The following is a 55,848-nucleotide window of genomic DNA, read 5'->3' on the forward strand; positions in this document are numbered from 1 at the left end:
TAACTTCGCAAACCTTAAATTTTACCTTCTATCTTGAGCATTGCTTTATTATGAAGATTACAAGGAAGAAATGGATTCTTCTATTATATGCGAGTTTTTAGCAGCGGCGTTCGTTATATATAGTAATACTGGAAGGAAGTGACCATGATGGAGGACTTTATCGTACGGCTGAAACGCCAGGATGAACAGGCTCTCAATTATCTTATTGATACATATATGCCCTTCCTTAAAGGGATTTGCCGGCATATCCTGGTAAAAAGCTGCGGCCATCAAGCCGCCGAAGAGTGCCTGAACGATGTTTTCATGATGATTTGGCAAAAAGCCGATCGGTTCGACGGTGATCCGACCGATTTCAGAAAATGGGCCGGTACACTCGCGAAATACAAAGCGATTGATGTCTATCGTCGCCATCAAAAGCTGCAGCTGAAGGAAGCTGTTTCATCTGATATCAGAAATGACGGACATACTTATGATACAGAAGATGCAGTGCTCCGCAGCGAATCCCGCAACGAAATGCTTTACCGCCTCCAGGAACTTCCCGAGAATGATCGTGACATATTCCTGATGAAATATTATTTGGACCTCTCAAATGGCGAAATTGCTGAGACACTGGGCGTTACATTATCCGCAGTGGAGAATCGCCTTTACAGAGGCAAACGGAAACTGTTGAACCTGATTGAACGGAAGGAGCGATGGACATGAATGAGTTCCAGAAATTCTTGAATACCGATATAGATGAGATTCCCGATGCTGCTGTAACAAATCTTGAAAAAAAGCAGATGAAACAGCGTTTAACCGGCCAGAAGAAAAAATCTGCCTGGCTTATTAAGACCGCTATTGCCGTCGCAGTAGTTATCAGCACTGCCGCCACTGCAGTTGTTGCTTTTCCTTCAATCGCTTCCCAGATTCCTGTTCTGCAGGATATCGTTTCCTATTTTGAAGACGAGGAGCTGATATTCAGCCATTTCAGCGAAGTGGCGCAGCCTCTGGATATGACTCAAACAAGCAACGACTCGACAATCACCCTTGAAGAAGCGGTTTACGACGGAACGTCGGTAAGCATCAGTTTCGCATTACAGACCACAGCCGACCTTGGCGAGTCTCCATACTCCACTGGTATGATCGAAGCAAAAGGGGCAAATGGCTACGGCGCTGGAATTTCAATGACTAAAGTCGATGACACTCGATATGCCGGCGTCATCACTATGTCTCCTGACTTTAATAATAGTCCGCCAAAATCACTGTCTCTCGTATGGGAACCTGTTGAATTTTTGGATGCCATCAACTTTGACAATAAAATCACCGGTGACTGGAAGTTCAACTTCAAACTTCGCGCTTTAGCAGCAGAAACATTCAATGTCAATGAAGCGATAAATTTTGAAGGAGGCTCCTATTTACTCGAAGATTTATCCTTGACTAAATTATCAACAGTGCTGCGGTTTGATACTGTCGATATTGATGAGGACCACTATATAACCGATTGGCAGTTGACAGATAATCTCGGTAATGACTATCCGATGGTTTTCGGAACGGGCGGATCAACGATGTTCGGTCAAACTTATCAGCAAATGACTTTTGAAGCCATAGATCCGGAAGCAGCCAGTGTAACCATTCAACCAACGGTCACTTATATCGAACATTTGGAAGATGACGGGGAACCGATTGAAATTCCTCCGATCACAATCGACTTGAAGTAAAAGACTTGATTCGTTTCCCTACAAAAAACGTCACCGTTTTTACTCACGGTGACGTTTTTCATATTAGTATCATTCGGCTTACTGGCCGCTCTTCTCTTTCACAAATTCGTGATACCCCAACTTGAAGAAGCTGTACCATTCTTCAATTTCTTCCTCCGGCGCCGCATCGAGTGCATATAGAATTTCCCTGCCAAAATCCAAATAAGCGGAACCGTTGGCTGTGACAAGCTTGCCATCCCTGACTGCCTGCTGCTCATGGTAATTCTGTTCCCCTGTGTAATCGCTGCCGGCTGCTTCTTTCAATTCGGCAAGATGGTTGCTCGTGTGCTTCGCTGAATTCAGCTTGCCGTTCATCCCCAAAAATACTGTCGCGTCACAGATGGCTCCCATCACAGCATTTTTTCGCTGTGCTAATTCAACCAATTCCAGCACTTTCCGGCTTTCTTCTTTTCGCCATGAATTTCCGCCGATCAATATCAATCCCGTAAAATCTTCCGGCGCGCTATCCACTGAATAATCCGGCAGCACTTTGAATCCTCCGATGGAAGTTACCGGCTCCCCGTCAAGCGACACCGTCTTAACGATATACTTCTTTTCCCCTTGCTCAGGGTCTTCATTCAACGCTGCTGCAATTGCTGCAGCTTCCCAGTCCGCATATTGCTCCAGCACCACAAATAATATCTTCCGCAGTTCCACTTTGCTTCCTCCGTTCATTTTCAGAAATACAAATCTGATTCTTCACTGCTTTCATTAGCATACAACCTTCGTTCCACTCAGCCTGTCATAGAGCGAGCGGTTTTCTTTTGAGAAAATGACTGACAGGATATAAACAAAAATCAGCAAATAAACCAATGAACCGATCAGCATCAGATGAAGCGGGAATTCTCCTTCACCAAGACTGACCAGCCGATAGACGAGAAAATGGGATAATTCCCATGGCAGAAATTTAAGAATCGTCCTGACGATTGAACGCACAATTCCGATTGGCTGGCCATGTCCATCCACAACTTGAATCTTCATTTTCCGTTTCCCGTAAGTGCCTTTGAATAGAAATGAGTCACCTATCGCAAAATACAAAGAAACCGGCAGCGTCACCAGAAGAAAACCGGTCAATTGCGCAATTCCTGCCGGACCATTGAAGTAGTCCCGAAGACTTGGCGCTATAACCATTGTCAGCAGCCCGACCAAACAGAGATAAAGAAAAATCCAAAGGTAATCCAGTGTGAAAGCTTTTAGCCTGATCCATATTCCGGCTGATGGCATCGGGACACGTCCTCTCCTGTCTGTATTCGCTTTATCCCAGTCGCTTTCCTGCAAATTTCAGTGTTGGAGCAATTCTTCAATCCTTACTCTGATTATAGCAGTAAGGCGCATTTCCTTTATTTCCAGTAATTTAATTGTTCGGATACAATGCGCATGAATCCATCGAATGTAGATGAATAACGGTTCCAATGATGGTACCATTTGCGGATCGTTTCGAGCAGCCAGAAAGGCATCGGTGTTCCTTTGATGATCGGATAGTATTCATCATAGGTCTTTTTAAGATGCTCCCAACGGAAATCATTTCCTGGTTTGATATACTCGGAGACATCGATCAATTTTGCCCGCCCATTTTGCAATAATATATTCTTCAAATGGATGTCACGCGGATTCAAGCCGATTTGCCGGATATATTCCCTCGCATCCTCGACATCCTGAATCACCTGTTCCGGTATATGAATTCCTTGCAGCAGGCAATCAAACAAAGTGGGGCCTTCCTCATATTTCAAAACGAGCAGACGGTCGAATGCTCCATAACAATAGGAAAAATAGGCAGACGAACCGATACGTGCATAAACTTCCGCTTCCGCTTCAAGCTTATCCAGTTTCCCTTCAGCATAAACTTTGTACGCATATTCCGGGACAGCCAGAGATTGAAATACCGCCGCATCCGTCCCGACGCCTATGCAGCGAAACCCCTTCGCTGAGCCTTCGATCAGGACAGGTTCGTTGTCAAAACTTGCTGTGACTTTAATTTGCGCAAGATCATTAACCACCGTTTCCCAATTGTGCTCCATGTCATCTCTCCTTTATTCCAAAAAATTTTCTATATATTCTCTACTGTTATACGTTGTTTTCAACAGGAAGTTCCCGGAACTGCCGAGGCATTGAGAATATCTCTCCAATCAAAAGAAACCACCCATTGAAAAAAGCTTTCAATGGGTGGTTCTCATTATTTCACAATACTGTAATAGACTTTCGATGTAACTCGGTAAATCATCCAGTAAATCCCTGCAAAGGCGATGACCACCGCGATGAAAGTCATCAGCCAGGTCATGTCATTGGTGACACCGAAAATCAGCAGCAATTTGCGGACAATCGGGTAAGCGAAACTGACGTGGATGGTGGCAATGACAATCGGCAGGATGAACATCCAGATAATCTGTGATTTCGTCGAATCCTTGATCATGTCTTCATCAAGACCGACTTTTTGCATGATCTGGAATTTGCCGCGGTCATCAAAGCCTTCGGAAACCTGCTTGAAATAGGTGATCAGCAACGTACCCAGAGTGAACAGTAAGCCGAGGAAAACGCCCAGGAATAGGAATCCACCGTTTATGCTGTACCATTCTTCACGCTGGGAATCCCGGGATTCGTAACGGCTGAAACTTCCTGAAACGCCGTTGTACTCGCTTTCCAATTGTTCAGCGAGAGCTTTTTCCGCTGCTTCGGTACCTTCCGTATTCCAGCCGATTTCTGCGTCGACCGTAATATGGGTCGATTCAGGAAATTGTCCCATATAGTCTTCACGGAGGTCTAGCAGGTGTGCTTCATCCGGCACCACTAACGCAATCGATTCGGTCAATGCCATGTCTGCGCTGAACTCGTTTTCGATTTCTGTCAGACTGTAGGTTTTATTTCCGATGGAAAGCTCTTCTTTTTCGTAGCTTTTTGTCGAATGGTAAAACAAGGCTTCATCGTCTGCCAATGAATAGTTTTCTCCGGTCATGCCATTAAAATCCTGCAGCGGGATGACCATCATCAAAACGGGTAAATCGCCATCTACAGAGCTTTGTTTAAAAACAAAGCTGCCGTCTTCAAGATTACCGAAAAAACTTTCATAGCGGTAACTTTCCATATCCGCAACTTCCAGTCCGTTCTCTTCCGTCAGCGCAATAACTTCATCCTGCAGCTCAAAGAATCTGTTATTCATTTCCTCAACATAATCCATATCTCCGAATAATTTTAAATTATGCTCATAAGGGAAACGATTTTCCAATGTTTCCTCTGAACCGAGATAAATCGTGATGGTCGTGGACACAGCAATGATGACCATTGAAGCCAAAATACAGATATTCGCCAGTCCTACTGCGTTCTGTTTCATCCTGTACAGCATGCCGGAGATGGAAATGAAGGCGCCGGGACGGTAATAGATGCGCTTATTGTTTTTCAACGCTTTCAAGATAAAGATCGAACCTGAAATAAACAAAAGGTATGTCCCGATAATCACCAGCAGAACTGCCAGGAAGAATTTTTCAATGGCAGCAAGCGGGTCCGGAATAGTGATGGATATTCCGTATCCCCACCCCAAAAAGATCAGCGACAGGATGAACAGGATCAGCGAACCCTTCGGCTCTTTTTCCCCTTCCTGTTTGCCTTTCAGCAATTTGATCGGATTAGCGAATGTGAACTGGCTGATGTTGTATAGGAGTGTTATTCCGAAAATCAAGACGAATAGAGCAACAGTTGCGCCAACACTCAACAAAGATGTCGTATACGCAATGTCATTCGGCATCCGCAACACGAAATTCAACAGCATGAACACAAGACGGCCAAAAAGCAATCCTGCAAGCAGGCCGGCAGCTATACTCAACAGACTGGAAAACATAGATTCGAAAAACAGGATTTTCGCGACATGCTTTTTTTCGAGTCCCAGAATTCCATACAGCCCGATTTCCTTTTTACGCCGCTTGATCAAAAAGCTGTTTGTGTAGAGAATGAAAATCACCGAGAATATTCCGATCACGACTACGCCGATCATGAAAAGAGTCGGAAGCGAGCTCGACCGCTCCTGTACAAACTTGTTGGTCATCAGCGAAACCATCAGGAAAAACATGGCGATGATCGCGGTGGATGATAAAAGAAACGGAATATACAATTGTTTATTCGAATTGATATTACGCAATGCCAGAGATGAGAAAAATCGGTTATTCATCCCGCTCACCCCGGGTAGACAGCACTTTCAGCGAATCGGAAATGCGGTCCATGAATTCATCAGCCGGCTGTTCGCCGCGGTAGATTTCGTGGTAGACTGAGCCGTCCCGGATAAACAGGACACGTTTCGAAAAGCTGGCCGCTCTTGTGCTGTGGGTCACCATCAAAATCGTTTGGCCGGTTTCGTTGATGCCTTTCAGAATTTCCATCAGGTTCTGCGAAGCCTTTGAATCCAGTGCGCCCGTCGGCTCATCCGCCAAAATGATTTTCGGTTTCGTGATCAATGCCCGTGCCACGGCTACTCGCTGTTTCTGTCCGCCTGATACTTCATATGGGAATTTGTTGATATGCGCTTCAATGCCAAGATTGCGGACAATCGGCATCAAGCGGCTTTCCATTTCTTCAATAGGTGTTTTCGACAAGACAAGCGGCAGCAGGATATTATCTTTGATGGTGAAATTGTCGAGCAAGTTGAAATCCTGGAAGACAAAGCCCAGTGTATTGCGCCGGAACGCTGAGATTTCCTTGTCTTTGATTTTTGATAACGGATTGCCATCCAGATAGACTTCCCCTGAACTGGCGTCGTCGAGTGTCGATATGATGTTCAGCAGTGTGGTTTTTCCGGAACCGGATTCTCCCATGATGGAGACGAATTCCCCTTCTTCAACCGAAAAGTTCACCGCGGCGAGCGCTTCGGTCTGCTGGTTTGAAAAGCGGGCTGTATATATCTTCTTCAAATTTTTTATTTCCAATAAGGTCATTGCTAACCCCTCCTTGCTTTTCATGATACGGGGATTCAAGTGCGCCTGCCTGTACCTATCCTTACAAACAGAAACGCAATCTTACGGTTTCGTAAGATTGCACAATTGGGGTCTGTTATTCTTAAAAGTTTCATATTAATCAAAAACAGTCATTTCCTCACGGCCCAGGTATACTGCTGCTCGTGTTCCTTTGCCCAACTCAGATTCTATCGTGAGTTCATGGCCGATGCGCTTGCAGATTTTCCTGCTGAGAAACAATCCGAGACCTGTGGATTTTTCATGCAGGCGTCCATTCAGACCGGAATAACCCTTATTGAAAATCTTAGGCAAGTCTTCTTTTCGGATGCCGACGCCCGTGTCTTCAATGATAAGCGTCTGTTCTTTCTCATGGTCCAGGTAAATGGAGATTGAACCGCTCGCTGTATATTTCAGGCTGTTTGACAATATTTGCTCAATTAAGGTCTGGAGCCATTGCCCATCTGATAAAATCTTTGTATCAAGTGGCTGGTAATTGAGTTTAATGCCTTTATGGATGAATAATATCGAGTATTTCTTCACAGCCCTTTTTATAACCGAATCCAGATCCACTTCGGATAAATCCATTTCCGAACCTGTCTCTTCAAGTTTCACATAATTCAACGCCATGTGCGTATAATCTTCCAGTCGCAAAATTTCTTGTGCTATCTTTTTGGACTCACTTCTCGTATCGCTCTGATTCAGTAAACTGATGGCAGAAAGCGGTGTTTTGATCTGGTGCAGCCATAAGGTGAAATAATCCAGCTGGTCCGCCTGCCGCTCCGCATGCTGATTGCTCATGTCCCGTATAGTCTGCTGCAGCTCGCTTATCTTTTCCAGATACAGCTGGTCAGCCGGATCTGTCGCGGAAGCAATATCGTCAATATTAACCGAATGGGCTTCCCCTGCCAGAACGATTGCTTCATATCTTTGCTTGTACTTGAAATATTGGATAACCAGATTTATGAGGAAAAAGAACAACCCCAGTTCCATACTATAGAGATAGAGTGTAAACGGTAGGCTGTTAAGTATGAAAATGCTCACAAATACCAAAGCCATGACGATGAAGATGAAAATCTGCTGCCTAACTGCAAAAAGAAACAACTTGAATAGACCGGCTTTCTTTTTGTCAGCCATTTGCAGAATCCTTGTTCAAGGCGTAGCCGATCCCTTTTTTCGTCAGGATGAAATCAGGCAATCCGACGCCAAACAGTTTTTTCCGCAGCCTTGCCATATTGACCGCCAGTGTATTGTCATCGATGAACGATTCGTCTTCCCACAACTTGACCATCAGATCTTCCCTCATGACGTATTCGCCTTTCCGCATGAATAACTGCTCCAGGATCTTCAGCTCTGTCCGCGTCAAATCCACTTCCTGTTCAGCATAATAAAGCTTGGATTCGCCTGGTTTCAGCACAGTCCGATTGAAATTCTGGTAGTTATCCGATTCATTGAAATCATAAGTCCTTCTGAGCAGCGCCTGGATTTTCGCCACAGCAACTGTCAGATCGAAAGGCTTAGGGATAAAATCATCCGCCCCCATCTGGATGCCCATGACGATATCCATATTTTCGCTGCGCGACGAGATGAAAATGATCGGTACCTGTGAAACTTTTCGGATTTCCTGGCACCAATAATAACCGTTGAAAGCCGGAAGTGAAATATCCAGCAGCACCAGTTGGGGTTCTTCTGACGCAAAAACCTCCATAACGTGATTGAAGTCTTCCACGACAGCCGCTTCCAAATTCCATTTCAACAATTCTTTTTGCAGCACTCCTGCTATCGTCAAATCGTCTTCCACTATCAAAACCTTGACCATCGGTATACCCCGTTTCCGTATAACTTTCCATCAGCATCAATCTCTTATGCTCCAGTTTAGCGGAAATTCCCAATTCAAACCAGCAGGATTCAAATCGCTAAATGAAGTTACTCCCACGCTTTGCTTAAAATAAGTTAGAATAAACAGGCAGCATATCCGATTACCACTGAAACTGGGAGTGTATATAGTGCTTAAATTCTTTTTAAAACTGGTAGAGACCTTGTTTCCAGGTTACTTCGCTTTAGTGATGGCTACTGGCGCATTGTCCATCAGCTCATTTTTTCTGGGCTTTGAAATGCTTGCAGAAATGCTGCTCTATTTTAATATAGCCGCTTACACTGTTTTGTTAACCATGACAATTCTGCGTGTCGTGCTGTATCCGAAACGGATTATCAAGGATTTGAGCAGCCATGCCATCGGCTCCGGATTCTTTACAGCAGTTGCCGCCACTTGCGTGCTTGGCAGCCAATTGATCCTTGTGGCCGATTCCTATGCGTTCGCGTTTTACCTGTGGGGCTTTGCACTTTTCCTATGGTTTCTAATCATGTATTCCTTTTTTACACTGGTCATTGTTCAGCGCGATACGCCTACGCTTTCGGAAGGGATCAATGGCGCCTGGCTGATTGCGGCTGTTGCCACTCAGGCGGTTTCGATTCTTGGAACGCTTCTTGTGCCTGCTGTCGGTAGCGGACATGAAATCATCCTGTTCACCACTGTCTGCTTTTATTTTCTCGGCTGCATGCTTTACTTGAACATCATCACATTAATCTTTTACCGTTTCACGTTCCTGAAACTCGAATCGAGCGCATTCACTCCTCCATACTGGATCAATATGGGGGCTGTTGCCATTACGAGCCTTGCCGGTGCAACATTGATTCAACATGCTGAATCCTGGTCCTTCCTAACGGAAATCACGCCGTTCCTGAAGGGTTTTACCTTATTTTTCTGGGCAGCCGGCACATGGTGGATCCCACTGTTATTCATCCTGGCTTTCTGGCGGCATATCATCAGGCGGCATCCCGTCACATACGAACCGGCGCTCTGGGCCATGGTCTTTCCGCTAGCTATGTATACGGCCAGTACCTGGGAGCTGGCAATCGCATTGGAAACACCATTTCTTCAGGCTATTCCAAGAATGATGTTCTATATAGCCTCTATTGCCTGGTGCTTCGTCTTCATCGGCTTTGTCCATCATTTATATATCCGCACCGCTGCTTATTACAGAGCTGCAAGGATGCAAAAAAGAGTATAAATGAAAGTGCTGCCATCACGGCAACGCCTTTTGTCATTTAAGAAAACGAATATTTTTTTTCAGGCTCTCCATTGAAATTGCAATATCTTTTTCCAGGTAATCATGATTCAGCTTAAACATATTTTCTGGATCTTCATCAACAATTTTTTTGAGGCTGCAGATTTTTTCACTGATTTATCCTATCTGCTCGCTATCCCTTCGCTCCACAACAGCCCTGTCAATCTCGAAGCTTCCCATAAGGCAGCTTACATCATTTGTATATCCGAACCGCTGCTTATTACCGGGCGGCGCGGATGAGGGAAAGAGCATAATCAAAAGGCGCTGCCTGAATTGGCAGCGCCTTTTATTATTTTGGATAACGGATATGATTTCGCTGGCTTTCATTTGCATCCGCGATTTTTTTAATCATGTGATCATAATTCAACTGGAACATTTTATCGGGATTTTCATCGACGATGATATTGAGGGCATCCAGCTCTTTTTTGGCTTGGCCCATCCTGCTCAGAATCCCCTTTATAAATGATTGGGAATCTTTTTTGAGTTTCTTCCATTCTTCCCGGGTCTTTAAATAATCTTCAAATTTTTGAAGTCCTTCAGCATGGTTTTGCACTGTTGTACCGATCCGGTATTGCAGCAATTGAAGCGTGATGGCCGTTTCCTGAACTTTTTGGATATCCGATTCTTCCAGTTTTCCTCTGATTAATACGTCATTATCGTAGTAATCGGTAAATTCTTTCATCATAGCTATAAAATCCTGCTGATACTTCAGCAACTCTGCGAAAATGTCTCTTCCTTTTGCTGCCTGTTGATCATCACTATGAAAAGGAATTGCCAGTAAATCAATGAAATAACCGGTTCCGACCGCCGCGCGTTCTTCACCTATGTTAAAAATATTCGTACTTAACTCTGAAAAAATGGACAGCTTCGGATGGGCACGAAGAGCATCTTCTTTCACTTCTCCGTCCTCGGTGCTGAAAAAGCCTGATGCAACGGATTTCCCTCCCGCCAGATACACGACAACGTAATAAGGTTTGCCATTTTCAACCCAATAAAATGGATTGACCAGCATCTGTTCGCTCCATTTTTTATATTTCTTGCCTTTTTTCAAGAGAAAGTCACCTGTTTGTTTATCCATGATGTACCGTCACTCTCCTTATTTCTGTTTTAACCGAATACTCCTTTCAGAGCATTCCAGCCGCTGCTGACTTTATCTGCAACAAATGAACCTGCATTTTTGACGCCGTTTTTAATAGCGCCCCAATTTTTGGCGACAAGTCCTGTCAATTTCGAAACGCCCCACAAAGCAGCGCCGCCAATGACCATACCCGCTCCAATTGCCTGAAGCCCCGGTATTGCTCCAACTACCACACCTGCACTCATGACCGTAGCTCCAAAACTGGCTGTCGCCTCTGTCGTATTTGCCACTTTAGTGGAAGTTGAAACCGAAGGATCGCTGTAACTATCCCAGGCTGCTTTCCCTTTTACAAAGGTATCATAGCCGCCATAAAGAGCTGCGGCTCCCGCTCCGACCACATTCAGTTTGCCAAGGGCACCCATTTGTCCCCAAGTCGGACCAAATGCGCTTAGCGCGTTTGGCGCTCCTTGCGCTCCTCTGGCTCCAGTTGTGGCAGTTTGCGAGAAATTTGCAAAATCCCGGAATTTATTTACGGTCTGGCCTGCTACATACCCTTTTTCCCCCAGGTCATTAACAAGGGAAGCCCCTTCCAAATAAGGGTTTCCTTCATACTTTAACTTTAACCCATTCAACAATAAACCGGAAAGGAAAAAGCCGGAATTTGCTCCCATCGCACCAGGAGTCGTCCCCTGCTCGAGGTCAGCCATTAATCCCACTTGCGAATGGATCAGATTAAATCCGACATATTGTGAAATTTCTCCAGGTGTTGGATCATCGTAAACAGTGCCTTCTCCGTTTGTGCCATTGCCGTTTGTGCCGTTGCCGGTCGTGCCATCTCCATTTGTGCCGTTTCCGGTCGTGCCGTTTCCGTTTGTGCCGTTGCCGGTCGTACCATTGCCGTTTGTGCCGTTGCCGGTCGTGCTATTTCCGTCTGTGCCGTTGCCGGTCGTGCCATTTCCGTCTGTGCCGTTTCCGATGGTACCATTGCCGGTCGTGCCGTTGCCTGTCGTGCCATTTCCGTCTGTACCATTGCCGGTCGTGCCGTTGCCCGTGGTACCATTGCCGGTCGTGCCGTTGCCCGTGGTACCATTGCCGGTCGTGCCGTTGCCCGTGGTACCATTGCCGGTCGTGCCGTTGCCCGTGGTACCATTGCCGTTTGTGCTGTTGCCGGTCGTGCCTTCACCGTTCCACTCGCTGCCTTCCCAATCATTGCCTGTCCACGGTTCACCTTGCCATTGAAATTGCTGAGGATCCCACGGATTTCCATTCCAGGATTCGCCTTCCCACGAATTTCCATTCCATGGCTGAACGCCCGCACTCGCAACCGAATAAAAAAATGACTGCATGACAATCAGCAATATCGCCAATATGGCAAAAATTCTCTTTAACTTTCGCTCCATAAATTCCCTCTCCTTTTTTACTGATTTCATTCAGATGCCAATAACTCTTTTTTAGCTATCGAAATCAAACTGAGGTCTTCTCTCCATTTCGTGATGAGTGATGAAAGAATCAAGTAAAAGAGAGGCAAGAATATTGTGTTCAAGAAAACGTGGCAAATAGCGATTGCCAGGAAAGAAGTCGTGATATCCGTTATGAACAGCTGCATGATGGATGAAACGACCAACTCCATCAACCCGAAGATGATGACCAGGCTGACCAGCTTCCAGTGCTGCGCTTTAAATATCCGGATACTTTCGCGTACACTTGACCAGACGCTTTGATTGTCTATTACGGCAATTACCGGTGCACTGATTAACATTGCGAACAAAATCAATCCCGGTAATATGAACAATACAAATCCGATTGTCAAAATGAATCCGAAAAAAGCCGAAAAAACGAAAAAGTGAAAGCCTTTTAATGCAAACTGGAAAAACGCCTGGCGCAGCGGCTTGTCGCTGCCGATTTCCTCGTAATGCCAAAAATAAACGAAAGGCATCATAGTAAATAAGAAGAAAGTAATAATGATGAATGCATTATAGATGTCAGCGATCGTAAACAATGAACCAGCTGCCGGAGTCACAGTGAGGATATAATTCGATGCAAAAAACTGAACAGCAATGACGGGCAATTGGATGAAAAGGATCAGCAGCAGAATGCGTTCATATTTCTTTCCAAAAAAAGTGAATGCTGAACGAATTGGATGTTCCATATAATCTTCTCCTTCTTATTATTGGATGCTTGCCTGGCTCTTTAATTGAGCCAGATGATTTTTCCTCATTGGGGGTAATCCGATTCCCACGACAACAGCGGTAAAAGGGAAACCGGCATCTGAAAAGAGCCATTCCGCTGCCGTTACAGGCACAAAAATGCCATAAAAGAAAAGCATAAGGAACAGATAAATTTTCTTCCATCTATTGTATTTCTTCAAACTGCTCACCTCTTATTCCAAAGAATAGGTACGTCCATCCCAGCCGGGAAGCTTTTGAACGAATTTCAATTCAGGACCGCGGGATGTTTTATATAAATTTTCACTGATGCCGGAGAGGAATCCACCGCCTGCCGCTTTAACTTCATGCGAGGATTTGACGACAATCTGGCCGTCGTCGAACACAATCATTTCTGCCCCTTCGAGTTCTCCGCCATTCACGAGAATCGTATTGCGTGCACTTTCTTTCATTTCTTTGATCCAGTCATGTTCCAGCTCTTCTGCCATTTTCTTTTTGAGCAAGCCCTCGGCAATGCCCAGATCCAATTGCTTTGCCAAAATACGGTCGATTGCTTCGTTCCGTATTTCGTTTAACGAGTAGCCGGCCATGCTGCCGCTGATTAAATCGATTTCTTCATCAATGAGTTCTTTGATGTTCTTGTCATCTTCATCTTCTTCATCTGCAGATTCCGGTTCTTCCGGCTGCTCGTCTTCACCTTCTTGTTCCTCTTCTTCTTTTTCCTTCTCTTCTTCAATTTTTTTCAATTCTTTTTCATATAAATCGATAAAGGAAGGAAGCTCTTCATATAAAGTGGCAGTTGCCGCAAGCGCAGCCTGCTGGGAAGTCGACATCGCCTGCTCTTTTACAACCAAAGCGCCGGCAAAACTGATCACCAGTACAAACAGCACAACCATGACGCTCAATAAACCGAGAACTAATATGGCAGAATTTCCTTTTTCATTTTTTAGAAAGGATTTTATAGGCATTATTTAATCACCTTTCCCGATGTGTCTGCCGTATAGGAGAAAGTGGGTTTGCCGCCAGGAAAGAATTCGGCAGGCAGGAACACGAAATCGATGCTGATATTGACCGATGCTGTAAACTGGTTGGTTCCCGAAATTGGTGTACCTCCGTAGCTGATATAGCTGCCGCTCGAATTGACGATTTTTTCTGCAGCTGCCGACGCTTCACCTGCATCAGCGGTGACTGAATAGACTTTTGCAGCTTCGTTGGCTGCTGATTCGGCCACCATTAAACCGTGAATGCCAGCGATGAATTGCCAAACGATCATCAATGTAAGAAAGATGATAGGCACCATCCCCAGGAATTCGATGGTTGCGGATCCTTTTTCATCCAATTTCACTTTTTTCACAATTTCACCTCATTTAATGACTCCCGCTTTTCCGGCCTATCTAAAGGGGGCTAAATAAGCCGGAAAAAGGGGAGTCCCCCTTTTTCAGTTTTAACTATTCTTCCGGATAGAGTGCCTCAATTTCCTTGCGCATGTCTTCGAGGCCCTGGTCCTGGAGTTTTTTCAGCTGCTCGACCACTTCTTTTTTGGAAGCATCTGACAGATCCTCCACTGCTTGCCCTTTTTTACGCAAATCCATTAATTGATCCTGTGTGATGTAATCGGCATTTCTGAGTTTGCTGGTGGCGAATGCCAGGCTTAGATACTGCCGCTGAGACACCCGGCTCCATTCGTTGCTGAATTTCTGAATTGCGTTGCTGCTGGCATTGCTGGCTGCCAGCACATCGAAATTCGCATCGAGTTTCCACGATTTCCAGCGGCGCAGCACTTCTTCTGTCTGATCGAATTCTTCGGCCAGCTGTTCTCCGCTTGTTACGTTCGTGAAAACGCCATTTGCTTCTTTGGCAACTTCATGCAATTGTTTCTGCGCTTCAGCATCCGTATTAAAGCCGATGACATTTATAATTGGAGCGATGTCGCTTTCAGCAAAACTTTTCGCCATTGCCACCGGATCGCCGTCACATGTTTCAATGCCGTCGCTGACAAGATAGATCAGGTTCGTATTCTCTTCACCGTTCAAACCGGCAAAACTTTCTTTTGCTGATTCGAGCGCACCGGCAACCGGCGTCCAGCCAGCTGGCTCGAATTTATTCAATGCCTCTTCAAACTTGCCGCTGTCATACGGTCCCCGCTCATAAACTTCTTCGATGGCTACACAGGAAGCCGCTTTGTCCGCTTCATCTCCTGTACCCGTATGGCCATAAACGCGCAAAGAAACGTTTGCTTCTTCCGGCACTTGCGAGACGAAATCACGGATTGCTTCTTTGGCTAACTCCATGCGCGTTTTGCCGTCAATGACATTGGCCATCGAGCCGCTGGCATCAAGAATGATTTCAACATTGTAATTTTCTTTGAATGAAAAGCGCGGATCCGCTTCCGGGGACCCTGACAGTGCAAATTTCATATTATCCACTACGATTTGAGGATCCTGAAAATCCATTGCGATAATCGAATAAAGATGGTCGAAGTAAAGATCCAGTTCTTTTTCGGATGCCTCTTCCGGTAAAGGAGGAACGTCACCGAATGCTTCGAGGAACAGTTTGGTGTTCTCTTCAGGATCGCCTGAAGAGAGATTATAGCCGGCCAATTTGCCTACTGGCTGATTGATCAGATCAACTGTGTCCTGTGGAATGGGAATCAGCGTTTCATCAGCCAATGCTGATTGGATATCCGCCTCTTTTTCTGCCTCCTCTGTTTCCGCTTCGATTTGTTTATCTTTTTCGGTATTTTCGGCTGCAACTTCGGAATCCGCTGTTTCAGGTTTTTGTTCGCTTTGCTCTTCCTGTTGGCAGCCGCTCAGTGCCAGAGCAAGCAAGAAGGCAATACCATATTTTGTGAACTTCATTGTCTGCTCCTTCCTATACTGCTTATTAAAATGCTTGACTCAGCGGATCAACCGCCGCCGATGCTTTCGATGAAGCCTTTGAATTTGTCTTTTACTGTATCGCCGATCGATGTATCTCCGCTGAACGCCTGAGAAATAACGCCTACGACTATAACCACTACTGCTGCAATTCCGATCCACTCCAGTGTCTGTGAACCTCTTTCGTTTGCTACTTTCGCTTTTACTGAAGCGGCCGCACGGCGGCAAAATTCATTGTATTTTTCCAACATGTTTTATTCCTCCTAAAAGTCTAGTAATTGAAAAATGCTGTTGTCCCCATAAATCAAATTCAGCAGCATCAATCCCGCAATCATCATGATTGAAACGGGGGCTACCACAAAAGTCGTTACAAGCGTCACTTTCGGTGAAGCTTTGGCTGCCAGTTCCTTCACCTTTTCCTGGCGCAGCTTGCGCATATCTTCCGCCTGGATCTTGAAAGTCGTCGCTACGGGCACACCTAATTTCAACCCTTGCAATAAAGATTTGATCAATTGCTGAAATTCATCGTTGCTGTTGCGTTCCAATAAATTCCGATAAGCCGTTTCACGCTGCACGCCCAAATCGATTTCCTGATTAAAGCGCATGAATTCTTCTCGGAGCGGGCCGTCGAAAAAGCGTATCACCTCCCTTAATGCCTGATCCATGCTGACACCCGCCTGGATACTGGTGCTGATCGTATCCAGAAAATCGGGCAGGTCCATCCTCAGTTTTTCCTGGCGCTTTTTCGCCTGATTCTTCACAACCAATATCGGCAGGAAGTAACCGAGCAACGGCCAAAAGACCAGCCCATACTGCGAAAAAGGAAAGCCTACTATAAACGCCAGCATCGCTGCAAAAAAGCCGATGACCAGCAGGAGTATTTTCAAGCCTTGAAAACGTGCGACCGTCAGTTCATAGGGGTTACCGGATTTTCTGAGCCAATCTGCAACTTCAATGTTTTCACTGAAAAAGTTGATGCGCTGGCCGAGATCCGCAAATTCATCAGAGTACCGGGTCAGCTGTTCAAAGAGATTTGCCTTCTTTTTTTTCTTGCGCTGCTTTTTATCGAAGGCGTCGATGCTTGTCAATTCGGATACATGGCTGAGTACCAGCCGTTTTTCTTCCACATATGCAGACCAGTTTCGGATTCCCAGCAAGACAAGGAACCAAAAAACGATGATTGTAAAAATTATGAGAGCGTCCATTCCGTTCACCTACACCTTTATATTTGTAATACGCCGGATCAGGAAGAAAGAAAGAACAACACCCAAACCGAATACAATCATCATGATGATTCCGGGTGCAGTCGTCAGCGGATCCGTGAAGCCGTCGATGATGTTGTTCATGAACAGCAGGATCAGCACCGGCATGGCCGGCACCACCAGCGAAATATAGCGCTGCTCCGAAGTCATCGTCTGGATGGTCTGGTTCAGGACTTTGCGGTCTTCCAGCGTATTCGCCATCGTTTCAAGTGTGGCGGCCAGATTTCCGCCGGTCTTTTTCTGGATCAGCAGCGTTGCGATGAACAGCTGAAAGTCACGCGAACTGTTCCGTTTCTGCACGGATCGCAGTGCTGTTTCAAAAGGTACGCCAAGCTTCAATTCATGGGACAGCTTTTTGAATTCCTCTCTGGCTGGTTCATTGACTTCGCGCGCCACCAGATCGATGCCCTGCGAGATGGTCATCCCGGACTTTGCGCCGTTGGCAAGCAGCCGGCACACTTCGCTCAACTGGCTGTTCAGGCGCTCTTCGTATTTATTGTTGCGAATATAAAAAAGCAGAAAATGGCTGGACACAAGAATACCCACAGTCAGCAGGATACTCGGCAGAGGCGCCATGCTGAAAATCATATTGAATGCCACGTATAACATTAAAAGCCCCAGCACATGCATACCGGCATATTCGGATGGCAGCAGCGAAACGTTGGCATTCTTCAATTTTCTGGCTACTGTTTCAGCAAATGGGGTGCTGTCGAAGCTGTCCCCCCATACACTGATGGAACTTTTCCGCTTTTCTTCCGGGTATTGCATTTTTAACTTCTTTTTCCATTCCTGGTTCTTTCTTCTGTAATCCAAAAATTGATAAACGGCAATAATCAGAACGAGGACGGTCAAACCATATAGGATCGCTATCGTCAAATTCATCGGACCGCCTCCTCAGAAAGCCTGAAAATCATCTCATCCAATTCGATACCGAACATCTTCAGGCGCTGCATACATTTTGGTATGTAACCTGTAGCTGTAAAATAGCCGACAACTTCTCCGTTTGGGCCAGTTCCTGTTCGCTTAAAGACAAAGACGTCACGGATCTGGACGCCTTTTTCATCATCCACATAAATTTCGGAGATGTTGACGATTTTTCGTTTGCCATCCCCGAGCCGGTCTGCCTGAACAATGAAGTCCAGAGCGCCGACGATGTATTCCCGGATGATTTCCGTCGGCAGATCCATGCCGGCCATGACAACCATCCCTTCGACCCGATTGACAGCGTCCACCGGTGAATTCGAGTGGACAGTGGTCAGTGAACCTTCGTGCCCTGTGTTCATGGCCTGCAGCATATCAAAAGCTTCAGCGCCCCGGACTTCCCCGACAATTATCCGGTCAGGTCGCATCCGCAGCGCGTTTTTAACCAGCTGTCGGATACTGACTTCTCCTCGGCCTTCAACGTTCGGCGGCCGTGCTTCCATCCCGACCACACTTCCGCGGTTCAGCCGGAGCTCTGCAGAATCTTCTATTGTTATGACCCGTTCCGAAGGCGGAATCGATTTGGCAACGGCATTGAGCAACGTCGTTTTCCCGCTTCCTGTGCCGCCTGAAATGAGGACATTCAGCTTGGCTTCGACGATTCCTTTTATGAATTCCGCCATTTCAGGATTGAGGGATCCCAAAGCCAATAAATCTTCCATTTCGAATGGCTCTTTGCGGAATTTCCGGATTGACAGCAGCGTGCCGTTCAAACTGATGGGTGGAATGACAGCGTTGACCCGGCTGCCATCCGGCAAGCGGGCATCAACCATCGGCGAGCTTTCATCGATGCGCCGTCCAAGAGGTGCAATGACCCGGTCGACGATATGGCGTACATGTTCTTCATCTTTAAACTTGATGGGAGAAGGTTCCAGCCGGCCATGTCGTTCTACAAAAATTTCTTTCGAGCCATTCACCAGTATTTCGGTGATGCTTGGATCTTTCAGCAATTGTTCGATCGGCCCAAACCCGACACTTTCATCAATCAGCCGTGTTAAGAGTGTTTCTTTGTCCGTCTTGGAGATGACGACTTTTTCCTCCAGCATGAACTGATTGATCAGCCGTTCGATCGACATGCGTCTTTCTGTCTCTTCCGCTGCAATCAGCTGCTCAAGATTTGTCTCGGACAGAAGCCGGGTCTTGTAATGTTCAAGCAATTCTTCCAAAAAAGGAGACATCACCTGCGAAGCGGCAGTCGGCTTGAGTTCCGTAATTTTGACAGCTGATTCACTTCGTTTCTTTTGAAACAGGGACATCGCAATCTTCCTTTCTCAGATCTTTTTTATTTCAGCATGGAAATGACCCATTTCCGCATATCTTTGGCCACCGGCGTCAACTTCTTCTCTTCCGGCAGCTTGCGCAGAGTCTCGCCTTTGTTTATTGCAATCTGTACTCCTTTAATATCCCTGCGTACTTCAGCGGCTATCGGAAAATCGATAAACCGTTCAATGTCTTTCTTGGACAGTTCGTTGTCTCTGCCGACTTCATTCAATACCAGTTCAAGGCGGTCAGCAGTTGCAACTCCGAGTTTCTGGAACAGCTTTTCTGTGTGTTTGAAAACATGTATAGACGGTGTATCCTGAGCCATCGTGTAATAGATGCGGTCTGCTTCGACCAACGCGGTATAAGTGCGTTCGTCCATATGCACCGGCAGGTCGATAACAATAAAATCGTAAGCCCGCCGGCAGACACGGATCAGTTTCGTAATAAAATCTTCTGTAATATATTCCGCCATTTCTGCGTCGCAGGGACTGATCAGCAATTCCATTTTGGAAAGCGGTTCTTTTGCCGCAACATTTCGCAAATGCTGTTCCGTCATTTCATCGATAACCGGTTCGAGATCAAGGAGGCTCCGCGCAGTTTCAACCGCCAGATACGTTTCCCCGCCGCCAAACTGGAGATTTAAATCAATATAAAGCACCTGAGCGGTTGACTCGAATTTCAGCGTTTGGGCAAATGTGGTGCTGAGCAAAGTTTTACCGCTGCCTCCTTTGCCGCTGTAGAATGCGAAAACCTGGCCGCTTCCGCGTTTAAAGCTCGCTGGCTTATCTTTTTCTGAACGAATCGTCAAGCGGGCCAATAAAATCGAAATCTGATTTTCCAGGCCATTCAGATCTTCAGGAATAACAAAATAATCGATGGCTCCGGCTCTGACCAAATCCCGGAACAACTGGAAATCATGTCGTTCATGGACAAATACGACCGGTACATCCACCAGTTCCTGCTGGATGTATGCGTGGGTCTCCAAATCCTTGCCTGCTTCATGCAGCAGAAGAACGAGTGAAGGATTTGCATTTTTTAGTTCCGACCTCAGAAGTGCCGGATCCAGCCAGTCATAATCGAAGTCAGCCCCGAATTGAGTGGCCAGCAAATTGAACAATTCATTTTTTTGTCCGATTATCAGCAATTTGGATTGTTTCATGCCGCCCCTCCTCAGCTTTCAGGAGACGCATTTTCATCGTCTTCCTTCGCTTCATCTTTTGCCTTTGCTTCAGCTTCAGCTTTCGCTTTTGCATCGGCTTCAGCCTTAGCTTTAGCATCAGCGTTGGCTTTTGCCTTTGCTTCCTCTTCAGCTTTAGCTTTCTCGGCAGCTTCTTCAGCTTCAGCCTTTGCAGCTTCCGCAGCACTGCCATCTCCGACGTTCGCTTTGATGATGCGGACACTGTCCGCATAATTTTGCATATGTATGAGTCTCGGGGCATCATCCAGTGGAATTTCCACCTGAACTCCAGCAAATTTCTTATCACCGCTCGCAACTCTTGCCACTTTTACATCTTTCATAAAGATTTCAGTTTTGCTTTCATTGTTTTCTCGCAGCGATACAATAATGTCCACACGATCCAATGCTTCCAATTCTTCATCAAAAAATACACGTTCGGAAGCCATCAATGTAATCAGGCGATTATTTTCTTCCATAACTGCTGTAGCTTGCTTCAGCATATTTTTAGTAATCAGGTCTCCCGAAGATAAGGGAATCACTGATACTTTGTTTTCAAGATCCTGTGTTTCTGTAATATGTTCTTCAGTTACAAATTTTTGCGGAATGCTCATTACTGTAACCTGATTTTGCGAAATTTCACTTCGTGAAGCGATATCGCTGGCTGCTGCATAGACGTTGACCATTGTACCCAGATCATTGTTCAGGGCTTTAACTTTTTGCAAAGTCAAAAATCCAGCAGTTCCTGCAAGAATAGCCGCAAGCAGGAAGAAAATAATGGCTTTTCTTTTTGATTCAATCATCTGCACTCCTCAGCTTTCTTCAGTTCAATTTAAATTGCATCGTTCGAACCACTGACTGATAATCACTGATTCTTTTTTCTTACTTTATATAATTACCATTGAATTTCCATCGATGTCAAAAAAGTTCATTATTACCTTTAAAAAATCACAAGTAAATAATACCCATTTCTTTTTTCCTGTTTATTGGATATTCGTCTTTAAAATAGTATTATTATTTGCTTTATCATCTATATCTTAGAATCTTTCAGCTCTCTTCTTTTTCCAAGCTTTAGGTCATTCTTAACTTATGAGACTAATTAATCATTTTAAGTTTTTTGAATAATAAAAAATCTAGATTTAAAGATACTTAGTTTCAGGGTATTCTTATTGCCAAATAAAAAAAGACTTTGGTTCTTCCAAAGTCTTTCAAAATATAAGTTTGATTTTTTAAATTTTTATAGTGTTCAACCATTCCAGCACAAAATTCTCCCGCATAATAAAATGCTGGGACGGATCCTTACTGTAAAACAACCTATTTGAATCGATCGCTTCCTGAACAGGCAGCCAGACAGGCTTGTATTCTTCTTCCAGTTCATAACCAAAAAGCGACTGGTCAATCGTCTCTTCATTGTCCAGCTCACAAATAAAATATTGCGAATCCATATGGAAATGGAATTCGCGGGATGAATGATCCGGCCGCTGCTCCGCAACGATTCCAAATTCTTCTTTTATGATGCAATTGATGTATCCCGTCTCTTCCGCTACTTCTCTTATTAACGCTTCTGTGAGACCCTCGCCTTTTTCGACCCCGCCTCCCGGAAATTTGCAATAGCCAAGATCAGAACGGACCATCAAAATTTTTTCATTTTCGATTATGATAGCGCGGACTGCTGTTCGATGGATAATGTTATCGGATTTAATATCTTCGGTAATGGAACTGATAGTTTTGTTAAATTGCATCGTCTTCTCCTCAGTGTACGGATTGGGGTGAAATATATTTTTCTATGTTTGCCCAGATTAATTATCATCAAATCGGGAAAAGAATCTTATAAGCAGAAAGGATGATCGGAATGAAAAACAAATTAGCGGCCGCTTTGCTCGCGATATTTCTCGGAGACTTCGGCGCCCATAAATTTTACCTGGGCAAACCAGGCACAGGCCTAATCTATCTCCTGTTCTTCTGGACAGGTATACCTGCGGTGATTGGTGTAATCGAAGGTATTATTTACCTCTTATCTTCTGAGGAAGACTTTCAGAGAAAATACAGCAAGAGATATTAACAGTAAAATTTCAAGCATGCTTCCGGTAATCACCGGGAAGCATGCTTTTTTGTTTTCATGTAGAAAAAGGGCCGATGAAAAAACAGAGAGCCAAGCCGATCAAGGCTCCAACCTGGAAAGATAATTTGCTTTTGAAAATCAGCCGAAGTATCATTGCCGGAACGAGCATCCAGAGCCCGATCGGCAAAACGTACCCAGTTAAAATCGGCCAGAAACCATCCAGCATACTTTCAAACAGCACTGAAGAAAAAACCATTTTTTCAACTCCTTGTCTCTAATTCTCCCATCTTTAATGAATCTATTATACTAAATAATGAATATTTTGTATGTAATATTACTTATTATTGACCAGTTATTTTACAAACTTTTTCAATATAGCAATTTTATTGTTTCTCCCATTAAAATTATCCAACAATTCCAACTCTTCTCCTGTTAAAATTAATATACTTAAGTTGAACAGGAGGCGTTTTCTGATGGAGAGAAAAATAGTGCCTTACGGCAGCTGGAAGTCGCCGATTACCAGTGAATTGATAATAAAGGATACAGTAGCTCTTGAAGGCATCGCTTATGAAGGAAATGATCTTTATTGGCTTGAACGCCTTCCTTCTGAAGGCGGCCGCAGCCGGGTCATGAAAAAGACTTCGGATAATGCGCTGGCCGAACAGACACCTGCTCCTTTCAATGTCCGGACACGGGTTCATGAATACGGCGGCGCCCCTTTCGCAGTCTTCGGCGAACGTCTCTATTTCTCCAATTTTGAAGACAATCTTTTATATTTGAAAATAGGTGAAAATCAGCCGAAACAGATTACATCCGACTCAAACCACCGCTATGCAGATGCAGGAATCGACCGGCCAAATCAACGCCTTTATTGGATTCGTGAAGATCACACAAATTCTTCACTTGCTCCCGAAACAACCATCGTTGTGATGAATGCGGATGGAAGCGATCAGAAGATTGCCGTTTCGGGCAACGATTTCTACTCGAATCCACGGGTAAGCCCGGATGCCAAGCACCTGGCTTATCTTACGTGGAGTCATCCGCATATGCCGTGGGATGAGTCTGAATTATGGGTGGCTGATATTAATGAAGATGGCACACTTTCCAATAACCGAAAATTGACCGGCGGCTCCGGTGTTTCGATTGTCCAGCCGCTGTGGTCACCAGGTGGCACACTCTATTTCCTGTCAGACCACAGCAATTGGTGGAATCTGATGCGCTGTTATGGCAGCCACAAAGAAGAAGTTTGTCCGGTCAAAGCGGAATTCGGTTCACATAGTTCAGTGCTCGGCAAATCGGATTATTGCTTTGTCGATGAAAATACGATCATCGCTTCTTATTCACAGCACGGCATGAGGCAGCTTGCAAGCGTGGATGTCTGGAATGGACGCTTGAATCCCATAACGAATCGATTCACGTCATTTTCATCTCTTCAGTCAAATGGAGATAAAGTCGCTTTTATTGCAGCGTCGCCGACAGAGTTTCCACGGATCACGGTAATGGACACAGATTCATTGAAGCTGGAAGATATAAAGATCGCATCGGAATTCCTCATCGACACGGATTATTTATCGCTGCCGGAAGCAATTGAGTTCCCTACAGCCAACAATAAAACAGCACACGCGCTTTACTATGCACCGAGCAATCCCGACTTTACAGCGCCTAAAGGTGAAAAGCCGCCATTGCTTGTACATGCACATGGCGGGCCGGTCGGCGCCACTTCTTCCGCACTCAATCTGGTGAAGCAATACTGGACCAGCCGCGGCTTTGCGCTGGTTGATGTGAATTACGGCGGTTCAACCGGTTATGGGCGGGAATACAGGGACCGCCTGAGAGGCCGATGGGGCATTGTCGATGTCGAAGACTGCGCCAACGCCGTCCAATATCTTATTGACCGCGGGGACGTGGACCATGGCCGAGTCGCTATCGCCGGTGGATCAGCTGGCGGTTATACGACACTCGCTTCCCTCGTCTTTACCGATATTTACAAGGCTGGCGCAAGCCATTTCGGTTTGAGCGAACTGGAAAGTTTTGTACTGGAAACCCATAAATTCGAGTCGCATTATCTGCACGGGCTCATTGCACCTTATCCTGAAGAAAAACATGTATTCCATGAACGTTCGCCGATCCATTTCACCGACCGTTTATCGTGTCCCGTGATCTTTTTCCAAGGTCTTGACGATAAAGTGGTGCCGCCGAATCAGGCTGTGCCGATGGTCGAAGCTCTTCGTAAAAAAGGTCTGCCTGTCGCTTATCTGGAATTCGAAGGCGAAGGACACGGCTTCCGGAAAGCTGAGAATATCAAACGCTCCATTGACGGTGAGTTCTATTTTTACAGCTGCATCTTCGGATTCGAACCGGCCGACAAAATCGAACCGGTTGAAATTGATAATTTACACTCAGAAGAAATTTAATTTGGATAACTGAATTTTCATTTTATTTCAGTCGGAAAATCGCTATACTGTAAGTGACAAACCGGTCATTTCTTCTGAAAGGAGGAGCAGCATATAAGATCGGATATCTGAGACACGAGGAGGATATTCCAATGTCGAGGAAACAAACTCGGACACGAACTGAGGGACGGGAACTGATCATGGAACGAAGTTTTGATGCGCCGAAAAAGCTGGTTTATGAAGCCCATGTCACTCCGGACAGCGTTGCCCGCTGGTGGGGACCAACCGGCTGGGAGACTCATAGCACCGAAATGGCAGTCGAACCGGGTGGTGTGTGGCATTATTGCATGCGCTCTTCGGAAGACGGCCAGGAGGCATGGGGCAAAGCGACCTATCAGGAAGTGGTTCCTGACGCACGGCTGGTTTATGTGGATGCCTTTGCGGACCAATACGGCAATGAACTGGCAGAAATGCCAAAAATGCTGATTCAGGTGGATTTCTCCGAAGAGGGCAAACAAACGAAAATCACTTCCCGCACGCTTTTTGATTCGGAAGAAGAATTACAGAAAATCATTGATATGCAGGCCGTTGAAGGCATGTCGGAAACTTATGACAGACTGGATGAATTCTTGCATGACCAGCAAAAAAACAAGGAAGAAGGTTAAGCATGATTACAAAAATGTTCCCTTATTTGAATTTTGACGGACAAGGCCAGGAAGCGGCCCACTTCTACACCGATGTCCTGGATGGTGACCTGGTCGGGCTCATGACTTATGGCGATGCAAACGGCGATGATATGGAAGGCATACCGGAAGAAGCGAAAGATATGGTCATGAACGCCCAAATCGTTTTGAAGAATGGTGATTACCTCATGATTTCGGATGTGCCGCCTGGCATGGGGATTTCCTACAGGAAAGCAATAATGTGTCGCTTACTTTGACACTCGATGACAAGGAAGAAGCAAGGATCATTTTCGGAAAGCTGGCAGAAGGCGGTATGGTCAGCATGGACCTGCAGGAAACATTCTGGAGCCCTCTATATGGAAATCTGATCGACCGCTTTGGCATCGAATGGCAGATATCCGTGGATCCTGAAACAGGAAAATAAAGATCAGTAAAAGCCAGTTTCCTGAATTGCTCAGGAAGCTGGCTTTTTTGATCAGGATTTATAATCGTCCATTTTCTCTTCTTCGAGTTGATCGACTTGTTCACGGAGCTTTTCATATACTTCTTTGCGGATTTCGTCTTTGCGTTCCGACTCCTGTCTGAAATGCTGCCTCACTGTTTCATAACGTGTATCGATCAGTTCGAGGTAACGGTCCACTGCTTCTTGGTCTTTAAATTTCCCAAGTTCTTTCAGATCGTAATGAATGGCGTACATCTCATTTTTGGAGGCCAGGGAAAGGAAGCTGACATCGTTGTTGGCTGCCAGGAGCTCGCCGTAAATATCGTTGCTTTGCGAAAGGATATCCAGTTTCCTGTCATTCCCCCAGGCCAGCCACTCCCAATAGAGGCGGCTGTATTCCTGCTCGAGATATTCGTTCAATTCACTTTCGGAATAAACCGATTTGTATTGGCCATTCCCTGCTTTAGCTACGGCTTCCAGCTGTTTCTGCCCTTCATTGTCCACATCGAATCCGATAATGTTCACTTCCGCTTGAATGTCCGATTCGTTCAGCGATGCAGCAGCCGCAACCGGATCACCGTCGCATGTCTCGATGCCGTCACTGACAACGTAAACCACATTGCGCACGTTGTCGCCTTTATGCTCTTTCAAATCCGTTTCAGCGGCTTCGATGGCTCCTGCCAGAGGCGTCCATCCAGCAGGATTGAATTGATCGAGTGATTCTGCGAATTGCTGCTCATCATAAGCGCCGAGGTCGTAGACGACTTCGTTGCTCGCACAGGACATCGCCTTGTCAGCGTCCGTGCCTGTTCCTTCATGTCCATAAACGCGCAGCATGATATTTGCCCCTTCCGGGAGGTCGGATGCATATTTTTCAATCGCAGACTTTGCCAGTTCCATCTTCTGGCCGCCGCTTACTTCTCCCGCCATGCTTCCACTTGCATCCAGCAGAATGGCGACATTGACCGTTTCTGTGTCAGGAATGTCAATTTCATCTTCTGGAGTTGCAGAATCGATTTTAATGACCGGATCCACTTCATTTATGATCGTGGCCGCTTCTTCCACATCCGCCGCTAATAAGGTGACTGCCAGCGAATAGGCTTCTTCCCCTGTCATTCCGGCAGGTGCCGCTTCCAGTTCTTCATTCAATTCCTCTTTTTGCTGATCAGTCATTTCATTGGGAACATACTTCCCCTTTTCTTTCACCATTTCTTCTACATTATGTATGGCTGCTTCCGGAATATCGCTTTCTTCTTTTTCCGCGGGAGCTGCTGCCTCTTCATCACTTTCTTCGACCGCTGCCACCTTCTTTTCAGCCGCTTGCTCCTTTTCCGCCACCGCTTCTTCATCAGCTGTCGAACAGCCAGCAAGAATTGCCAGCAGCAATAGAGCTATCATAAACCATTTCGCTTTGGTGAGTTCCATAAAAATCAATCCTCCTAATCTGATTCTACCGTTCTGTTACGTTCAGAGAAATCTATGGTTTCATTATTATGGAAATTCAGTACTTTGGAACTGTAAGATACAGGAATAAAGACAGAAACTGCACTCAGTAATTAACTTGTTTAAATCGGGTATGATAAATACATGAGCATCCAATTAAAGGAGGATTCCATATTGCATTTAGAACCGATTCCAGATCACATACAACCCGGGTTGAAGATATTGTTCGTCGGTTTCAACCCCAGTATCCGTTCGTCAGAAACCGGTTATCATTACGCGAATCCGAATAACCGTTTCTGGAAAATCCTCTTTCTCGCAGGCATTACGCCACGAAAATTCCGGCCCGATGAAAACAGCAAACTGCTGGAGCTCGGGCTTGGCCTGACGAATATTGTGCCTCGTCCTACAAAGGAAGCCGCCGAGATCACAAAAGAGGAATACCGCATCGGCGCGGAAAAACTGAAAAAAAAGATCCAGCGCCTTCAACCGGCCGCTGTCTGTTTCGTCGGCAAAGGCGTCTATCAGCAATACAGCAAAAGACGCCTCGTGCCTTGGGGCGAACAGAATGATCCGGTCATTCCCGGAATCGCTGAATTCGTTGCGCCTTCGTCCAGTGGACTTGTACGGATCAAACAGGATGAAATTGTCGCGATTTATAAGGGCCTGCAGAAATATCTGTAGCTTCACTTAAAAGATCACGATAATTAAACATCAAATTAAGATAATTATTTATTGATATTCAATAAATAATAGTGTATTATCTCATTAATAACAACTACAAGATGAGGTGTTCTTAATGAAACGGACTTCAACTACCGTATTAAAAGCCGCCGTTTTTCTCGTCGGTCTTCCGGTGCTTGCTGTGTGCATTTACGGATTATCCCGATTTGATCCGAATTCGCCATACTGGGCTCTTCCGGAACTCGAAAATTTACAGTACCCGTTGTTGATCGGCATGTATATCGGCATGATCCCATTTTTCATCGCGCTGTACCAATCACTGAAACTGCTTAATTACATCGACCGGAACGAAGCTTTCTCCATTCTTTCGGTAAAGGCAATCCGCAATATCAAACGTTGTGCTGTTGCCATCATCATTGTCTATCTGATTGAAATGCCGTTCCTTTATATGCTGACCATGGCAGATGATGCGCCAGCCATCATCATGGGATTGTTCGTCATTTTCGCGTCGCTTGTGGTCGCGGTGTTTGCTGCCGTTCTCCAGAAGTTATTGCAGGATGCCATCCGAATCAAATCCGAGAACGACTTGACGGTTTGACAGTAATTATAGGAAGAAATTATGGAAGATTACCAATCTCTGGTGGTCTTTTTTTAGACGTCAATGATTCTGCCATTTGGGTTTGCGTTATATACCTCTTTATTTGCAATAAAGCAATTTCATCGAATTCAATAATATTTTAACTATGAAAAAAGCCACCGCAAGAGCGATGGCATGGCACAAAATAGTTTTAAAAAGTTTCCACTTCCAATGTCTTGCCCTGCGACTCATAGCCTTTCATGTACTTGATGCGGCGCTGTGCCGAAGTTGCGTTGACCTGTTCATCCGCGTGATAGGAAGAGCGCACCATCGGCCCTGCTTCGCAATGGCTGAAGCCTTTCGACAACGCAATTTCCTTCAGTTCAGCGAATTCATCCGGGTGGTAATAGCGCTCCACATTCAGATGCTTCTTGGTTGGCTGCAGGTACTGGCCGATCGCCATGATGTCTACGTTGTGCGCGCGCAGATCATCCATTGTTTCGATAATCTCTTCCTTCGTTTCTCCAAGCCCGACCATGATGCTCGACTTGGTCGGCGTGTTCGGCGCAATTTCCTTGACCCGCTCCAGCAACTGAAGTGAACGGTCATACATCGCCCGCGCACGCACCCGCTTCGTCAGGCGTCTGACGGTTTCGATATTATGGTTGAAAATATCAGGCGCACTGTCCATCAGCGTGTGGAGGCTTTCGTAATCGCCTTTCATGTCGGATGGCAGAATCTCCACAGTCGTTGCCGGCATTCTTCTCCGGATCGCCCGCACTGTCTCGGCAAACACTGCTGCGCCCCCGTCATTCAAATCGTCCCGTGCCACTGCAGTGACCACGACATGTTTCAAGCCCATGATTTCAACTGATTCCGCGACGCGTTCCGGCTCGCCCAGATCAAGCTCGTTCGGCAAACCTGTTTTGACCGCGCAGAAGCGGCAGCCTCTCGTGCAGGTGTCCCCAAGAATCATGAAGGTGGCGGTTTTGCGCTCACTCCAGCATTCATGGATATTCGGACACCGTGCTTCCTCGCACACCGTGTTCAGCTTTTTCTCCCGCATCAATTTCTTGAGTCCCGTGAACGATTCGTTCGTATTGATTTTCACCTTCAGCCAATCCGGTTTCCGTATGTATTCTTCTTGTTTCGACATTTAAACTCCTCCTATTTTTCAGTTGAGTAACTCCAATCAAGATTTTTATACTTCGTTTCCGCCAGCTGATTGATTTCCACCAATTTTGCATCTGACAGCGCAAGCGGTTCCAATTTAATGCCCAGCCCTTTTTCAAAGCCTTTTTTAAAAGCGGCCTTCACTTCATCGAAGACAAAGGATTTGCCGGTCGCCGCGTTGATGGATATGGCTTTTTCCTTGAACGCTTCCCTTGCCCGATGTTTTATTTCGCGTGAAGGATAACTGAATAAATCGAATAGCTTCACGCTGTCAATTTCAATGGGAATGGAGCCATGCTGCAGGATGATTCCTTTCTTTCTCATCTGAGCGCTGCCGGCGGCTTTCTTGCCATCGACCAAAAGTTCATACCAGGACGACTTATCAAAGCAGACAGCTGAATCCGTTTTCTCCATCGATGACTCCGGTATTGCAAACTCTGAGCTGATGCCAAGTTCCCGGTAGCCTTCCAATAAACCTTTCGAAATAACCGAATAAGCTTCCTTCACAGAACGCGGCATCGCCGGATGAGATTCAGGCACCACTACACTGTATGTCAATTCCTGGTCGTGCAGCACAGCGCGTCCGCCTGTCTGCCTTCGGACGATTTCCGCTCCGTAAGCTGACGCCTGCCCGAAGTCGATTTTTTTATCGGCATCCTGAAAACGGCCTATTGAAATGCCAGCAGGTGACCAGCCGTAAAACCGGATGGTTGGTCCGATTTCCCCTTTTTCCAGCCATTCCAGCATCAATTCATCCAGAGCCATATTGAAAGCTGGGCTATTGTGGCCGGAATCGATGAATCCCCAAATTTCCTCCATCGCTTCTCCCCCTTTTTTGCACAAAAAAATACACGGCTTCCATAGAAATGGACAGCAGTGCAAAGTGGTTGCATCCGAACAAGCATGCATTTACCACTTCCCTCCGCCGGCATAATCCAGATCAGGTTCAAAGGGTCCAAGCAATGCTTGTCTCAGCCCGAAAAGCGGCTCCCCCAGTGCATAATTTATTTGTTACCCAAATCCTATCATAAGGTAACAGAAAAACAAACCTCTTTTTTATTTTCATCTGACAGGAAGGTTTTAGAACGTTGCTGTCGAATAAAAAGATTAGAATAATCAAAGAGGAGTAGATTCCATGCCGAACACGGCTTTGTTGATAATTGATGCTCAAAACGAAATGTTCGACCCTGCCAATCCTGTCCATGAAAGCGAGCGGCTGCTCGGAAATCTGCAGATGCTGATCCAAAAAGCGCGTTCAGCGAACGTTCCGGTTATCTACATCCAGCATAACGACGCCGGACTTGTGGAAGGCACCGATTTCTGGCAGATTCATGAGTCGCTGCAACCGCAGCCAGATGATGTAGTCGTCCAGAAAAAAACGCCGGATTCGTTTCATGAAACGACGCTTTTGGAACAATTGAAAAGACAGGGGATTCAGAATCTCGTCATCGCTGGCAACCAGACGGAATACTGTGTAGATGCTACTACGCAAAGCGCCGTCAGGCATGGCTTCCATGTGACGCTGGCAAAAGACGCCCACGGCACCTGGGACTCGGAAACGATGAGCGCAGAACAGATCATCGAACATCATAATGAGATGTTGAGCAACTCAGCTGAACTGCGCGAGACCCGTGACATCCAATTTACGGACTGAATTCATTGAAGGAGGAAAGCGCCTTTTTTACTGGTGCTTTCCTTTATGATTTCAAGAATGCGACGTCATCGGAAATGTAAAGTAGCGTGGCAAGCCGCTTGGCGCTCGCCGAATAAATAGACGGTCACTTGCCGTATTTATTTCTTTGGAATAGATATCATCATTTTGAAATTCCGGAGTAAAATATAAATGAATGTTTTCCGTCTCTTTTGAAACAATATATGGGAGAATGTTTTTGGCATCTACAGCACTTTTCGAAATTATGTCATAGACATGCAGATTTCCATCAGCTTCTTCGAAGATAACAATCAGATCTAGTTCACTCACATAATAAAGAGCTTCCGCATATTGCAGCAAGTAGTGAAAACAAAGCAGGTGTGCATTGTTTCTGACACCCAAAACTGCAGAGACAGGTACTCTGTTTTCCGCAAAATCTTTTAATAAGGTAAAATCCTTCTTTACGTCGAGTTTTCGGATAGTATTTGCAATCGCCGGCCCCAAATCACTCCTCTTCATTTTAAGCTTGGTTTCCACTATTGCTTCAAATCCAAATTTAGGATAAAACTCCAATACGGAATCATTAGCGAAGAGATAGATGAACTCACATTCTTCTTCATATTTTGCTATGACAATTTCCATCAGTTCAGCGGCCAATCCCTGATTACGGTAATCGGGATGGGTCATCACAGTTCCCAATTGAATCGCTTTTACGTCTTTGCCGTTTAGAACCAGGTTCATCTTGTTGACGGAAACATTGGCGACAACCCGATCGCCGTCATTATATGAATAACAAATGTAATCCCCATTCCAACACCCCGCTTCGATCCATTTGCTGAAATCCAGTCCAAATACCTGCTTTGAAAGCTCATTAAAACTTCCCCTGTATTTCATATTCGAACGATAATCAAAAATCAATTGGTAATTTGACATTAGGCTTCCTCCGTTTTTAAACAATCCGTTTGAAATTTATTATTTTCAGTGCTTGAAAATTTCAATGAGTTCCCAATTATCTTTCAAAACCGCCTTCCGAATGGAGTATCTGTCCCGTGATCCAGGCAGCATCATCACTTGCCAGGAACTTCACCAATTTCGCCGCATCTTTCGGCTCACCCGCACGGCCGAATGGAAATCGCGGCTGCAGCGCATCCTGTATGTCGGGTGTCATCCATCCGCTGTCGGTGGGTCCTGGATTCACCGCATTGACAGTGATGCCAAGCGGTGCAACTTCCGCTGACAGAGTGATTGTCAATGCATCAACTGCCCCTTTAGTCGTTGCATAAGCCAGTTCTCCCGGCATCGGACCTTTAAACTGTCCTGATGTGAGATTGATAATCCGTCCACCGGATCCTTTCGTGAATCGTTTCGCAAAACTGCTGCTTAATATTGTCGTGGCCAGAACATTCACTCGGTAATGCCGATCCAGCCCTTCTATGGTCAAAGTTGAGTAATCGGTATCCGTCGAATAGGCAGCGTTGTTCACCAATATATCAGGTTGGCCAAGCTCGTTTTCAACCTGTTCCAACAGAGATGACAATACTTCCGGCTGAGACAGGTCCACTTCCAAAGATGCCACTTTCACGTCGAACCGCTCCAATTCCTCCTTCAACTCTACTGGTTCGTCCGGCTCAGATTTCCAAGGCATGCTGTTGTCATATGCTGTCCAATAAGTGAAAAAGATACTACATCCATTTTCAGCCAATTCCCTGCAGATTGCAGCCCCGATGCCATTCAGGCGGCCCGCACCAGTGATAATGGCAAGTTTGCCAGTGAGTAGTCCCATTCCGTATCCCTCCATCCTTTTTTCTTCAATAATTTTCGTTTAGCGGTCTCACCTGATGTGTCTGTTTCATTGCCTCAGATAAATCCATGTCGGGAAGTTCCTGAGCGATAAGGTCGAAAACTTCCTGGATGACTGCTTCAAGCGTTCTTATTGCATCCTTTGGGTTGCCGATGAATACAGATTCCATGCGTTTTATTATGTTTTCCGGTTTTACGGACATGCCATCCAGCGCATTCCGCTGCCATTTAAAACCGGGATGCACAATATATTGCCGGTTCAACGCGAATAAAATCGACATGATTTTTGTCTCCGCATCGGCCATCACTTTATAAAGCATCAGCCAGTCTTTCCGGTACAGCAAAGCCTCCCTGTTGCTCCAGCGGCTGCCGAAAATAATATTCTCTTCAATCATTGTCTTTCTTAATCCGTCCGGATAGTTTTGTACCCTTCCTTTCATCTCTGTGATCAGTTCGTGCCCTTCGAGTGCCTTGCCATAATTGACTGCAGCCGCAATACATTGGATCTCAGGATCAGTGTCGAAAAAATCGACAGTCTTTGTGATGAACCTTTGAATGGCTGCAGTCAGGAAGTTGCTGATTTCCAGCTTTACTCCATTTGTTAAATAGGTTTCCGACCACTCTTCGTCCTCATAAGGATGGAAATCAAGCACGGTGCCATTCGATTTCATGATAGGTGTTTTCCTGTATGTGTCTGTTGGCGGCTCTTTCCAAAATACCAGCAATTCAATATCCGAATATTTGTCCTGCCATCCTCTTGAAACGGATCCGCCAAGCAGCACTCCCTCCACTTTCGGATTTTCTGCATATAATCGTGCAAGCTGGTCTGCCATTTCTTGCAGATCTGCCATTGTATTACCTCCCATCGCTAAATTACATTTCATATCTGCCCGGTTTCTTTCATTTCCATATAACTTTAGCATAGCATTTTGTCGGTAGAAGCTTTTTATCGCTACATTCTTTATAACAATAAATTAGGGACTTTATACACATTAAAAATAGATATATACCGGGACCTTTAAATGTTAATATATAGAAAACTTCCAAGTACGCAATTTCTTGAATGCATCTTGAAAGTAAGAACCCGAGGCGAAAAATACAAGTCAGAGCTGAATCCAGCGAACCACTCCACTTTTTCAATCGGCAGAAATGCAGTTGCAATCAATTCAAATGGAAAGTGGAGGAAGCTATGAAAGTATTGTGGAAAATAGTGATTTTATCGGTTTTATTCCTTGGCTTCAGTATTGGAAGCTATTGGCTCATCTTCAGCCAGGGCCTTGTACTCGGCATTTTGATTTCGTTCATGCTTCTGGTGCTTTGTTTGGCAGGCCTTGCCTTCAGCCTTTATGGAATCGAAAACGGCCAGCTTGAAAAAATATGGCTCAAGAGCCGGATGGAAGTCGCTGCCTTATTGATTTTAACGGTTTACCTGAGTTCGGCAATTGGCCTGTTTGCTGCAGCCAACACTTTTTTGGAGGCTAAAGAGCTAACCAAGGATTTTTCAGCTGCTGAAAAGACGAAAATGCTGGCTTCTGCACTTTGGCACAGCAATTCGAATTCAAGTACGATTGGCAGTATTGAAAAGAATGGTGTGGTTTATTCCTTCACGGCTTCGACTAAAGATGAAATCGATAAGATCGATGAATTTCTGGAAGAGGAAAAAGGGCGGATTGCAGAATTCTATGACAATGAAGAAATGGGTGACTTGACGATAGTCTTCCATGACGATTTTGACACGTTGTCTGAAGCATCCGGCTACGAAGAAGCCATGGGTTATTATGATTATTACAGCCAGGAAATCCATTTGGTGCCGGATGACTACTCATGGGACATCGTTCTACTCCATGAATACAGCCACCACCAGAGCCATTTGTATTCACAGGAATATGGCCTGTCTGAGACTCGGCTGCCTTTATGGTTTGAAGAAGGCGTCGCCGACTATCTAGCCGGTGAGACAAGTGATTGGTATGCGCTTGAAGATGTGGAAGTCACTGATTTCAAACTGCTGGATTACGACTATTCGTTCCATAATACGTATACACGCAATTACGATCCGTACGTGCAAAGCTTTTTGGCGGTGCAGTCGTTGGTCAATGAACACGGCGAGGATTTATTGCCGACATTTCTCTCTGCCAAAATGCCGAGTGAATTCTACGCTATGCTTGAAGATGCGACCGGTATGGAGTTGATTGAATTCCAGGAAACTTTCCTCGATGACATGATTGAAGAAAGCACTGCCGAACAGGCGAATTATGATGCGGCTTATGAAGCAATGGAAAAAGGGAACTACGAAGAAGCGGCAAAAATCATGGATGAACTGAATGCGACCGCATCGGAAGAAGACTTGAACCACTTGTCCTGGATGCAAATTGACCTTTATCTATTGCAGGATCAATTGGACGAAGCCATCACTTTCATGGAAGATCGCCTCGAAAACGGAAATCCCGATTACCGTCTGGATGACCTCATCACGTTAGCGGAAATTTATCTGCTTGTCGATCCGGCAGTGTCCTTGGAATTGGTCAGGGAAGCGGATGCGATTTCACTTGAAGATGAAGACATGGAATTTGGTTATTTCGATACGGCAGCTTATCTGGAAGCATATGAGCTGATTAACTCTTCATCACCTTATGAAGGGTATATGATTCTACTGGATGAGGAACTTCTTTATTACGAAACCATCATCGAGAAAGTGGAAGACAAGGTGGCGGAAGAATTTCCGGAAGCAAGCTGAGCGATATGAAATAAAGCAGGTTCCCCTGATGTGGAAGCCTGCTTTATTTATTGCTTTTATATGTATGATTTTTGCCGAATGATCATAGAATCCTGTGAGTGATCATAGAATCTCCTGAGTGATCATAGAATCCTGTGAGTGATCATAGAATCCCCTGAGTGATCATAGAACACCAAAAACCGCTCATAGAGTCCGACCAGCTTTTCAAAAATTAAAGAAAGCAGGCTCCGCTGACTTGCGGGCCTGCTTTTCTGGTGAAAAACTTGCTTGCCGATCATAAAAGCTCCTTTGCAGATCACAAACTAATGCTTGCCGATCACAAATCCTGCTTTGCCGATCATAAACTGATGCTTGCCGATCATAAATCCTCCTTTGCCGATCACAAACTTCAAATTACGTAGAAAGTTGACGTTCTACTTTACGGTTGACCGACTATTTTAGGCTCCTGCAGACACTTTCCTGAAAAACTGCCAAAACACAATAATAATCTGGAATATCATTGAAAAGAAGGCTCCGCACAAACGCGGAGCCTTCTTCTAAAACTCGTAGCAATCAAAATTTCGAGGAAGCTACTGCTGTTTATTCACCGGAATCCAGATTTCGCTGTATACCTTCTCAAAATCGCTCATGTCCCCATTAAAGGAGATTTCCGGCCCTTCCCTCAATTCATAATTAGAAGAAGGCAGCCATTCGGAAAAGATTTTCGCCCACGTTTCCTGTAGAACGCCCGGGAATGGCCCTTCCATTTTGAAAATAGCCCAGCTGCCAGCAGGAACATTCACCACATCAAACTCTCTGAAATCAGCATCCAAAGTCGTGATGGATCCGATGAGATGGTCGAGTTCACCTTGTTCTTCATTGCGCCCCGCGTCAAAGTTAAAGGATGCGTTCACCACTGTTTTAACTTCGGTATTCCGCATCTGAGCAAGTTTTTCACGCTGCTCCGGTGTGATGGAACCAGCCATATTCATGATTTCCTGATTTTGCCCTTCAAAAACAATCGGCACCCTCTTTTTAATGCCTACCAATTTAAAAGTGTCTTTTTCTGCGATACTGTAATCCATATCCATTCCTCCTTGAATCGTCAATTGGAAAGTCAGGCGCGGAAACAGCTTCAAGCTCCCACTGTTCTTCACTTCCGACGGATGCACGCCCGACCATTCACGAAAAGCGCGGCTGAAACCGTCCGCCGAATCGTAGCCGTATTTCACAGCCACATCCAGTATGCGTCCGCCGCCCCGCTGCAAATCGAATGCCGCCAGCGACAGGCGCCGGTTACGGATATAGCTGCTCAGCGTCATACCGGACAAATATGAAAAGAGCTTCCGAAAATGGTATTCCGAAACGCCCGCTATGTCCGCGACTTCCTGGAAATCGATATCACTGTCCAAATGCTCTTCCATATACTGCAGCGCTTCGTTCATATCCTTCAGCATGTTCATAACCTGACCTCCTTTCTTTAACAATTCTATTCGGAATAAAAGAGGCTCATCCGATGACGCATGTACAGGAAATGTCGACTCCCGGAAATATTATCCTTCAATTCTCCCGAAAACCTGTATCCCGCATCACTACACCATATGCCCGGCCCGGCAGCGAAGCTTTCAGTTCCGCCATCAGCCGCTCCAGTTCAGCCGAAAATACTTCATACTCTTCTTTCGCGAGCACCAGCCTCAAAAGGCCCACCATCGAATAGACCGTCCCCTTACCGAGGCTCCCTGCCGACAATCTCAGCCTTGCATCGACATCACCGAGTTCTTCCGGATGCGCCAGCCGATAACGGTACAGCACTTCTTCGTGCGCCGATTTATTGCGGTAAGGGAAAGCGATGCGCAGCAAGGCATCCAGTTCACTCGCCTTTAATTGCAACGGTTCATACTCTTCGCTGAATTCGTCGGCAAAATCCTGCGCAATGCGCTCGCGCAGTTCATCATCGATTACGGAATAGAAATTGGTGATCTGCCCAAGCGACAGGAAATTGACGAGCACCCATAACGGGACGTTCCTGTGCTTGTCGAAAAACTCGCGGATAGCCGGATACTTTACGCGGTCACGTTTCTTGTGGCTCTTGATCAAATTGTAAAGTGTCGAGATGATGCGGTCACGTTCGTGATGGCGCTCCTTGTCCGCGCTGTAATGAGCCGGTTCGAGGAAAGAATCCATCTCTTTGAACTTCTCCGAAAAGCGGTACGCCACTTTCGTTTTAATATTCTTTTCGAATTTCAGCAATTCATTAAGCATCAGCATCCGCAATTCACGGTCGAAACGGTACAGCGCGTATATATGCCCGAACTCCGTCCCCGCCTGGTACTGTTCCTGCCCGTATGGATTCAATCGCTCGTCCCGCTCCAGAAACGGTTCCTTGTAACCGTCAATCAGCGCGTAGTAGTTTTCGCGCGACAACACGCGTCGGGCTGCCGCCTTATCCGGCACCAACAGTCCGCGGTTCTGCAATATCGTGATCTGTTCATCATGGGAAGCAAATACTTTCATGGGTTTCATCCTCTGCAACTGGTAGTTTCTTTTACTGTAAGCGAGTTTTTGATTTTAATAAACCCTTACAAACAGAAAAACCCGCAGACATCTGTTTGTCTGCGGATTTTTCCCAAACGTCGATCAGTTGAATTCCACCGTATCGTTCATCTGTTTTTTATCGCCTTCATCTTCATTGCCAGTCAGCTTTTTAGCGAAATTCTTAACCGTTTTCGCCATATTGCCCGATTCCCAGTATTCCGCGGTTTCGGCAGTCACTTTGATCAGAATGACGTTCGGATCATCATATGTCGTATTCAGCATTTTATCGAAAACCGGATTCCAATATTCCTTTTTGCGCTCCAAGTCATCGATGAACTGAGCAGAACCGCTGATCGATACATACGATTTGCCGGCATAGGCCACGTTGACCGCAGGGTTATGCAGGATTTCCTGGTACTTGTCCGTGTCTTTTAAAGTCAGGAACCACAGTTCACCGTCAAATTCCGCTTCCTGCGTCTGAAGCGGGCGGGACACCGGTTTACCATCGACAATCGTTGTGAACATCGCGACTTCGATATCCTTGATCAAATCATTGACGATTTTCAATTCCTCTTTGTGTGTCGGTGCATTGTCAGCCATAACTTAAATTCCTCCTTGTGTAATTTAATTTCCACTTATTTACTGAGTCTTCCCGCTTTCCCAGCCGAATAAACAGGCCGGAGTTTCTTCTGATTAGCCCCTTTTGGAATCGGGTACCCGTATTATGGGAAGCATACAAAAAATATCGTATGCAATAAATAAAACAGGAGGCAGATTTTATTATGAGTAAAACAGCAATTATTACAGGTGCAGGCAGTGGACTGGGACAATCAACAGCACTGCGCATGGCACAGGACGGCATCAATATCGCAGTGGTCGATGTAAATGAGGAAGGCGGCAACGAGACCGTCAGCAAAGTGAAAGAACTCGGCGCGGATGCCCTCTTCATCAAAGCCGATGTTTCGAAAGCGGACGAAGTGAAAAATTACGTGGACAAAACGGTGGAGCATTTTGGCTCAATCGACTATTTCTTCAACAATGCCGGCATTTCAGGAAGCGGCAAATACTTCCTTGCAACCGACATCAAAGAAATCGAACAGATTGTCGGCATCAATATGCTCGGCGCGCTTTATGGCCTTCGCTATGTTGCGGAAGTGATGGTGAAAAACGGTGGCGGTTCAATCGTCAATACGGCATCAAGTGCCGGCGTAATCGGCCAGGATACCGTCGTCACTTATTCAGCGACCAAGCACGGCATCGTCGGCATGACGAAATCACTTGTGGCCGAGTACGCAAAAGACGGTTTGCGCGTCAATGCCGTAGCACCGGGACCAACTGAAACGCCGATGGTCAAAGCTTATTTCGATGCCAATCCGGAGATGAAAAAGAACGCGGAAGCCGGTATCCCTCAAAAACGCCTTGGCACAGCTGACGAGGTTGCGGAACTTGTGAACTTCCTGCTGACGTCGAAAGCACAATACATCAACGGTGATGTGATCCGCATCGATGGCGGCTTCACGAGCACGAAATAGGAAGTCTAATTTAATTTCCTGAGTTTTGGAAGGCAGAAAGCTTAGTGCGCTTTCTGCCTTTTAATATAGCATTGTCACACAATGGACACTTACTAATCCCCTTTTCTGTTTGCTATAGTTAGCAACAGTCTTGTAAAGACGGCAACAGGAAAAGGGGATAACAGATACCATGCACTTAGAGAAAAGACTGCCGCGAAACGGCAAAGAAGGACTTTTATACGGCACGATCATTTCAACACTGACGGTTTTTTTCATGACAACTTACAGCGCCATTTATTTTGCAGGCGATTTTAACGGTGAAGTAGCCTTTACGATTCTGAAGATGCTGCCGATCATCTGGATCATCGTCATGATTATTGAACCTGCCATTTTCGGCCGGATTGCAGAGGCTTTGACGGCAAAATTCACGAAGCCGGAAGACAGCTTCAACTCGAAGATCCTGTTCCGTATCCTGTTTACCGTACTCGGCATGTCTGCAGCAATGACTTTAATCGGTGACGTTGTCGGTAACGGCTTCCACTCAGAACTGTTCAGCAACTGGCTGCATAACTGGCCGCGCAATTTTGTTATCGTACTGGCAGCCGAAAGCCTGGTCATCCAGCCAATTGCCCGGTTCGTCATGGTGAAACTGCATGAATCACAGGATGAAAAAGCACTGGCTGCCACTGAAGTGGATGGTCAAGTTCTTTAATGGAAACAAACAAAGCTCCCTGGCCGAATAACGGCCAGGGAGCTTTTCAATTTAGCTATTGGGATTAAACTTCCACTTCTTCGTCGATTTCCACCATTTTGAATTTGACCATCCGTTCCCATAAAGGTCCAGGAATATCAAGCTTGCCGACCATTTCTTTTGGCACGTTTTCATTAATTTCATTTTCTTTGCCTTGCTTCACTTTTTCCGTCCATTCAGGATCGGCCAGCGCCTGGCGTCCCATCACGACGATATCCGCTCCTTCTTCAAGAGCCGCGACCGCTTCCACGGGTTTCTTCACGCTTCCGACGACGACAAATGCCACACGGCCAGCAATCTTTTCGGAAAGGATTTCGACAATGCTGCCTTCCGCCTTATCGTTATGCGGCAGTTTTTGGAAGTCCATCAACGATACATGCAGATAATGAATCCCCCCGTCAATCAATCGATCAGTCAGGATTTTTGTCTCTTCGATCGTATAGCCGATGCCTTCCTCGCTGTATTCTTCCGGCGATAGACGGTAGCCGATGATGAATTGATCATCTGCAAATTCTTCTGCCACTCGTTTCACTTCCGCCAATACAGCCAGCGGGAATTTCAGGCGGTTCTCAAGGCTTCCGCCCCACTCGTCTTCACGGCGATTCGTGATTTCCGACACGAATTGCTGAATCAGATAGGTGTTTGCACCATGGATTTCAACGCCGTCAAAACCGGCTTCGATCGCACGGCGTGTCGCTTCACCGAAGTCACGGATGATGTCCATGATTTCATCTGATGTCAATGCGCGGGGTGTCGGTCTGCCAGCAGGACCTTCTACAGCGCTTGGCGCAACCGTTTCATTGGTTTTAATCAGCGACGGCTGTCCTTGGCGTCCGCCGTGCTGTATTTGGAGAATGGCTTTATTGCCATTCGCTTTCATCGCGCTCGCCATCTGTGTCAATCGCGGCAGAACCTCATCCTTGAAAGCGACGAACTGGTTCGGAAATGCAATGCCGTTTTCAGATACTGCAATGCACGCTGAGATGAACAGGCTGCCGATATTCGAGCGGCGGTGGTAATATGCCAGTTCCTCGTCTGACACTGTGCCATCGGGGTTGCCGGAGTAGGTCGTCATCGGCGCAACGCCCAGACGGTCGCTTAACACTGCACCGTTCGGCAATTTTATTTCTTCGAATAAAGAGTTGAATTCAGGTTTCATATTTATATTCCTCTTTCCTATTTAAGTTCGTTATTTCAAAATAGCATAGCCTCCATTGCACTACAAGAATTCACGCTTGCAGGCTTTTATTTTTGATTCCATTCTTTTACAATGGTACGATTTTGCCGAATAGAACTTTGAGGAGGAATTTGAATGACACCGAAAACATATAAAGAAATTCAATTGGCCAACCGGCCTGAAGGAACGCCTTCCAACGAGGATTTTGCATTTGTCGAGAAAGAGATTGCATCACCCGGGGAAGGCGAAGTGTTGCTTAAGACCCTTTACCTATCCGTCGACCCTTATATGCGGGGACGCATGCGGGACGTGAAGTCATACGTTGCCCCCTATAAATTGAACGAAGCGATTTCCGGTGGCATCCTTGCTGAAGTCGTTGAATCGAATTCGGAGCTTCTGCAAAAAGGCGATATCGTCAACGGCACACTGAAATGGGCGGAGTACAATGTTGCCAAAGCGGAAAAAGTCCAAAAAGTGGATCCGACGATTGCACCGATTACGACGCGATTGGGTATTCTAGGATTAACGGGATTAACTGCTTATTTCGGTCTTCTTGATATCGGCAAGCCGCAGGCGGGCGAAACAGTCGTTGTTTCCGGCGCAGCGGGTGCAGTCGGTTCGGTTGTCGGCCAAATTGCGAAATTGAAAGGCGCCCGCGCAGTCGGCATAGCCGGTTCGCAGGAAAAAATCGATTATCTCATTAACGAGCTCGGTTTTGATGCAGCGGTCAATTATAAATCGGAAACCTTTAACGAAGATTTGAAGCAGGCTTTGCCTGATGGCGTTGATGTCTATTTCGACAATGTCGGCGGTGAAGTTTCCGATGCAGTGATCTGGGAACTGAACAATAAAGCACGCGTCGTGCTGTGCGGAACCATCTCTTCCTACAACACACCAGGTGCAGATATCGGGCCGCGCATCCAGTGGAAGTTCATCACGACCAGCTCTATGATGAAAGGCTTCACTCTTGGTGATTACGCTTCTGAATTCCGCACCGGTGCCGCTGATTTAGGGAAATGGCTGCAGGAAGGCAAATTAAAATACGAAGAAACAATCATCGAAGGATTCGAAAACACACCACAGGCATTTTTCGGTCTGTTTGAAGGATCAAATCTGGGTAAACAGCTGGTGAAAGTGGCAGATCCGGAGTTTGCGGAACTGTAGAGTTTAATTTTGAGGTGAAAAACTGGAGTTTTCTTGAAGTGGAAGTGGTTATAGTGTGTTTGTGATCGGCTACGGGTGATTTATGATCGGCTACGTGTCTTTTATGATCGGCTAGCAGCTGTTTGTGATCGGCTACGTATGATTTATGATCGGCTAGCAGCCGTTTGTGATCGGCTACGAGTGATTTATGATCGGCTAGCTGATTTTGACGGTTTCACCTTCTAAAGAGCCATCGATCCCCCACCGCTTCAATTTCGCTTCTCGAAAACCTTCAGTCATTTTAGAGCCCTCCGCCATCGCGGAGGGTTTTATTATCTAAATGAAGGGAAGCTAAGAATAGCGGTAAATTTGTTAAGCCAAAGGAACGAATTTAGTTTCTGTGTGAATGCATTTAGGGTGAACGGGTAAATAATGGATGTACGTAATAACCGAAACGAAAGGATGGAGTATGTAATGGCTTTTAACGACAAATTCAACGACGCCAAAGACAAAGCGATGGATAAAAGCAAAACTCATCTGGATGAAAACGGTAATGAGTATAAAGAAAAAGGCAAAGATTACGTCAATGAAAACAAAGACGACTGGCAAGACCGTGTGGCCGATGGAGACGATAAAGCTAAGGATTAATTATTGCGACTGTATGTTTTTGAAACAGCAGCCTCTTACGATTAAATTCAGTATAAGCCCGTTCCTTTGAAATCAAGGAGCGGGTTTTTATGTTAGGTTTCATGTGGAAGTCAGTTATTTGCTGACGTGGAAAAGCCTAATAAAATAGTGAGACTCTTTTTTCAAACAAAATTTATTTGAGAAGCAACTTTAAAAAACCAATCGCATTACTCTGCGCTGGTTTCTTCCATCAGTACAAGCAGTTTTCTGACCGTATTGACATTGCGGATGGTCACCAATTTATACAGTTTGGTCCCGATCACTTTTTGCATGCCGCTCTTGGCGGCATGCGCCTTATCGACGGACCATAAAACAGCGCCAGGGACATAGTTTACCCGGTCAATTTCCGGCTTGATAGTCAGTTCATCAAGTACTGCCGCATTATCCGCTTCCGGCCATAGGAACCAGACATCACTTTTCATGTCCTGATCGTTGGTCCAAGTTTCAGGGAGGCTTCCGGCTATCCGCCTAAATTCTTCAATGCTGTAAACCAGCACCTTTATGCTCAAATCGAATTGGGACAGAATTGCCGCTTCTAAAATCGATGGCAATTCATCCTGCGCGTGTTGATCGTCCGCAAAAATGATATTGCCTGAATTGATATAGGTCTTGACCGCAGACATCCCCGCTTCTTCAAACGTCTTTTTCAGCTCTTTCATATCCACTTTATTGTTGCCGCCTACGTTAATTCCTCTTAAAAGCGCCACATAGATCATCTTTCCGCCTCCTTCATCCAAGTCTCCCGTTTACTCCGCCACTATAACAATACTGTCCAGGCTTTCGATTCCCTCAACTTCAAGCATCCCATACAGGCTGTGCGCAAGTGATTGAATCCGGGGCGGAACATCGTTAAACGCCGGCTGGACACTCCTTGCATAATCCGCTTCCCACGTGCCGTCCTGTAAATAGCTGGCATCGACGCCAACTGTCTGATGGACTGTCCACCCTGCCGCCTCAAGCATGCCCTGCAATTGAATTGAATCGAATACATGCTGGATATTGCCGTCATTGTCAATGAATTCGCTGTACAGCGCAAGGATGGCTGTTGCTGCAAAATGCGGCCGCTGCGCCATACGGGTAAAATTGATATCCCATTCCGCAATGCAGATCCGCTTGGCCATACGCCGCAACTTTTTAAAGTAAGCGAAAAGCTGTTCCGGATTCCGGAAATACCATGAGGAGTGGGAAAGAATCGCCACATCGAAGCTCTCTTCAGGCACATCGAGCAAATCGGTCTGCAGCTGGAAATCGATGCGGCTGCCGAATTCAGAAGCGGCAATTGCTGAAGTCGCTTCCCCCACCGTTACAGGTGCACCATAATCCGGTGATGCAATATCTACTGCCAGCACATATCCTTCTTCTCCGACAGCATCCGCCAGAACAATTGTTGTATCTCCTTGGCCGCAGCCGACTTCAACGACGCGCATGCCTTTCTTCAAACCGAAGGCATCCACCACTGACTGCCGGTGTTTCAGCTGAATGCGTTGAATCTGATCGTCTCCCACAATTTTCATGCTTGCAAGTAAATGCTCCATTGCTTCTCCTCGATTCGTTCGATTGTTATAAATATATCGTTACTTAATTTTGCAGCGCGATGTACAATATCCGTCACCGTAACATGGCTGTATCCTTTTTCAATGATCAATTCAGTAAACGCCTTCTTGAAATGCTGCTTGGTGCGCAATGCCTGCGGGCTCAAGTTTTCATTATTCATTGCCATCCTTTTTCTCCTCCAGAATCGGCATTTTCCCGCAACTTGTCGATTTAAGCGACAAAGTGGAATTTTCTACTGATTGAGTCGCTATTCCCACGGGTATACAGTTAAGTAGCAGCTTTATTTTCAGTGTAGCATAATCAAAAAAAAGGAGAGATGGACAATGATTGATTACAAAGACAAAGTCGTCATCATTACAGGCGGAGGTTCAGGCCTCGGACGCGCTGCGGCGGTATCGATCGCCAAACAAGGCGGTAAGCTTGTTCTTGTCGATATGAGCAAAGACGGTCTGGAAGAAAGTAAAAAAGAGATCCTTGCTGCAGCTTCGGATGCGCAGATTGAAACCGTCGAAGCAAATGTCACCAATGAAGAAGATGTAAAGAATTATGTGGACTTTACAATCAGGAAATTCGGCAAGATTGATGGATTCTTCAATAATGCGGGCATCGAAGGCAAACAGAACCTGACTGAAGAATATGGTTCGGATGAGTTTGAAAAAGTCATCAATGTCAACTTGAACGGTGTTTTCTACGGCATGAAATATGTACTCAAAGTTATGAAAGAACAAGGCTACGGTTCAATTGTCAACACAGCTTCCGTCGGCGGGATCCGCGGGGTCGGCAATCAATCAGGCTATGCAGCGAGCAAGCACGGCGTTGTCGGTTTGACACGCAACTCAGGCATCGAATACGGGGAATTTGGCATCAGCATCAATGCCATCGCGCCGGGTGCCATCATGACTCCGATGGTCGAAGGCTCATTGAAACAGATGGCTGGCGATAATTGGGAAGCTGCCGGCAAAGAATTTGTCAGCGTCAATCCGATGAAACGTTTCGGTAAACCGGAAGAAGTCGGCAACCTTGTTGCATTCCTATTGTCAGACGCTGCTAAGTTCATCAACGCTTCTGTCATTCCGATCGACGGCGGGCAATCATATAAATACTGATTTTCAAGCATTCAAAAAAGCGTTGCAGCTAACCCACCCGGTTAGCCGCAACGCTTTTACTTTTCCTGTTATTCATTTCTGCGAGGGTTATTCGGACGCTCGTCCGACACCTTCTCGGAATATTCCTTGGCATCCTGCTGTTCATCTCTGCCTTTCACTTCTTCGTAATCCGTCGCATCGTTATCACCATCAAACGTTTCTTTCGCTTTATTGATCGCTTTATCAATTCCTGATTCCGGCGCACCTACCTGCTTTTCAGGCGTGCGGCCTGCTGTACCTTTTCTGGCCAATGAAATCCCTCCTGGTAAAAAGTATTTGCTTATAGTTTACCCGGTAACGCGGATTCTACTCCTGTTTTCAGAGGTTTGACTCAGGTGAGCTTCTGGCCGCAGTTCGGACAGAATTTGGCGCCATTTACTTTCTCGCCGCAATTCGGGCAGAAGTTCGGCGCTTTACCGCTGCCGGATTCAGTTCCGCTCTCTTGTTGACCGGAATTCCCTTCGCCGTCATTCGAACTTTTCTGATCATCCATCATTTCCTTCGCGATATTCATGCCCATCATCATTCCTGCCATATCTGATGCGGTATTCGATCCGGATGATTTGCCCATCGCATCGGCCACTGAAATCTGCTGGTACCGGGAAACGTCGCCAACCATGCCATGTGAAGCATTTTTATTGATCATATCCTGGATTTCTTTTGGATAATTGAAGCTCATGATCTGGAAGCCGGTGATTTTCATGCCGTCATCCATAACTTGCATATCAAGGTCGTCTTGAATTCCTTTTGAAATATCGTGTGCATTAGCCTGGAGATTGAACATATCCTTGCCTTCTTTTGGAATCCACTTCATCAATAATTGATCCAATACAGCAGTGATGCGGATTTTCACATCATCGACCGTATAACTCGTACGCACACCGGCAATTTTGTCGATAAGGTTGATGTAATCATTGACTTTGAACTGGAATGTTCCGTTCGCCCGGATCGGCATGCCGCCGGGAAGACCCGGTGCTGGGATGTTGATCGGATTCTGTGTGCCCCATCTGACCACAAACTCTTTCGTGTTGACGAACAGCACTTCGACCCGCATACCGCTGTTGAATCCGAAGCGGAATCCTTTTAATGTCGACAGGAACGGAACTATTTCCGATTCGATATCGTACTCTCCGTCTTCTTCAAAGATCCCTTCGATTTTACCGTTGTTCAGGAAAATCGCATCCTGTCCTGGACGGATGATCAAGCGGCTTCCCTTCTTCACTTCCTTGTTTGCCCATTTGTAAAAAATCATATCATCGCGGAACTCATCCCATTCCACGACGTCTGCGAATTGATTGCCGAAAAAAACCATATTGTTCATTCCTTCCTCTAATTCGTTTGGCGCTTAAAAGCTTCTGCCTCCGCCGCTGAAGGAACGGCCTCCGCCAGTCATGCCGCCTCCGCCGAACCCGCCGCCGCTGTTATTGTTCTTCGGAATTCTGCGCCTTGTCACGGTCTTATTGCGGAAACGGTCTGAATCTCTTGTGACGCGTGTGTGGTCACGGTCGATATAAGTTGCCGCCGTCGTCGTATTGCGGCCGCCGGAGTTGTAGAGCATAGTGCCGACAACGACACCGCCGAGCAATAGGGCCACCGCCGCCTGGAACCAGGTCTGGAAAAAGATGCTTTCGGGATTGACGCCCGGTTTATATTCCATATAGCGGTCGGCCGTTTCGATCGTTTCGCGGAATGCGCCGGCATATTGACCTTCTACCATATAAGGAGTGATCCGGTCGAGCACCAATTCAACGCGCTCATTATCAAGCCGCCGTTCGGCTGTACCGAAGCCGGCCAGATAGAATTCCCTGCCGCCGATGTCGATCGTCAGCAGCACTGCATTTTCTGTCCCGGTTTCGTCAGCCAGACCATCAAAAAAATTACCCATATATGTTTCGATTGGCAGACCTTCCGTGCTGTCAGTGGTCAGCAACAGAAATTCGGTTCCCTGCTCACGGCTCTTTTCGGCCGCGTATGCTTCGAGGTCGCTGATTTCAGAATCACTGAGCAATCCCGCCTGATCAAAGATGTGCTGATCCGTTTGCGCAAAAGCCGCCGTGCCCGTCAACAGCATCAATACTGCGAACAATAAAATCATCGCATTAATTTTAAACAGCGAATTCGTCACCAAAGAACACCTCCCACCAGATAGGAGATGGTTTTCAATACTGCAAAAGTCGAGACGGCAATGCCCATGAACCAGGCTGCCACTTTGCCGCCGCTGATCGGAGGCTTGCCGACCACTTTGCCGGTCTGGCCGTTCATCGCAAAAGTATGTTCTTTATTTTCAAAATCGTAATACACCATCCAGACCGGAAAAAGTGTGTAGTAAACCTTTTTCTTATTGGCATTGATCTGTTTGTTAGTGTAGCTGACTGTTGAATAACCGGAAATGGTGCTGCCGATGTAAGTATCGATATAAGGCACTATTTTCGATTCTATCCGCGAAAAAAGCGCATCTTCATCAAAATCATATTTTTCAGCCAGAAAACCAGCCAAATAAGGCATACGAAAATCTTTTAAATCACTGTAATCGTAGGGTTCCAGCTTATCCATCAGCTCATCGTCCATCTTTTCGGAAGCATCGGCGGGCACTTTCAGATAACTGAGATCGATTTCCCGGTAAACATCATAAAAGTCGGTTTCTGTGATGACAGTATCGCCTTGCTGATAGGTGCGCATCCGGGTTCCGATTGCGGCTACTTCGGCTTTGCCATCGATGTCATATAGCCAGAATGGCACATACATGCCCGTCATTTTTTTGATGCGGTCGCCGTTCATGAATCCTCTTGGCGTCAATCTGCCGTTTTTCGTCCACTTTTTAAAAGCCGCAACTGCCTCATCTTTGCTGATAGTGAATGGAATCACCTTAGCGGGGGCGAGGTCGCCCGTCAGCCGGTCCGCAAGTATGACAGGAGCCCCGCAGAAACTGCAGTGCGTCGCTGTCGTTTCCGCTTCGGTCAGCAGGACGGCTCCGCAATTTTCACAATGATATTCCTTCGCTTCTTCAGGAGCGAATTTCTGCTGGATATTTTCTTCCGGGAATGTTTCGATATCGTCCTGCCGGCCGCAGTTTGGACAGGATAATTTGCCGGAAGCGGCGTCAAACGCCATATCCGATCCGCAGTTCGGGCATTTATAATGAGTGACCAACCCGCTTTCCTCCCTTCTGCGCAATATCTTTATGCTGGGTGCCAGTCATTATTCGCCTTTACTCACCTTGGACTTCAACGCTTCCAGTTCATCATCGACGTTAATGCCTGATTTCAATGAATCAAGTTCCTTGTCAACATTTGAATCATTGTCGTATTTTTTAGCCAGATCTTTGACAGAATCTCCGGACCCTTTATTGAGTTCGGACATCGCCTGCGCTTCATCAAGCTGCTGATTGATTTTCTTTTCCATCGCGTCAAAAGCAGAAATCCGTTCTCCGGCTCCGCCCATCGACGAATTGAATTCGTTCATGCGTTCCTGTGTTTTCGCAACAGAAGCTTTCCCTTTCAACTCTGCGCGGCGGGATTCCAGTTCACCGATGTCTTCTTCAAGCTTATCGTGCATCTGGCGCATCTGCTGGGTATTGGCAGCCGCCATTTCGACCGCTGTATGAAGGCCTTGCTCACGTTCCGTCAACTCCGCTTTTCGCTGCAGGAATTTACGCGCATCATCTTCATTGCCCGCTTCAAGCGCTTTTACCGCATAACGCTGCATATCGTCGATTTCTTTTTGCACATCCGAAAGTTCACGGCGCTCGCGTTTTTCCGCCGCCATGATAGCTGCCGTTTCCGATTTCACTTTGCCAAGATCACTGTTCAGATCACGTAAATATTGATCGATCATTTTTTCAGGGTCTTCCGCCTGGTCCAGCATTGCGTGAATATTGCTTGTCATGATATCCCGAAAACGTTTTAAAATTTCCATCATCATTCTCCTCTTCATTTTTTTCCGCTGTGCGGTATTTCTTTATTCCATAAAACTACCCGTTCCGCCGGCGCATTAACCATGTCGTCCAGCACAGCAGAAGATCGGCAGTTTCCCTTCTATATAAGAGCTTCTCCTTTTCAAGGAAAGTTCCTGCCTGACCGCTGCTGGGCATAATGATAAGGGCATCGTGCTCTCAGATGATATCTTTGATGATCCGGAAAATACCGCGGGGAATAAAGAAGAGCAGCTCTCCCGCCTCAATTAGCAGATCCACAATCCACCATCGCTCTTTTTTCTTTTTCACGTCAGCCGCCATCTTTATCATCCGCCTTTCTGTTTCTATTATGTACGGATCCATTTACAGAAAAGTTTCATAACTTCCAGGAAATTCTGCGGGATGTTCAAATAAACATTATGGTTCATCCAGTTTCTTCTGCATAATCATTTCATCATGTAATCTCCAAAAGTCTCCTTGTTTTGTTTATACTTAAGCCAAGATGCATTTTCACAGAAGGAGGAATTTTACGTGGCAAAAAAAGAATTGACCGCTGATCAACGGAAAGATCTGCTGGACACATTGAAAGGCCGCTTCGAAAAGAACATGAATCGTCACGAAAGCGTGGACTGGAATCATATCCAGGAGAAGCTCGAGGCTGCTCCCGACAAACTATGGTCACTGTTTCAAATGGAAGAGACTGGCGGCGAACCAGATGTCGTAACGCTGGAACCGCAGGATGGCTTCCACGTCTTCTATGATTGTTCGCCTGAAACACCGAAAGGCCGCCGCAGCCTTTGCTATGACCGGGAAGCTTGGGAAGCACGGAAAAAATTCAAGCCTGAAAATACCGCTATGGACATGGCCGCTGAGATGGGCATCGAAATGATTTCAGAAGATGAGTATCGATCGCTCCATCAATTTGGCGAATTCGACCGCAAGACATCGACTTGGGTGCTCACACCCGAAAATATCAGATCCCATGGCGGCGCCATTTTCTGCGATTATCGCTATGGCCAAGTCTTCACTTACCACAACGGCGCTGATTCCTATTATGCGAGCAGGGGTTTCCGCGGCAAGCTGAAGGTCTGAGCAGAAAACTCATTCTTAAAAAAGCCATCGGAATTATTCATCGATGGCTTCTTTACATTTCAAAATATATTTCTTTCCTGAAATTTTCAAGTGGGCTCTTCTCCGCAAAACCTTACAACAACAGCAGCCATTGCTTTGGCACTGATCAACAGACTCTTTTCATTGATTTCGAATTTCGGATGGTGATGGGGAAAGGCTTCACCTTCAGCCGGCATCGCGCCCACGTAGAAAAAGCAGCCCGGTTTTTCTTTAAGGTAATATGCAAAATCCTCGGAAGGCGGCTGGGGTTCGGTTTCCACCACAGCATCCACTTCAGGAATATTCGCCTCTTCGAGAGCTGCACGCACCTGTCCGGTTATTTCCGGATCGTTGTACAGGACCGGATAGTCATTCGCATACTCCAATCGTGCCTCTACACCGAATGATTCTTCCAGCCCTTTGACGAATCTGCGGATTTCATCTTCCACGAGCGTGCGCGCTGCTTCTGACATCGTTCGGACATCGCCTTCAAGTTCAACTGAATCTTTTATGACATTAAACTGTCCTTTGCCATCAAACGAACCGATGGTAACGACAGCGGCGTCGAACGGATTAACCCTTCGGCTGACGATGGTCTGGCAATTCATGACGAATGAACTCGCGGCTACGATGGCATCATTCGCAGTATGGGGAGAGGAACCATGACCACCCTTTCCTTGAACACGAAGTTTGAAGCGGGCCCGGCCAGTTTGTGTATTCCCGCTTCTATAGAATATTTTCCCCGATTCCATCATGGACATGATATGGATGCCGAAGACAGCTTCGACTCCTTCTAGGACCCCAGCGCTGATCATTCCCAGAGCTCCGCCCGGCGGCATTTCTTCAGCGGGCTGGTGGATGATTTTTATGACACCCGATAACTCGCTCTTCATTTCCGCAAGGGTTTCAGCCAAAATCAGCATGTATGCGGTATGTCCATCATGTCCGCAGGCATGCATGACACCCTCATTTTTGGATGCGTAAGGCAATCCGGTTTCCTCTTTGATCGGCAAAGCATCAAAATCAGCACGTATCGCAATAGTCTTTCCAGGTTTCGCCCCTTTAATCGTCACTACAATGCCCCGTTGTCCTCCAAAATCTTTTTCAATTTCATCGATTGGCACTTCCTTATAGAAATCGGCGATAAACGCCGCAGTTTCTTCTTCCTGAAATGAAAGCTCGGGATGTTCATGGAGATGACGCCGGATCTCAACAATTCGCGATTCTTTCTGTTCAAGACGGTTGAATAAGTTTTCAATTAACATTTGACCAGCCTCCTTTCCATGACTCTACCCTTTCTACAAAAAATAAAGCCGATCCAGAAAGTTCCGGACCGGCTTTATCGTTGCAGTATTTATTGGGCAGTCAAACCGCCGTCGATAACAAACTCTGACCCAGTCGAGTAGCTGGCTTCATCCGAAGCAAGGAAAAGCACCATATTGGAAACTTCCTCTGATTGTGCTACGCGCTTCAAAGGGATATGCTTCGAGAACTCTTCAACAGCAGCTTTGGTATCTTCCTGCACGACCATCGGGGTAGCAATGACGCCGGGATGAACCGAGTTCACGCGGATTCCATAATTGGCGCATTCAATCGCCGCCGCTTTCGTCATGCCCCGAACCGCAAATTTCGTATCCGTATAGCCGATTGCTCCCGCCACCAGCCCGTTCATGGAAGAAATATTGACAATCGAACCGCCACCCGCTTTCTGCATGGACGGAATAACAGCCTTCATACCCATAAAGACGGAAACCTGATTGATCTCCACAATGCGGCGGTATTCTTCTGCCGTCGTCTGTAAAATCGATTTGGCCATGGTGATGCCCGCATTGTTCACCAGCACATTTACTGGGCCAAACGCTTTTTCAGCTTCGTCAATCACTTTTGACCAGTCTTCTTCAAGTGCGACATTCTGTTTTACGAAAAGTGCATTTTCGCCCAGTTCTTTTGCCAGCGCCTGTCCTTTTTCCTCATTCAAATCCGTAAGCACCACTTTCGCGCCTTCTTCGATAAATTTTTTCACGTGTGATGCGCCCATCCCTTGAGCGGCACCTGTCACAATCGCCACTTTTCCTGCTAACCGGTTCATTTTCCATTCCTCCAGCAAATTATTTACTTTATTTTAAAATAAACTACATTTGTAAGTTAACAGAAAAATATTCTGTTTGTCTATTGAAAATGATCCATGTCATAATAAATTCAAGAACATCGTCCACAGTTTGGACATAGGGAGGTTTTCATCATCACTGGAACTGAAGATCGACGCATCTTACGGACGCAAAAAAAATTGAAAACAGCGTTATTGGATTTATTGGAACAAAAATATCTGCACGAACTCTCTATCACTGAAGTGACAAAAGAGGCCGATTGCAACAGGGTCACTTTTTACTCCCATTACAGGGATTTGAATGCTTTGCTGGAAGCAATAGTAGCAGACCATCTGGACGGTTTAACGGCTCATTTCCGTAAAAGCTTTGAAGGGCGTGAACGATTTTCCTCTACGGATGTGGAACGCCATCTGCCGATTTTCGAATACATTTATCAAAACCAATTCATATTCTCGCTGATTATTAAAGGCGAAGTACTGCCTGGGTCTCAAAATCTCTTCTGCGAAAGTTTAATGCGCGTCTCCACCATCGAATTAAAACTGGAAGAAGAAACGGATATCGAGATTCCAACACTCAACTATTTTGTCACTTACGGAAGCCTCGGCTTTTTCCTGTACTGGATCAACCAGAACTTCAGCACACCGCCTGAAGCCATGGCTGAAAAGCTTGCCGTTCTCCACGGCAAGATGTATGGAGGCGCCATTGTTTTATAGAATGAAAAGTTTTAAGCAAGATTCGCTGTGTGAATTTTTAAGCCTTTCTGCTCACCTATTATCTATCTATTCTGTCAATACAGGATTATAATAAAGGCAAAGATTAGGGGGGAGAGTGCGATGGAATTCGAACGGAAATTGGCGCAATGGCGCGATGAAGGATTTATCGATCAGACTGCTGTCGACCGCATAAAGGCATTTGAAAAAGGCCAGCCCCAAAAGAAAAAGATTCCCTTATTACTTCTTATCGGATTGATTTTCTTCGCCTTGGCTGTTTTCAGTTTTATCGCTGCCAATTGGCAGGCGATACCCGAACTGATGAAAGTGGCATTGGTTGTTGCGTTGATGTGGATTTTCTATATTATCGCCTACTTTTCCGAGAAGAAGCATATCGGCCAGCCAATACTGTTCAGATTGCTTGGACTTGCCATGTTCGGTGCAAGCATCCTCGTGACGGCCCAGACATTCCATTTCAGCCTCTCCAATTCCGTTTTGCCATGGGCGATTTTCATCGCAGCGCTGGCTCATTATTTTCAATGGCGGCATTTAGCGTATGTGATGATCGCCTTCATCTTTGGCATATTCACACTCACATCCTTTTTGCCGGATACCAATTGGGTTGAATGGGGAATCTTTGCGGCTGTCTCACTTGCCTGGTTCTATTTCAGCAAAGATGATGCACCGAAAATATTAAGCTGGATGCTGCTGTTTTTCTCCGGGTTCTTAATGTGGGACCTTGTTTCATACAGCAGCCCTTTCTGGCCGGTTTGGACCCTGTTCGCACTCGTCCTTCTGCTGTTCTTAGTACCAAAAGGCAAACAAGGGCTTTTGTCACCGCTTTATCTGATCTTCGGCGCTGTCATGCTCGTCGTCTATCTGGCGCTTAGAGGTGAAACAGAAATGTCGCTCGTCGATCTCAACTGGCCGGAAGCAATTGCGCTTGCCGTTGCCGGTCTTGCCATATTATTTCTTGCTTATACGAGATTCAGAGATATCATCTGGATTTCCATTCTCGGAGCAATGGGCTTCCTGTTGTTTGACGATACCGCTATCGCACTTGCGCTGGTGGCTGAAGTTAGTGCACTTGCCTACCTTATTATTTCCCAGCGGCAGAATCGTCCGCTCGCACCAGGCTTCGTCTACTTCATCCTGGTGCAGTTCGTGATTTACGTCATCTATGCTTGGGAACGCCTTGATATGTCGCTGTTCTTCCTGATCGGCGCATTGCTGCTGTTTGCTCTTTCCGCTGCCGCCTGGTGGTTGAACCGCAAGAGAGAAGGTGCTGCATC

At 46.1% G+C, this 55,848-nt stretch carries 63 protein-coding genes and 1 riboswitch (1 of these 64 only partly in view); of the genes, 20 read left to right on the forward strand and 43 right to left on the reverse strand.

Features of this window, described 5'->3' with window-relative positions; all coding sequences use genetic code 11:
* Positions 1-147 precede the first annotated feature (147 nt).
* Together CXF70_RS05015 and CXF70_RS05020 are read left to right on the forward strand one after the other, a co-directional pair.
* The gene (locus CXF70_RS05015; RefSeq protein ID WP_101801858.1) at positions 148-702 is read left to right on the forward strand and encodes a sigma-70 family RNA polymerase sigma factor; all 555 of its coding nucleotides are present in this window, start codon (positions 148-150) and stop codon (positions 700-702) included.
* Positions 699-1,697, forward strand: a complete 999-nt coding sequence (locus tag CXF70_RS05020) for a DUF4179 domain-containing protein (protein WP_158241153.1) — start codon at positions 699-701, stop codon at positions 1,695-1,697. Before CXF70_RS05015 ends, CXF70_RS05020 begins: the two co-directional genes overlap by 4 nt.
* A gap of 78 nt (positions 1,698-1,775) precedes the next feature.
* Here CXF70_RS05020 and CXF70_RS05025 read toward each other — a convergent pair whose 3' ends face one another.
* The 7 genes from CXF70_RS05025 to CXF70_RS05055 all read right to left on the reverse strand — a co-directional run bounded on the left by CXF70_RS05025 (position 1,776) and on the right by CXF70_RS05055 (position 8,486).
* Positions 1,776-2,393 (reverse strand): type 1 glutamine amidotransferase family protein, encoded by a 618-nt coding sequence (locus tag CXF70_RS05025; RefSeq protein WP_233208547.1) that lies wholly within the window; start codon positions 2,391-2,393, stop codon positions 1,776-1,778.
* 54 nt (positions 2,394-2,447) lie between these two features.
* Positions 2,448-2,960: an RDD family protein gene (locus CXF70_RS05030; RefSeq protein ID WP_101801757.1), complete on the reverse strand. Its 513-nt coding sequence runs from the start codon at positions 2,958-2,960 to the stop codon at positions 2,448-2,450.
* A gap of 116 nt (positions 2,961-3,076) precedes the next feature.
* Positions 3,077-3,754, reverse strand: coding sequence for a serine/threonine protein kinase (locus tag CXF70_RS05035; protein WP_101801758.1), 678 nt, complete (start codon positions 3,752-3,754; stop codon positions 3,077-3,079).
* Between the two features lie 155 nt (positions 3,755-3,909).
* Positions 3,910-5,892, reverse strand: a complete 1,983-nt coding sequence (locus CXF70_RS05040; protein ID WP_101801759.1) for an FtsX-like permease family protein — start codon at positions 5,890-5,892, stop codon at positions 3,910-3,912.
* Entirely contained in the window at positions 5,885-6,652 is a 768-nt protein-coding gene (locus tag CXF70_RS05045; RefSeq protein WP_101801760.1) for an ABC transporter ATP-binding protein, read from the reverse strand. The genes CXF70_RS05040 and CXF70_RS05045 overlap by 8 nt, the downstream gene beginning before the upstream one ends.
* A 135-nt stretch (positions 6,653-6,787) precedes the next feature.
* On the reverse strand, positions 6,788-7,804 hold the full coding sequence (locus CXF70_RS05050; RefSeq protein WP_199172790.1) for a sensor histidine kinase: 1,017 nt from the start codon (positions 7,802-7,804) through the stop codon (positions 6,788-6,790).
* Positions 7,797-8,486, reverse strand: a complete 690-nt coding sequence (locus CXF70_RS05055; protein ID WP_101801761.1) for a response regulator transcription factor — start codon at positions 8,484-8,486, stop codon at positions 7,797-7,799. The genes CXF70_RS05050 and CXF70_RS05055 overlap by 8 nt, the downstream gene beginning before the upstream one ends.
* A 187-nt stretch (positions 8,487-8,673) precedes the next feature.
* Here CXF70_RS05055 and CXF70_RS05060 point away from each other — a divergent pair, with 187 nt between their 5' ends.
* Positions 8,674-9,738, forward strand: coding sequence for a tellurite resistance/C4-dicarboxylate transporter family protein (locus CXF70_RS05060; RefSeq protein WP_233208548.1), 1,065 nt, complete (start codon positions 8,674-8,676; stop codon positions 9,736-9,738).
* Positions 9,739-10,084: 346 nt separating this feature from the next.
* Here the strand turns inward: CXF70_RS05060 and CXF70_RS05065 are convergent, their stop codons facing one another.
* The 14 genes from CXF70_RS05065 to CXF70_RS05130 all read right to left on the reverse strand — a co-directional run bounded on the left by CXF70_RS05065 (position 10,085) and on the right by CXF70_RS05130 (position 22,336).
* Positions 10,085-10,873 carry a hypothetical protein gene (locus tag CXF70_RS05065; RefSeq protein WP_101801763.1) on the reverse strand — a complete coding sequence of 263 codons (789 nt, stop codon included), beginning with the start codon at positions 10,871-10,873 and terminating at the stop codon, positions 10,085-10,087.
* A gap of 29 nt (positions 10,874-10,902) precedes the next feature.
* The gene (locus CXF70_RS18315) at positions 10,903-12,273 is read right to left on the reverse strand and encodes a hypothetical protein (protein WP_199172791.1); all 1,371 of its coding nucleotides are present in this window, start codon (positions 12,271-12,273) and stop codon (positions 10,903-10,905) included.
* 26 nt (positions 12,274-12,299) lie between these two features.
* Entirely contained in the window at positions 12,300-13,022 is a 723-nt protein-coding gene (locus tag CXF70_RS05075; RefSeq protein ID WP_101801764.1) for a YciC family protein, read from the reverse strand.
* 18 nt (positions 13,023-13,040) lie between these two features.
* Positions 13,041-13,241, reverse strand: a complete 201-nt coding sequence (locus CXF70_RS05080; RefSeq protein ID WP_101801765.1) for a hypothetical protein — start codon at positions 13,239-13,241, stop codon at positions 13,041-13,043.
* Between the two features lie 12 nt (positions 13,242-13,253).
* Entirely contained in the window at positions 13,254-14,006 is a 753-nt protein-coding gene (locus tag CXF70_RS05085) for a pilus assembly protein TadG-related protein (RefSeq protein WP_101801766.1), read from the reverse strand.
* Positions 14,006-14,392: a TadE family protein gene (locus CXF70_RS05090; RefSeq protein ID WP_101801767.1), complete on the reverse strand. Its 387-nt coding sequence runs from the start codon at positions 14,390-14,392 to the stop codon at positions 14,006-14,008. The genes CXF70_RS05085 and CXF70_RS05090 overlap by 1 nt, the downstream gene beginning before the upstream one ends.
* 94 nt (positions 14,393-14,486) lie before the next feature.
* Entirely contained in the window at positions 14,487-15,896 is a 1,410-nt protein-coding gene (locus CXF70_RS05095) for a vWA domain-containing protein (protein WP_101801768.1), read from the reverse strand.
* A gap of 47 nt (positions 15,897-15,943) precedes the next feature.
* Entirely contained in the window at positions 15,944-16,165 is a 222-nt protein-coding gene (locus tag CXF70_RS05100; RefSeq protein WP_101801769.1) for a hypothetical protein, read from the reverse strand.
* A 12-nt stretch (positions 16,166-16,177) separates the two neighbouring features.
* Positions 16,178-17,119, reverse strand: coding sequence for a type II secretion system F family protein (locus CXF70_RS05105; protein ID WP_101801770.1), 942 nt, complete (start codon positions 17,117-17,119; stop codon positions 16,178-16,180).
* A 9-nt stretch (positions 17,120-17,128) separates the two neighbouring features.
* Positions 17,129-18,058 (reverse strand): type II secretion system F family protein, encoded by a 930-nt coding sequence (locus tag CXF70_RS05110; protein WP_233208549.1) that lies wholly within the window; start codon positions 18,056-18,058, stop codon positions 17,129-17,131.
* On the reverse strand, positions 18,055-19,413 hold the full coding sequence (locus tag CXF70_RS05115; protein WP_101801771.1) for a TadA family conjugal transfer-associated ATPase: 1,359 nt from the start codon (positions 19,411-19,413) through the stop codon (positions 18,055-18,057). The genes CXF70_RS05110 and CXF70_RS05115 overlap by 4 nt, the downstream gene beginning before the upstream one ends.
* Before the next feature lie 26 nt (positions 19,414-19,439).
* Positions 19,440-20,579, reverse strand: a complete 1,140-nt coding sequence (locus tag CXF70_RS05120) for a CpaE/TadZ family protein (RefSeq protein WP_101801772.1) — start codon at positions 20,577-20,579, stop codon at positions 19,440-19,442.
* A gap of 11 nt (positions 20,580-20,590) precedes the next feature.
* On the reverse strand, positions 20,591-21,397 hold the full coding sequence (cpaB, locus tag CXF70_RS05125) for a Flp pilus assembly protein CpaB (RefSeq protein ID WP_101801773.1): 807 nt from the start codon (positions 21,395-21,397) through the stop codon (positions 20,591-20,593).
* 426 nt (positions 21,398-21,823) lie between these two features.
* On the reverse strand, positions 21,824-22,336 hold the full coding sequence (locus CXF70_RS05130) for an NUDIX hydrolase (RefSeq protein ID WP_101801774.1): 513 nt from the start codon (positions 22,334-22,336) through the stop codon (positions 21,824-21,826).
* Positions 22,337-22,446: 110 nt separating this feature from the next.
* Between CXF70_RS05130 and CXF70_RS05135 the strand changes: the two genes are divergently transcribed.
* Positions 22,447-22,656, forward strand: a complete 210-nt coding sequence (locus CXF70_RS05135; protein WP_084242712.1) for a TM2 domain-containing protein — start codon at positions 22,447-22,449, stop codon at positions 22,654-22,656.
* Positions 22,657-22,711: 55 nt separating this feature from the next.
* On the opposite strand, the gene CXF70_RS05140 is transcribed toward CXF70_RS05135, so the two are convergent.
* Positions 22,712-22,912 (reverse strand): hypothetical protein, encoded by a 201-nt coding sequence (locus CXF70_RS05140; protein WP_101801775.1) that lies wholly within the window; start codon positions 22,910-22,912, stop codon positions 22,712-22,714.
* A 217-nt stretch (positions 22,913-23,129) separates the two neighbouring features.
* Between CXF70_RS05140 and CXF70_RS05145 the strand changes: the two genes are divergently transcribed.
* The 4 genes from CXF70_RS05145 (at position 23,130) to CXF70_RS18425 (ending at position 26,156) form a co-directional block, all read left to right on the forward strand.
* Positions 23,130-25,070, forward strand: coding sequence for a S9 family peptidase (locus tag CXF70_RS05145; protein ID WP_101801776.1), 1,941 nt, complete (start codon positions 23,130-23,132; stop codon positions 25,068-25,070).
* Positions 25,071-25,201: 131 nt separating this feature from the next.
* A complete protein-coding gene (locus tag CXF70_RS05150; protein WP_101801777.1) occupies positions 25,202-25,714 on the forward strand; it encodes an SRPBCC domain-containing protein in 513 nt (170 codons plus the stop codon).
* Positions 25,715-25,716: 2 nt separating this feature from the next.
* Positions 25,717-25,989 carry a VOC family protein gene (locus CXF70_RS18420; RefSeq protein WP_233208551.1) on the forward strand — a complete coding sequence of 91 codons (273 nt, stop codon included), beginning with the start codon at positions 25,717-25,719 and terminating at the stop codon, positions 25,987-25,989.
* Positions 25,974-26,156 (forward strand): VOC family protein, encoded by a 183-nt coding sequence (locus CXF70_RS18425; RefSeq protein ID WP_233208552.1) that lies wholly within the window; start codon positions 25,974-25,976, stop codon positions 26,154-26,156. The genes CXF70_RS18420 and CXF70_RS18425 overlap by 16 nt, the downstream gene beginning before the upstream one ends.
* 51 nt (positions 26,157-26,207) lie before the next feature.
* Here the strand turns inward: CXF70_RS18425 and CXF70_RS05160 are convergent, their stop codons facing one another.
* Positions 26,208-27,599 carry a vWA domain-containing protein gene (locus CXF70_RS05160; protein WP_101801778.1) on the reverse strand — a complete coding sequence of 464 codons (1,392 nt, stop codon included), beginning with the start codon at positions 27,597-27,599 and terminating at the stop codon, positions 26,208-26,210.
* Positions 27,600-27,761: 162 nt separating this feature from the next.
* Between CXF70_RS05160 and mug the strand changes: the two genes are divergently transcribed.
* Positions 27,762-28,298, forward strand: coding sequence for a G/U mismatch-specific DNA glycosylase (gene mug / locus CXF70_RS05165; RefSeq protein ID WP_101801779.1), 537 nt, complete (start codon positions 27,762-27,764; stop codon positions 28,296-28,298).
* A 115-nt stretch (positions 28,299-28,413) separates the two neighbouring features.
* Positions 28,414-28,896, forward strand: coding sequence for a DUF2975 domain-containing protein (locus tag CXF70_RS05170; RefSeq protein WP_101801780.1), 483 nt, complete (start codon positions 28,414-28,416; stop codon positions 28,894-28,896).
* A gap of 190 nt (positions 28,897-29,086) precedes the next feature.
* Here the strand turns inward: CXF70_RS05170 and lipA are convergent, their stop codons facing one another.
* Both lipA and CXF70_RS05180 read right to left on the reverse strand, forming a co-directional pair.
* Positions 29,087-30,031 (reverse strand): lipoyl synthase, encoded by a 945-nt coding sequence (lipA, locus tag CXF70_RS05175; RefSeq protein ID WP_101801781.1) that lies wholly within the window; start codon positions 30,029-30,031, stop codon positions 29,087-29,089.
* Positions 30,032-30,042: 11 nt separating this feature from the next.
* Positions 30,043-30,867: a lipoate--protein ligase family protein gene (locus CXF70_RS05180; protein WP_101801782.1), complete on the reverse strand. Its 825-nt coding sequence runs from the start codon at positions 30,865-30,867 to the stop codon at positions 30,043-30,045.
* 81 nt (positions 30,868-30,948) lie between these two features.
* A riboswitch (TPP riboswitch) is annotated at positions 30,949-31,052 on the reverse strand.
* A gap of 131 nt (positions 31,053-31,183) precedes the next feature.
* On the opposite strand from CXF70_RS05180, the gene CXF70_RS05185 reads away from it, so the two are divergent.
* Complete coding sequence (locus CXF70_RS05185; protein WP_101801783.1) at positions 31,184-31,702, forward strand: cysteine hydrolase family protein; 519 nt, start codon at positions 31,184-31,186, stop codon at positions 31,700-31,702.
* A gap of 51 nt (positions 31,703-31,753) precedes the next feature.
* Here the strand turns inward: CXF70_RS05185 and CXF70_RS05190 are convergent, their stop codons facing one another.
* The 3 genes from CXF70_RS05190 to CXF70_RS05200 form a co-directional block, all read right to left on the reverse strand.
* Entirely contained in the window at positions 31,754-32,632 is an 879-nt protein-coding gene (locus CXF70_RS05190; protein ID WP_101801784.1) for a GNAT family N-acetyltransferase, read from the reverse strand.
* A 76-nt stretch (positions 32,633-32,708) separates the two neighbouring features.
* Positions 32,709-33,482, reverse strand: a complete 774-nt coding sequence (locus CXF70_RS05195; protein ID WP_101801785.1) for an SDR family oxidoreductase — start codon at positions 33,480-33,482, stop codon at positions 32,709-32,711.
* Between the two features lie 25 nt (positions 33,483-33,507).
* On the reverse strand, positions 33,508-34,350 hold the full coding sequence (locus tag CXF70_RS05200; RefSeq protein ID WP_158241154.1) for a DUF4037 domain-containing protein: 843 nt from the start codon (positions 34,348-34,350) through the stop codon (positions 33,508-33,510).
* 338 nt (positions 34,351-34,688) lie between these two features.
* Between CXF70_RS05200 and CXF70_RS05205 the strand changes: the two genes are divergently transcribed.
* Complete coding sequence (locus tag CXF70_RS05205) at positions 34,689-36,233, forward strand: hypothetical protein (protein WP_101801787.1); 1,545 nt, start codon at positions 34,689-34,691, stop codon at positions 36,231-36,233.
* 569 nt (positions 36,234-36,802) lie between these two features.
* Here the strand turns inward: CXF70_RS05205 and CXF70_RS05210 are convergent.
* From CXF70_RS05210 to CXF70_RS05220, 3 genes are all read right to left on the reverse strand, one after another.
* A complete protein-coding gene (locus CXF70_RS05210; RefSeq protein WP_101801788.1) occupies positions 36,803-37,675 on the reverse strand; it encodes an AraC family transcriptional regulator in 873 nt (290 codons plus the stop codon).
* A gap of 97 nt (positions 37,676-37,772) precedes the next feature.
* Entirely contained in the window at positions 37,773-38,726 is a 954-nt protein-coding gene (locus tag CXF70_RS05215) for an Abi family protein (protein WP_101801789.1), read from the reverse strand.
* A 123-nt stretch (positions 38,727-38,849) separates the two neighbouring features.
* Positions 38,850-39,347, reverse strand: a complete 498-nt coding sequence (locus CXF70_RS05220; RefSeq protein ID WP_101801790.1) for a pyridoxamine 5'-phosphate oxidase family protein — start codon at positions 39,345-39,347, stop codon at positions 38,850-38,852.
* Positions 39,348-39,529: 182 nt separating this feature from the next.
* Here CXF70_RS05220 and CXF70_RS05225 point away from each other — a divergent pair, with 182 nt between their 5' ends.
* Positions 39,530-40,279 carry an SDR family NAD(P)-dependent oxidoreductase gene (locus CXF70_RS05225; RefSeq protein ID WP_101801791.1) on the forward strand — a complete coding sequence of 250 codons (750 nt, stop codon included), beginning with the start codon at positions 39,530-39,532 and terminating at the stop codon, positions 40,277-40,279.
* 169 nt (positions 40,280-40,448) lie between these two features.
* On the forward strand, positions 40,449-40,970 hold the full coding sequence (locus tag CXF70_RS05230) for a DUF2798 domain-containing protein (RefSeq protein ID WP_199172792.1): 522 nt from the start codon (positions 40,449-40,451) through the stop codon (positions 40,968-40,970).
* Positions 40,971-41,034: 64 nt separating this feature from the next.
* On the opposite strand, the gene CXF70_RS05235 is transcribed toward CXF70_RS05230, so the two are convergent.
* Positions 41,035-42,168, reverse strand: a complete 1,134-nt coding sequence (locus CXF70_RS05235; RefSeq protein WP_101801792.1) for an NADH-dependent flavin oxidoreductase — start codon at positions 42,166-42,168, stop codon at positions 41,035-41,037.
* Positions 42,169-42,321: 153 nt separating this feature from the next.
* On the opposite strand from CXF70_RS05235, the gene CXF70_RS05240 reads away from it, so the two are divergent.
* Together CXF70_RS05240 and CXF70_RS18110 are read left to right on the forward strand one after the other, a co-directional pair.
* Complete coding sequence (locus CXF70_RS05240; RefSeq protein ID WP_101801793.1) at positions 42,322-43,350, forward strand: NADP-dependent oxidoreductase; 1,029 nt, start codon at positions 42,322-42,324, stop codon at positions 43,348-43,350.
* A 453-nt stretch (positions 43,351-43,803) separates the two neighbouring features.
* Positions 43,804-43,977: a hypothetical protein gene (locus tag CXF70_RS18110; protein ID WP_158241155.1), complete on the forward strand. Its 174-nt coding sequence runs from the start codon at positions 43,804-43,806 to the stop codon at positions 43,975-43,977.
* A 206-nt stretch (positions 43,978-44,183) separates the two neighbouring features.
* Here CXF70_RS18110 and CXF70_RS05245 read toward each other — a convergent pair whose 3' ends face one another.
* The 3 genes from CXF70_RS05245 to CXF70_RS05255 are packed head-to-tail and all read right to left on the reverse strand — an operon-like array spanning position 44,184 to position 45,736.
* Positions 44,184-44,732 (reverse strand): DUF1697 domain-containing protein, encoded by a 549-nt coding sequence (locus CXF70_RS05245; protein WP_101801794.1) that lies wholly within the window; start codon positions 44,730-44,732, stop codon positions 44,184-44,186.
* A 30-nt stretch (positions 44,733-44,762) separates the two neighbouring features.
* The gene (locus tag CXF70_RS05250) at positions 44,763-45,551 is read right to left on the reverse strand and encodes a class I SAM-dependent methyltransferase (RefSeq protein WP_101801795.1); all 789 of its coding nucleotides are present in this window, start codon (positions 45,549-45,551) and stop codon (positions 44,763-44,765) included.
* Entirely contained in the window at positions 45,527-45,736 is a 210-nt protein-coding gene (locus tag CXF70_RS05255) for a hypothetical protein (protein ID WP_101801796.1), read from the reverse strand. The genes CXF70_RS05250 and CXF70_RS05255 overlap by 25 nt, the downstream gene beginning before the upstream one ends.
* A 157-nt stretch (positions 45,737-45,893) precedes the next feature.
* Between CXF70_RS05255 and CXF70_RS05260 the strand changes: the two genes are divergently transcribed.
* Complete coding sequence (locus CXF70_RS05260) at positions 45,894-46,676, forward strand: SDR family oxidoreductase (RefSeq protein ID WP_101801797.1); 783 nt, start codon at positions 45,894-45,896, stop codon at positions 46,674-46,676.
* A gap of 68 nt (positions 46,677-46,744) precedes the next feature.
* On the opposite strand, the gene CXF70_RS05265 is transcribed toward CXF70_RS05260, so the two are convergent.
* The 6 genes from CXF70_RS05265 to CXF70_RS18510 all read right to left on the reverse strand — a co-directional run bounded on the left by CXF70_RS05265 (position 46,745) and on the right by CXF70_RS18510 (position 50,949).
* Positions 46,745-46,966 carry a hypothetical protein gene (locus CXF70_RS05265; RefSeq protein WP_084242738.1) on the reverse strand — a complete coding sequence of 74 codons (222 nt, stop codon included), beginning with the start codon at positions 46,964-46,966 and terminating at the stop codon, positions 46,745-46,747.
* Positions 46,967-47,046: 80 nt separating this feature from the next.
* Positions 47,047-48,027 carry an SPFH domain-containing protein gene (locus CXF70_RS05270; protein WP_101801864.1) on the reverse strand — a complete coding sequence of 327 codons (981 nt, stop codon included), beginning with the start codon at positions 48,025-48,027 and terminating at the stop codon, positions 47,047-47,049.
* Between the two features lie 33 nt (positions 48,028-48,060).
* Positions 48,061-48,840: a TPM domain-containing protein gene (locus CXF70_RS05275; RefSeq protein ID WP_233208553.1), complete on the reverse strand. Its 780-nt coding sequence runs from the start codon at positions 48,838-48,840 to the stop codon at positions 48,061-48,063.
* Entirely contained in the window at positions 48,837-49,865 is a 1,029-nt protein-coding gene (locus CXF70_RS05280; RefSeq protein ID WP_084242740.1) for a TFIIB-type zinc ribbon-containing protein, read from the reverse strand. Before CXF70_RS05280 ends, CXF70_RS05275 begins: the two co-directional genes overlap by 4 nt.
* A gap of 48 nt (positions 49,866-49,913) precedes the next feature.
* Entirely contained in the window at positions 49,914-50,630 is a 717-nt protein-coding gene (locus CXF70_RS05285) for a PspA/IM30 family protein (protein ID WP_101801866.1), read from the reverse strand.
* A 196-nt stretch (positions 50,631-50,826) separates the two neighbouring features.
* Positions 50,827-50,949 (reverse strand): hypothetical protein, encoded by a 123-nt coding sequence (locus CXF70_RS18510; RefSeq protein WP_255400063.1) that lies wholly within the window; start codon positions 50,947-50,949, stop codon positions 50,827-50,829.
* Between the two features lie 210 nt (positions 50,950-51,159).
* Here CXF70_RS18510 and CXF70_RS05290 point away from each other — a divergent pair, with 210 nt between their 5' ends.
* Positions 51,160-51,720: a DUF4256 domain-containing protein gene (locus CXF70_RS05290; protein WP_101801798.1), complete on the forward strand. Its 561-nt coding sequence runs from the start codon at positions 51,160-51,162 to the stop codon at positions 51,718-51,720.
* 86 nt (positions 51,721-51,806) lie between these two features.
* Here CXF70_RS05290 and CXF70_RS05295 read toward each other — a convergent pair whose 3' ends face one another.
* The gene (locus CXF70_RS05295) at positions 51,807-53,003 is read right to left on the reverse strand and encodes a M20 family metallopeptidase (RefSeq protein ID WP_101801799.1); all 1,197 of its coding nucleotides are present in this window, start codon (positions 53,001-53,003) and stop codon (positions 51,807-51,809) included.
* Between the two features lie 89 nt (positions 53,004-53,092).
* Entirely contained in the window at positions 53,093-53,827 is a 735-nt protein-coding gene (locus tag CXF70_RS05300) for a glucose 1-dehydrogenase (RefSeq protein ID WP_101801800.1), read from the reverse strand.
* 198 nt (positions 53,828-54,025) lie between these two features.
* Between CXF70_RS05300 and CXF70_RS05305 the strand changes: the two genes are divergently transcribed.
* Both CXF70_RS05305 and CXF70_RS05310 read left to right on the forward strand, forming a co-directional pair.
* Positions 54,026-54,559: a TetR/AcrR family transcriptional regulator gene (locus CXF70_RS05305; RefSeq protein WP_233208554.1), complete on the forward strand. Its 534-nt coding sequence runs from the start codon at positions 54,026-54,028 to the stop codon at positions 54,557-54,559.
* 120 nt (positions 54,560-54,679) lie between these two features.
* Positions 54,680-55,848: the 5' portion of a DUF2157 domain-containing protein gene (locus tag CXF70_RS05310; RefSeq protein ID WP_101801802.1), read on the forward strand. Its footprint extends 4 nt past the window's final position; only the first 1,169 of its 1,173 coding nucleotides appear in the window; the start codon lies at positions 54,680-54,682; its stop codon lies off the right edge, out of view.

Origin of the sequence: Planomicrobium sp. MB-3u-38, assembly GCF_002836425.1 — a bacterium.
Lineage (GTDB): Bacteria > Bacillota > Bacilli > Bacillales_A > Planococcaceae > Planococcus > Planococcus okeanokoites.

Coding starts and splice junctions, on each gene's coding strand:
- CXF70_RS05015 (WP_101801858.1), top strand. CDS start 148: ATGGAGGACTTTATCGTACGGCTGAAACGCCAGGATGAACAGGCTCTC.
- CXF70_RS05020 (WP_158241153.1), top strand. CDS start 699: ATGAATGAGTTCCAGAAATTCTTGAATACCGATATAGATGAGATTCCC.
- CXF70_RS05030 (WP_101801757.1), bottom strand. CDS start 2,960: ATGCCATCAGCCGGAATATGGATCAGGCTAAAAGCTTTCACACTGGAT.
- CXF70_RS05035 (WP_101801758.1), bottom strand. CDS start 3,754: ATGGAGCACAATTGGGAAACGGTGGTTAATGATCTTGCGCAAATTAAA.
- CXF70_RS05040 (WP_101801759.1), bottom strand. CDS start 5,892: ATGAATAACCGATTTTTCTCATCTCTGGCATTGCGTAATATCAATTCG.
- CXF70_RS05045 (WP_101801760.1), bottom strand. CDS start 6,652: ATGACCTTATTGGAAATAAAAAATTTGAAGAAGATATATACAGCCCGC.
- CXF70_RS05050 (WP_199172790.1), bottom strand. CDS start 7,804: ATGGCTGACAAAAAGAAAGCCGGTCTATTCAAGTTGTTTCTTTTTGCA.
- CXF70_RS05055 (WP_101801761.1), bottom strand. CDS start 8,486: ATGGTCAAGGTTTTGATAGTGGAAGACGATTTGACGATAGCAGGAGTG.
- CXF70_RS05065 (WP_101801763.1), bottom strand. CDS start 10,873: ATGGATAAACAAACAGGTGACTTTCTCTTGAAAAAAGGCAAGAAATAT.
- CXF70_RS18315 (WP_199172791.1), bottom strand. CDS start 12,273: ATGGAGCGAAAGTTAAAGAGAATTTTTGCCATATTGGCGATATTGCTG.
- CXF70_RS05075 (WP_101801764.1), bottom strand. CDS start 13,022: ATGGAACATCCAATTCGTTCAGCATTCACTTTTTTTGGAAAGAAATAT.
- CXF70_RS05085 (WP_101801766.1), bottom strand. CDS start 14,006: ATGCCTATAAAATCCTTTCTAAAAAATGAAAAAGGAAATTCTGCCATA.
- CXF70_RS05095 (WP_101801768.1), bottom strand. CDS start 15,896: ATGAAGTTCACAAAATATGGTATTGCCTTCTTGCTTGCTCTGGCACTG.
- CXF70_RS05100 (WP_101801769.1), bottom strand. CDS start 16,165: ATGTTGGAAAAATACAATGAATTTTGCCGCCGTGCGGCCGCTTCAGTA.
- CXF70_RS05105 (WP_101801770.1), bottom strand. CDS start 17,119: ATGGACGCTCTCATAATTTTTACAATCATCGTTTTTTGGTTCCTTGTC.
- CXF70_RS05110 (WP_233208549.1), bottom strand. CDS start 18,058: ATGAATTTGACGATAGCGATCCTATATGGTTTGACCGTCCTCGTTCTG.
- CXF70_RS05115 (WP_101801771.1), bottom strand. CDS start 19,413: ATGTCCCTGTTTCAAAAGAAACGAAGTGAATCAGCTGTCAAAATTACG.
- CXF70_RS05120 (WP_101801772.1), bottom strand. CDS start 20,579: ATGAAACAATCCAAATTGCTGATAATCGGACAAAAAAATGAATTGTTC.
- cpaB (WP_101801773.1), bottom strand. CDS start 21,397: ATGATTGAATCAAAAAGAAAAGCCATTATTTTCTTCCTGCTTGCGGCT.
- CXF70_RS05130 (WP_101801774.1), bottom strand. CDS start 22,336: ATGCAATTTAACAAAACTATCAGTTCCATTACCGAAGATATTAAATCC.
- CXF70_RS05135 (WP_084242712.1), top strand. CDS start 22,447: ATGAAAAACAAATTAGCGGCCGCTTTGCTCGCGATATTTCTCGGAGAC.
- CXF70_RS05140 (WP_101801775.1), bottom strand. CDS start 22,912: ATGGTTTTTTCTTCAGTGCTGTTTGAAAGTATGCTGGATGGTTTCTGG.
- CXF70_RS05145 (WP_101801776.1), top strand. CDS start 23,130: ATGGAGAGAAAAATAGTGCCTTACGGCAGCTGGAAGTCGCCGATTACC.
- CXF70_RS05150 (WP_101801777.1), top strand. CDS start 25,202: ATGTCGAGGAAACAAACTCGGACACGAACTGAGGGACGGGAACTGATC.
- CXF70_RS18420 (WP_233208551.1), top strand. CDS start 25,717: ATGATTACAAAAATGTTCCCTTATTTGAATTTTGACGGACAAGGCCAG.
- CXF70_RS05160 (WP_101801778.1), bottom strand. CDS start 27,599: ATGGAACTCACCAAAGCGAAATGGTTTATGATAGCTCTATTGCTGCTG.
- mug (WP_101801779.1), top strand. CDS start 27,762: ATGAGCATCCAATTAAAGGAGGATTCCATATTGCATTTAGAACCGATT.
- CXF70_RS05170 (WP_101801780.1), top strand. CDS start 28,414: ATGAAACGGACTTCAACTACCGTATTAAAAGCCGCCGTTTTTCTCGTC.
- lipA (WP_101801781.1), bottom strand. CDS start 30,031: ATGTCGAAACAAGAAGAATACATACGGAAACCGGATTGGCTGAAGGTG.
- CXF70_RS05180 (WP_101801782.1), bottom strand. CDS start 30,867: ATGGAGGAAATTTGGGGATTCATCGATTCCGGCCACAATAGCCCAGCT.
- CXF70_RS05185 (WP_101801783.1), top strand. CDS start 31,184: ATGCCGAACACGGCTTTGTTGATAATTGATGCTCAAAACGAAATGTTC.
- CXF70_RS05190 (WP_101801784.1), bottom strand. CDS start 32,632: ATGTCAAATTACCAATTGATTTTTGATTATCGTTCGAATATGAAATAC.
- CXF70_RS05195 (WP_101801785.1), bottom strand. CDS start 33,482: ATGGGACTACTCACTGGCAAACTTGCCATTATCACTGGTGCGGGCCGC.
- CXF70_RS05200 (WP_158241154.1), bottom strand. CDS start 34,350: ATGGCAGATCTGCAAGAAATGGCAGACCAGCTTGCACGATTATATGCA.
- CXF70_RS05205 (WP_101801787.1), top strand. CDS start 34,689: ATGAAAGTATTGTGGAAAATAGTGATTTTATCGGTTTTATTCCTTGGC.
- CXF70_RS05210 (WP_101801788.1), bottom strand. CDS start 37,675: ATGAACATGCTGAAGGATATGAACGAAGCGCTGCAGTATATGGAAGAG.
- CXF70_RS05215 (WP_101801789.1), bottom strand. CDS start 38,726: ATGAAAGTATTTGCTTCCCATGATGAACAGATCACGATATTGCAGAAC.
- CXF70_RS05220 (WP_101801790.1), bottom strand. CDS start 39,347: ATGGCTGACAATGCACCGACACACAAAGAGGAATTGAAAATCGTCAAT.
- CXF70_RS05225 (WP_101801791.1), top strand. CDS start 39,530: ATGAGTAAAACAGCAATTATTACAGGTGCAGGCAGTGGACTGGGACAA.
- CXF70_RS05230 (WP_199172792.1), top strand. CDS start 40,449: ATGCACTTAGAGAAAAGACTGCCGCGAAACGGCAAAGAAGGACTTTTA.
- CXF70_RS05235 (WP_101801792.1), bottom strand. CDS start 42,168: ATGAAACCTGAATTCAACTCTTTATTCGAAGAAATAAAATTGCCGAAC.
- CXF70_RS05240 (WP_101801793.1), top strand. CDS start 42,322: ATGACACCGAAAACATATAAAGAAATTCAATTGGCCAACCGGCCTGAA.
- CXF70_RS18110 (WP_158241155.1), top strand. CDS start 43,804: ATGGCTTTTAACGACAAATTCAACGACGCCAAAGACAAAGCGATGGAT.
- CXF70_RS05245 (WP_101801794.1), bottom strand. CDS start 44,732: ATGATCTATGTGGCGCTTTTAAGAGGAATTAACGTAGGCGGCAACAAT.
- CXF70_RS05250 (WP_101801795.1), bottom strand. CDS start 45,551: ATGGAGCATTTACTTGCAAGCATGAAAATTGTGGGAGACGATCAGATT.
- CXF70_RS05255 (WP_101801796.1), bottom strand. CDS start 45,736: ATGGCAATGAATAATGAAAACTTGAGCCCGCAGGCATTGCGCACCAAG.
- CXF70_RS05260 (WP_101801797.1), top strand. CDS start 45,894: ATGATTGATTACAAAGACAAAGTCGTCATCATTACAGGCGGAGGTTCA.
- CXF70_RS05270 (WP_101801864.1), bottom strand. CDS start 48,027: ATGGTTTTTTTCGGCAATCAATTCGCAGACGTCGTGGAATGGGATGAG.
- CXF70_RS05285 (WP_101801866.1), bottom strand. CDS start 50,630: ATGGAAATTTTAAAACGTTTTCGGGATATCATGACAAGCAATATTCAC.
- CXF70_RS18510 (WP_255400063.1), bottom strand. CDS start 50,949: ATGGCGGCTGACGTGAAAAAGAAAAAAGAGCGATGGTGGATTGTGGAT.
- CXF70_RS05295 (WP_101801799.1), bottom strand. CDS start 53,003: ATGTTAATTGAAAACTTATTCAACCGTCTTGAACAGAAAGAATCGCGA.
- CXF70_RS05300 (WP_101801800.1), bottom strand. CDS start 53,827: ATGAACCGGTTAGCAGGAAAAGTGGCGATTGTGACAGGTGCCGCTCAA.